Below are 54,535 nucleotides of genomic sequence, written 5' to 3' on the forward strand. Positions count from 1 at the left end.
TCGGCCCGCCCCGACACCTGCTCAAGGGCCCGCCGGGCGGCGAGTCCGAGGGAGAGTGTCATCCCGAGTGCGTCGATCTCCGCCGGCAGCGTCGACCCGACCGCAGTCGCCTGCGCCCAGCCCTGCACTCGCGCGGTGGCGGCCCGCCGGGAGGGAGCATCGAGCTGCTTCGAATCGTGGATGCCCTCGGGCACCGGATGTGCGCACACCTCGGTCAGCGAGAACACGGCGACGCCCACGCTCACGGGACCGGCCAGCGCCCCGCGCCCCACCTCGTCGACGCCGATGACGGTGTCGAAGCCCTCGGCGAGCAGCGCCCTCTCCACCGTGACGTCGTGCAGTCCGCGTGCTGCCATCAGTTGACGGTGATTCCCTGCGGCGCCGGGACGTCGGCGAAGACGTCCGTGGGGTTGGACACCCACGAGAAGTTGCTCAGCGGCCAGTTGATGAGGAAGACGGTGCCGACGACGTTCTCGGCCGGCACGAACGGCTGACCGTCGAGGTGGTAGCGGGAGTCCGCGGAATTGCCGCGATTGTCGCCCATCACCCAGTAGCTGCCCTCGGGCACGGTGACGGAGAACTCCATCTCCGAGGGCTGCGTGCCCGGAGCCAGGTAGGTTTCGTCGATCGGGGTCCCGTTGACGAGGATCCGCCCCTCGGCATCGCAGCATTCGACGGTGTCCCCGCCGACGCCGATGACGCGTTTGATGAGCTGGTTGCCCGCGTCCGAGGGCGCGAGGCCGATGAACTCGAGGAACGGGTTGGGCGCGTACCCGGAGGATTCGGAGCCTGAGAGCCAGTCGTCGGGGTCGTCGAAGACGATGATGTCACCGCGGTTGGCAGGACCGAACTTCGGCGCCAGCTGGTTGACGAGGACCCGGTCGTCGATCTGGAGGGTCTCCATCATCGACCCGGAGGGAATGTAGAAGGACCGAACCACCCACGTCTTGAGCGCCGTGGAGATGAGGAGGGCGATGACGATGATCACCAGGGTCTCGAGGAGTCCGCGGAGGAGCTTTTTGGACGCACGCGGGGAGGGCTGTGGTTCGGAGGACATTCGTTCGCTTTCGCATCGGTGCGCGACCTGCGCGGGCTGGCTGGAACGAGCGTATCAGTCGATCGTCGAGCCGTGCCCGATGACGGGGCCGATGACCCGGTCGAGGGGGATGAAGCCGCCGCCGGGGCGACCGAGCAGCGCCCGCGAGTCCGTGGAGTCGTCGCGGTTGTCGCCCATCACCCACATCGTGTCGGCCGGCACGGCGATGGAGAACGGCACCTGTGAGGCGGGCAGCGGGGCGTAGTCCTCGGTGAGGGGCTCGCCGTTGAGGAGGAGCCGACCCTCGGCATCGCAGCACTCCAGGGTGTCCCCGCCGAGGGCGATGACGCGTTTGACGTAGTAGACGTCGCGACTGCCGACGCCCACCCAGGAGCCGATCTTCTGCAGCGGGGTCGGCAGCGGGTCGTCGATGAAGGAGCCGCGCCCGTCGAAGACGACGATGTCGCCGCGTTCGATCGTGCCGGTCAGCGCGTCCGGGCGCCACACGGTGATCGTGTCGCCGACGGTCAGGGTCGGCTGCATCGATTCGCTGGGAATGGTGAAGCGCTGGACGACGAACCCGCGCACCGAGGCGCCGAGGATGACGATGACGACGGCGATGATGCCGACGATCTTCCACACCCGGGCAGAGACGCGAAAACGCGACCCGGAGGTCGCGTTCTCGTCAGCGTTCTTCACGTTCGCCGGTGCCAGGCAGCTGGGGCGCTCAGGCCTTTTCGCGGATGCGAGCGGCCTTGCCGCGCAGGTTGCGCAGGTAGTACAGCTTCGCGCGGCGGACGTCGCCGCGGGAGAGGACCTCGATCTGCTCGACGATGGGCGAGTGCACCGGGAAGGTGCGCTCGACGCCGACGCCGAAGCTGATCTTGCGGGCGGTGAAGGTCTCGCGGACGCCGTCGCCCTGACGGCGGATGACGACACCCTTGAAGACCTGGATGCGCGAGCGGTTGCCCTCGACCACGCGGACGTGGACGTTGAGGGTGTCACCGGCGCGGAAATCGGGGACGTCGGTCTTCAGCGAGGCTGCATCGACAACATCGAGCTTCTGCATTGTGCTTCTCCTGTGGCCTCTGCTCCAGGTCGAGGACACGCATGTAGGACCGGTGAGAACCGGTATTCGGATCGTCTGTCGGGATCGCTCCCCAGGTGCCGGCCGAGGACTCCGGCCGGCGGCGCGGACATCCGACCCCCTGAAGCAGGCGGATGCCAACAAACGCGACGATCTATTCTGTCACGGCGGGGTCGGAAGACTCAAACCGATCGAGGACCTCGCGGTCGCGTGCACCCAGGTCGTCACGGTCGTCGAGCAGGTCCGGCCTGACCTCGGCGGTGCGTTCGAGACGTCGGTCACGTCGCCACCGGGCGATCGCCGCATGGTTGCCGCTGAGCAGGATCTCCGGCACCGCGCGACCCCGCCAGACCGCCGGCTTCGTATAGATCGGGTACTCGAGGAGACCGTCCTCGTGGCTCTCCTCGGTCAGCGACTCCGGGTTGCCGATGACGCCGGGGATGAGTCGGCTGACGGCTTCGATCATCACCATCGACGCGACCTCGCCGCCGTTGAGGACGTAGTCGCCGATGCTCATCGGCCGCACGTCGAAGTCCTCCTGTGCCCAGTCGAGCACGCGCTGATCGATGCCCTCATAGCGTCCGCACGCGAAGACGAGGTGCTCGGCTGCGCTGAGCTCTTCGGCGATCCGCTGATCGAAGACCTCCCCCGCGGGGCTCGGGACGATGAGGATCGGCTTCGCCGGGCCCGCGCCGAGGCTGCCCGACGTGTCCGCGGACGCGGGCTCTCCGGCCTGCCGGATGTGGTCGAGGGCGAGAGCCCACGGCTCGGCCTTCATCACCATGCCGGCCCCTCCCCCGTACGGGGAGTCGTCGACGGTGTTGTGGCGGTCGAAGGTGAAGTCGCGCAGGTCGTGGACGGTGAGGCCGAGCAGTCCCTGCTCGATGGCCTTGCCGATGAGGGAGAGTCGCAGTCCGGCCAGGTAGTCGGGGAAGATCGAGACGACGTCGATGCGCATGCGCCGGGTCACTCCGCGTCGAGGAGACCGGCGGGCGGGGTGAGCTTGATGCGCCCGGCTTCGATGTCGACGTCGGGGACGATCGCTGCGACGAAGGGCACGAGCACCTCGTGTCCGTCAACATGCCTGAGGTGGAGGAGGTCCTGTGCGGTGCCGTTCGTGACGTCGACGACCTCGCCGACCTGCTCGTCGCCGACGAACGCGGCCAGCCCGATGAGGTCATCGAGGTACCACGCCTCTTCGTCGTCGTCCTCGTCGTCCTGGGGGCTGAGGATGAGCGTGTTGCGGATCTCCTCGGCGCGGGTGCGGTCGGCCACCTCGTCGAAAGTGAGGAGGAGACGGTCACGGTGCCAGCGCGCGGACTTGAGCGTGAGTGCGCCGATGTCGGGCTCGGTGGCGAACGTCGTCCCGGGCACGAGCCGCTCCTCGGGGCGGTCGGTGCGCACCTCGACGGTGAATTCGCCTCTGATCCCGTGCGGCTTGCCCAGCCGGGCGATCACCGTGTCCATGCGTGCTCCTCGTGGTCGTGGGAATGCGTTCTCATCAGCATTCAGTGTAGTTCGCCGCCGTCGTGCCCTCCGCGGACGCGGCGGGTGAATGCCCGAGGGGGACGCCGGCTGCCAGCCGACGTCCCCCTCGTGTGTGGAAGATCTACGCCTCGATGAGGTCCACCCGCACCGACTCACGGCCGGCGAGGGAGTTGATCACGGTGCGCAGGGCCTTCGCGGTGCGACCCGCGCGGCCGATGACCCGACCGAGGTCGTCGGGGTGAACCCGGACCTCGAGCGTCGTCCCGCGCTGGGACGACCGGGATCGAACTGCGACGTCGTCGGGATGATCGACGATGCCGCGAACCAGATGTTCGAGCGAATCTGCCAACATGTCAGGCGTTGTCCTCCGCGGCGACGGCCTCGGCTTCGTACTCCGCCTCGGTCGCCTTGGCGGCGGTGTCCTCAGCCTCGACCTCAGCGGCGTCGGCCTTGCCGGAGCCCTTCTGGGTGATGGCTTCCTTGATCACCGAGTCGGCGTTGGGAGCGACGTAGGCTTCCTTCTCCGGCTGCGGCTTGACGGTGTTGACGGCTTCGCCCTCACCGGTGAACTTCTGCCAGTCGCCGGTCAGCTTGAGGAGGTTGCGGACCTGGTCGGTCGGCTGGGCGCCGACGGAGAGCCAGTACTGCGCGCGCTCCGAGTCGATCTTGATGACCGAGGGGTCGCTGAGCGGCTGGTAGATGCCGATCTCCTCGATCGCGCGACCGTCGCGACGGGTGCGCGAGTCGGCGACGACGACACGGTAGAAGGGTGCATGGACCTTGCCGATGCGGGTCAGACGAATCTTGACTGCCACTGTAGTGGTGTCTCCTTTTGTGTTCTGTTTGCACAGAGGCACCGCACAGTCGTGGGGTTGACGTGGCGGAGTCTGCGACCTGGACTATCGACTCGAGGCAGAAGAGAGGGCCCGCGCCGAGGCGAAAGTACAAGAGATCATTGTGCCAGAAAGGGCTACTTCTTTCCACCTGGGAACATGCCGCCGAATCCCTTCGGCAGCTTCGCGAGATCGAAGTCCTCATCCCCGCCGAGGTCGACGCCGCCGAACGCGGAACCGACCGGGTCCTTCGTCTTCCCCGCCTTCCGCTCCTGGGCGGCCTGGGCCTGCTCGGCGCGCTTGGCCGGGTTGCCCGACTGGCCGGCCTTGCGGCCCTTCTTCTTCCCCGCGGCCTTCTTCTTCCGGTTGGGGCCTCCCCCACCGGGCAGTCCGCCCATTCCGGGCATGCCGACCATCCCGGGCATCCCCGGCATACCGCCGCCGCGGCCCATGCCGCGCATGAGCTTCTGCGCCTGCGTGAAGCGCTCCATGAGCTGGTTGACCGCGGTCACCGTGGTGCCGGCGCCCTTGGCGATGCGGGCGCGACGTGATCCGTTGAGGACCTTCGGGTTGCTGCGCTCGTACGGTGTCATCGATCTCACGATCGCCTCGACCCGGTCGACCTCGCGTTCGTCGAAGTTCTCGATCTGGTCCTTGTACTGGCTCATGCCCGGCATCATGCCGAGCATCTTCTTCATCGAGCCCATCTTCCGCAGACCGGCCATCTGGGTGAGGAAGTCGTTGAGGTCGAAGTCCTCGCCGGACTCGAACTTCTTCTGGAGCTTCGCGGTCTCCTTCTCGTCGAAGTTCTTCTCGGCCTGCTCGATGAGGGTGAGGATGTCGCCCATGTCGAGGATGCGGTCGGCCATCCGGTCGGGGTGGAACGGCTCGAAGTCGGTCATCGACTCACCGGTCGAGGCGAACATGATCGGCTTGCCGGTCACCTCGGCGACCGAGAGCGCGGCACCACCGCGGGAGTCGCCGTCGAGCTTCGAGAGCACGACACCGGTGAAGTCGACGCCCTGAAGGAACGCCTCGGCGGTCGTCACGGCGTCCTGACCGATCATCGCGTCGATGACGAAGAGGACCTCGTCGGGGTTGACCGCCGCGCGGATGTCCGCGGCCTGCTGCATGAGCTCCTCGTCGATGCCGAGGCGGCCCGCGGTGTCGACGATGACGACATCGTGGAGCTTCGACTTCGCGACGTCGATGGCGTCGGTGGCGACCTTGACCGGGTCGCCGACGCCGTTGCCCGGTTCGGGCGCGTAGACGACGGCACCGGCACGCTCACCGACGATCTGGAGCTGGCCCACCGCATTGGGCCGCTGGAGGTCGGCGGCGACGAGCATCGGGCGGTGGCCCTCGGACTTGAGCCAGTGAGCGAGCTTGCCCGCGAGCGTCGTCTTGCCGGCACCCTGGAGGCCGGCGAGCATGATCACCGTCGGCGGGCGCTTGGCGAAGGTCAGCCGCCGCGTCTGTCCGCCGAGGATGCCGACGAGTTCCTCATTGACGATCTTGACGACCTGCTGACCCGGGTTGAGGGCACCCGAGACCTCTTCCGACAGCGCCCGTTCGCGGATCCGCCCCGTGAACGCGCGGACGACGGGCAGCGCCACGTCTGCGTCGAGGAGCGCGCGGCGGATCTCGCGGATGGTGGCATCGACATCGGCTTCCGAGAGCCTGCCCTTGCCGCGGAGATTCTTGAACGTCGCGGTGAGCCTGTCGGAGAGGGAGTTGAACACGTGCAAGCCTTCTTCGTATGCAATGGTCGACTCTCTAGACTAACAACTCCGCCTGGGAGGCTCCGAATCCCGCGGACCCCTTCCCCGACGCCAGAGCACCCCACCCGAGTCGTCTGCTGGGACCTCGGGTGGGGTGGTCTGTGAGCACTCCGGCGTACTCCCCCGTCGAGGCGGCCGGCGAGACCGACCGGCCCCCTGACGGGAGTCTCGGGTCAGCGGAAGGAGTAGGCCCGCTCCGCGTGTTCGATGGTGTCGATGCCGTCGAGTTCGTCGCGCGGATCGATCCGCAGTCCCATGGTCTTCCGCAGCACGAGCGAGATGACGAGGGTGACGGCTCCGGCGTAGACGAGGGCGACGAGGCACGCGACGATCTGGGCGACGAGGAGTCCGAAGCCCCCGCCGTAGAAGAGTCCGGCCGCGGTCTCCTCGGTGGGGATCGCGAAGAACCCGATCATCACCGTGCCGATGATGCCGGCGACGAGGTGGACGGCGACGACGTCGAGCGCGTCGTCGTAGCGCAGGCGGTTCTTCGCGACGACCGCGAAGTAGGCTCCGGCGCCGGCGGCGACGCCGATGAGGATCGCGGCGTAGGGTTCGACGTCGGCGCAGGCGGGGGTGATCGCGACGAGACCGGCGATGAGGCCCGAGACGCTGCCGATGCTGCTCGGACGCGAGGCGCGCAGACGTTCGATGGTGATCCAGGTGATCATGCCGGCGGCAGGAGCGACGAGGGTGTTGACCCAGATGAGGCCTGCCTGCTCGATCGTCGAGGCGGCGCCGCCGTTGAACCCGAACCAGCCGAACCACAGCAGTGCTGCGCCGAGGACGGTGATGGGGATGTTGTGCGGCTTGTGCGGCGTCGAATAGCGGACCCGGCGGCCCATGACGACGACGAGGACGAGGGCGGAGATGCCGGCGTTGATGTGGACGACTGTGCCTCCGGCGAAGTCGATCGCGGCACCGAAGACGCTGCCGATCGCGCCGTCGGCGGTGAGTATCCCATCGCCCCAGACCATGAAGGCGAGCGGGCAGTAGACGAAGGTGACCCAGAGGGCGGCGAAGACGAGCCAGGTGGAGAACTTCGCCCGGTCGGCCACGGCTCCGGCGATGAGGGCGATCGCGATCATTGCGAAGGTCGCACCGAAGCCGATCGAGATGAGCGCCTCAGGTTCACCCGCCACCGCGCCGGAGAGGCCGATCTGGCTGAGCGGGTTGCCGACGATGCCGCCGATCGACTCGCCCGAGCTCAGCCCATAGCCGTAGAGCACCCAGACCAGCGCCCCGACGGCCATCGCCGAGAAGACCATCATCATCATGTTGATGCTCGAGCTGATCCGAGTCATCCCTCCGTAGAAGAAGGCCACACCGGGGGTCATCAGCAGCACGAGCCCCGCGGCGACCATCATCCACACATTCACTGCATCGAGTTCCATGTCGTCGTCTCTCATTCGTCTCAGTCGGCTCCGGTTCGAACCGAACGAGACCAGTCTCGACTGGCGACGTCACGGGAATGATTCGCTTATGTTTCGAGTATGTGACACGGACCTCAGGAGAGGTGGAATCCCAGGTCAGATGTGGTGAATGCAGTCGCGAACTCGTTCTGAAAGCCGTCTCAGCGGCTGGACAGAGGCAGAGTCGCCGCCTCAGTCGAGGGTGCCCGCGGCCGTCAGTCGAGGAGGGCGTCGACGAAGCCCTCGGCCGTGAACGGGGCGAGGTCGTCGGCTCCCTCGCCGAGGCCGATGAGCTTGACCGGGACTCCGAGCTCCCGCTGGACGGCGATGACGATGCCGCCCTTCGCGGTGCCGTCGAGCTTGGTGAGCACGATGCCGGTGATGTCGACCGCCTCGGCGAAGACCTTCGCCTGCTGCATCCCGTTCTGACCGGTCGTCGCATCGAGGACGAGGAGGACCTCGTCGATGTCGTGGCCCTCCCCGAGGGGACGGGTGGCCACGCGCTTGACCTTGCGCAGCTCGTCCATGAGCCCGACCTTGTTCTGCAGGCGCCCGGCGGTGTCGATGAGGACGACGTCGGCGTCCTCGGCCTTGCCCTGCTCGACGGCGGCAAAGGCGACCGAGGCGGGGTCGGCACCCTCCTCGCCGCGGACGGTCTCGACGCCGACACGCGAGCCCCACGTCGTCAGCTGCTCGGCGGCGGCCGCACGGAACGTGTCGGCGGCACCGAGGAGGACGGACTTGTCCTCGGCGACGAGGACGCGGGCGATCTTGCCCACGGTCGTCGTCTTCCCGGCGCCGTTGACGCCGACGACGAGCATGACGGCCGGGTCGCCGGCGGTGTGCGCGGTCGCGAGCTCGCGGTCCATCGTCGGGTCGACGAGCTTGACGAGCTCCTCGCGCAGCAGTCCCCTGACCTCCTCGGGGTCGCGGGTGCCGAGCACCTTGACCCGCTCGCGCAGGGTGTCGACGAGTTCGGCGGTCGGTTCGACGCCGACGTCGGCGAGGATGAGGGTGTCCTCGATCTCCTCCCACGTCGCCTCGTCGAGGGTGTCGCGGGAGAGGAGGTTGAGCAGACCGCGGCCGAGGCCGGAGTTCGACTTCGCGAGCCTCTCGCGCAGCCGGACGAGGCGGCTCGCCGGTTCGGTGGGAACCTCGGAGCCGGCGGCCTTCTCCCTCTCCTTCGTGACGGTCTCGGAGATCTCATCGATCGAGAGCTCGCCGGTGAAGTCGGCGTCGATCGACCGGTCCTCGCCGAGCCCCTTGCGTCGGGCGTTGATGCGCAGGCTGATGCCCAGCGCCACGACGAGGATGAAGACGATGGCTGCGACGATGAGCAGGATGATCGGCTGGTCCATTGCGGGACGTCCTCCTTGGTCTGCTGTCTTGTGCACCGTAACGCGTTACGGTCTGGGCCCCGTGACCGTGCCACGGGCTGGACCGCGCGAGGGCAGGACAGTGCCCACGGCGGTGAGGTGTGGTCTCAGGTGCCGCGGGAGCTGAAGAGCAGACCGGCGGTGGTGCGCCAGCCGGTGCCCGATTCGGGGATCTTCCAGTGGCGGGTGCGCGGCCTGACCGTGAGCAGCGACGGGGCCGCATGGCGGCGCGGCTGGGGCCGGAGCACATAGGAGTGGTCGCGGATCGCGGTGACGGCCGCCTGCTCGCGCGTGGCGAGGTGGGAGGTGCCGTCGTCGTGACCGAAGAACTCGTGGACTTCGTCGTCGTAGCCGGTCCACTGGCCCGGCAGACGGAACCGCTGCACGTCAGAGGAGTACTTCAGGCGGCCTTCCGCCCGCAGCCCGGGGAGAGCGACGAGGAGGACGACGACGAGGGCGAGGGCGAAGGAGATGGCGAGGCCGACGATGACGACGAGAACTGCATTCATGCCGGGCAGTCACCCCGTGGTTCAGCCGACTCGGCCATGGACGTCCCGCTCCTCATGTTCTCCGACAGTGCTCCTTCGTCCGACAAGTCTATAGTCCCTGCACAGGGCATGAGCGATCCGGGGTCGTGTGGCTGCTGGAGAATTCCCTGGGACTCCCCTGAGCATCTCCGGCTCGGAGCCTCCGACGAGACGTCAGTGACCTGCTGGCGCGGACTGCTCGGAATGGGAGGGGATCCGCTGGGAGATCACCTTGGAGACCCCGTCGCCGTGCATCGTCACCCCGTAGAGGGCGTCGGCGATCTCCATCGTCCGCTTCTGGTGGGTGATGACGATGAGCTGACTCGAGTCCTGCAGCTCCCGGAACACCGTGAGCAGGCGGGAGAGGTTGAGGTCGTCGAGGGCGGCCTCGACCTCGTCCATGACGTAGAACGGGCTCGGCCGGGCCTTGAAGATCGCGACGAGCATCGCCACGGCCACGAGCGAGCGCTCCCCTCCGGAGAGCAGCGACAGCCGCTTGACCTTCTTCCCCGCGGGCCTCGCGTGGACGTCGACGCCGGTGGTGAGCATGTCGTCGGGGTCGGTGAGGCTCAATCGTCCCTCACCGCCGGGGAAGAGACGGGAGAAGATGTCCTCGAACTCGCGCGCGGTGTCGGCGTAGGCCTCGGCGAAGACGCGTTCGACGTGACGGTCGACCTCCTCGACGAGCTGCATGAGGTCCTTGCGGGAGGATTCGATGTCGGCGATCTGCTTCTCGAGGAACTGGTGGCGCTCCTTGAGCGCTTCGTACTCCTCGAGCGCGAGCGGGTTGACGGTGCCGATCCGGTTGAGCTGCTTCGTCGCCTCCTTGTGCCGCTTCTCGACCTCGGCGCGGACGTAGGGCCGCTCCTCCTCGCCGTCTTCGAACCCGGGAACGGGGGTGTCGGGGCCGTAGGCCTCGATAAGGCGCTCGATCGAGAGCCCCGTCTCCTGTTCGGCGCGGTGCTCGATCTCCTCGAGCTTGAGCCTGTACCTCTCCTTCGCGAGTTCGGCTTCGGCGGCGGCGTCCTTGAGCCTGCCGAGTTCCTTCCGCGTCGTGCTCAGCTCCTCGCCGAGGCGGCCCTTCTCCTCCCGCAGGCCCGCGCGCTCGGTGACGAGGACCTCGATGGACTCCCCGAGCTCGGCCACCGTGGCGGTCGCCAGCGCCGCCGCCTCCTCGGCGACCTCGGCGATCGCCTGCGCCGAGGCGGCCGCGGTGGTCTTGCGGGCGATCGTCCGCTGGGCCTGCTCGCGGGCCGCCTCCTCGGCGGTGGCCTGGCGCAGCAGGGAGTCGACGCGGTCGCGGAGGAACCTCGCTCGGTCGGTCGCGGACTTATGGGCGATGCGAGTCTCGATGACGTCCTCGGAGGTCTGGGAGACCTGCCGGCTGAGGTCGTCGCGGCGGGTGGTGTCGACGACCTCGTCGACGTCCTCGACTCCGGCCAGTGCCGCCTCGGCGGCGTCGGCCTCCTGCCGGGAGGCGGCGAGTCGGCGGTGGAGTTCTGCGTCGTTGTCGGCGGCCCGGGCCAGCCGGGTCTCGTCGGCGCTGATCTCCCCGGCGATGCGGGAGACCTCCTCGGCGGCGGCCATGATCTGCGCGTCGGAGGAGTGGAGGGCCTCGAGTGCTGCGGCGGTGACGGGCTTCGCCTCGGCGAGCTCGGCCTCGGTGGCGGTGATCTCCGCGTCGAGTCCGGCCACGCTCGCTTCGAGGCCGGCGATCGTCTCCTCGGTCTCGGCGAGCGCCGTCTGGGAGGCGAGCCTCGTGCCCGAGGCGGTGCGGGTCCGGCTCACCCGGGTCGAGGTGATGACCTCGCCGTGGAGGGTGACTGCGGTGAGCTGCGGGTGCGCGTCGACGACGGCGAGCGCGGCGGCCGCATCCGGGTTGCAGACGACGGAGGAGAGGGCGGACTTGACGAGCCCCTCGAGGTCGGGATCGTCGGCACCGACGACGTCGGCGAGGCGCGTCGCCTCCGGTGCGTGGTCTCCGCCCTTGCCGGATCCCCCCGCCGAGGCGGTCGCCTCAGCGAGCCCCGGCGCACCGTCGGGTTCGGGGCGGGGTCCGCTCGGGATCGTCAGGGAGACGTTCGTGTCCTCGCCGAGGTGGTCGAGCACCGTGAGCGCGGCCTGCGGGGAGTCGACGATGACGCCGCTGACCGTCGACGACAGGGCGGCGGCCACGGCCATCTCATAGCCGGTGGTCACGGTCAGCCGCTCGGTCACGGCGGTCCGCACGCCGGGCAGTCCGGAGGAGACGATGTCGTCGAGGTCGGCCTCGAGCGCGGTGCCCAGGGCCAGCGCCTCCGCTCGGGCCCGGGCGGAGGCGAGCTCCGAGCTCGCGTCGGCGCGCCTGGCCTTCTGCTCGGCGAGCGCGTCTTCGAGCGCGGTCTGGGCGGCCTTCGCCGTCTCGTAGGTCTCATCGAGGGTGCTCTCGCCCTCTTCGACGTTCTCGACCGCGTCTTCGGCCACGGTGAGTGCTTCACGGCGGTCGGCAATGCGGGCTTCGATCGTCGTGATCTCGGTGCGCCCGGCCTCGATCCGGGATTCGAGGTCGGTGATGCGGGCCTGTGCCTGCTCCTGGCGGGAGTGGAGGGTCGAGCGGTTCTTCACCGCCTCGGTGATGGCGATCTGCGCGGACTTCACCTCGGCCTCGGCCTCCCGCAGGGCCGCGGTGAGCTCCTCCTTGCGGGTGTTCGCGGCCTCGAGGGCGGTCGTCGATGCGGTGACGGCCTCCTCGGCGGCGCCGAGTTCGTCGCTGATGCCGTCGGCCTGGCTGCGCAGCTCGGCGGGTGAGCGTCCCTCCCGGCGGCCGAGGCTCGTGACCTCGGAGAGGAGGTGGGCGCGCTTGTCTCCGGCGCGGCTGGCCAGGCCGCTGGCGCGCACGGCCTGGGTCTGGGTGCGGGACTCCGCGGTGCGCATCGCTTCGAGGTCGCCCTCGACGGTGGTCAGGCGGGTCTCGATCTCGTTCAGCCGGGATTCCGTCTGCGTGCGGCGGGCTTCGAGGTCGGCGATCCGCTCGGTGTGGTCGCCACCCCCGTCGGAGGCGGCGAAGAGGGAGGCCTGGAGGCGCACGGCATCGTCGGCCAGCAGCCGGGCGGTGGCATCGCGAAGGGTGGCCTGGACGGTGGCGGCCCGGGCGGCGGCCTGGGCTTGGCGTCCGAGCGGTCCGAGCTGCCGGTTGAGTTCGGTGCGCAGATCGCCGAGGCGGTCGAGGTTCGTCTGCAGGCCGGTGAGCTTGCGGACGGCCTTGTCCTTGCGGCGGCGGTGCTTGAGGACGCCGGCGGCCTCCTCGATGAAGCTGCGGCGCTCGATGGGGTCGGCATGGAGGATCGCGTCGAGGCGGCCCTGGCCGACGATGACGTGCATCTCCTTGCCGAGGCCGGAGTCGTTGAGGAGCTCCTGGATGTCGAGGAGGCGGGCGGGTGCCCCGTTGACGGCGTATTCACTGCCACCGGTGCGGAAGAGGGTGCGGGAGATCGTCACCTCGGTGTAGTCGACGGGGATGGCTCCGTCGGAGTTGTCGATGGTCAGGGTCACCTCGGCGCGGCCGAGGGCCTGGCGCTTCGAGGTGCCGGCGAAGATGACGTCGTCCATCTTCCCGCCGCGCAGGTTCTTCGCGCCTTGTTCGCCCATCACCCAGGACAGCGCGTCGACGACGTTGGACTTGCCTGATCCGTTGGGACCGACGACGCAGGTGATGCCCGGCTCGAACTTCAGGGTCGTGGCCGAGGCGAAGGATTTGAATCCGCGCAGGGTCAGGCTTTTGAGATGCATCGTGCCCTTAAGCATAGCGGGATTGCGGGCATCGCGCCGCTCACCCTGTTGCCCACGTCACACATTTTGGTAGTCTGCCTCTCACGTCGCCTATCCGGTGCCGCCTGCATAAGCTCCACCGCCGTCGAGACCAAGGAAGGATCGCCGCACAGAGGCGCAGTCGCGGCAACCGAAACCATGAGCGATTCCCCCGACGAGTCCACGACCACCTCGGCGACGAACGGCTTCGACAGGACCCGCGAACTCATCACCCACCTGCAGAACCCGCCGACGAAGAAGCGCTATCTGCGCCGGATCGGACTCGACAAGACCGTCTTCTTCACCGCCGGCTTCATCGCCGTCGCCTTCGTCGTCTGGGGGTTCATCTCGCCTGAGAGCCTCGGCGTCGTCGCCGGTGCCGCGCTGACCGGGGTGATGGACAACTTCGGGTGGCTCTTCGTCATCGCCGCCACCGTGTTCACGATCTTCGTCATCGTCGTCGCCGTCAGCCGCTTCGGCCGGATACCGCTCGGCAAAGACGGCGAGACCCCGGAGTTCCGGACCTCCTCGTGGATCGCGATGATGTTCGCGACCGGCATGGGCATCGGCCTCGTCTTCTCCGGTGTGGGCGAGCCCCTCTTCTTCTACATGTCTCCCCCACCGGCGACCGTCGACGGATCGACCGCCGAGGCGATGGGCACAGCCATGGGCACGACGCTCTTCCACTGGACCCTCTACCCGTGGGCGATGTACGCGATCGTCGGCCTCGGCGTCGCCTACGGGTCGTTCCGGCTCGGACGCTCGCAGCTCTTCTCCTCGATGTTCACCCCGCTCTTCGGTGAGCACGTCGTCAACGGCATCGGCGGGAAGATCATCAACATCCTCGCGATCCTCGCCACCCTCTTCGGCTCCGCGTGCTCGCTCGGGCTCGGCGCGATCCAGATCGGCGGCGGCATCGAGACGGCCGGCATCCTCCCCGACGTCTCCTCCCCGATCCTCGTCATCATCATCGCGATCCTCACCGCGGCGTTCGTCGCCTCGGCGGTCTCCGGGGTGGAGAAGGGCATCCAGTGGCTGTCGAACATCAATATGGTCCTCGCCGTCATCGTCGCCCTCATCGTCTTCATCGGCGGGCCGACCCTGTTCATCCTCAACGTCGTCCCCTCCGCCGTCGGGTCGTTCATCGAGGATCTGCCGCAGATGGCCTCGCGGACGGCAGCGAACGGAGTCGGCGTCAACGAATGGCTCTCGTCGTGGACGGTCTTCTACTGGGCATGGTGGATCTCGTGGTCGCCCTTCGTCGGCCTCTTCATCGCCCGCATCTCCCGCGGTAGGACCGTGCGCCAGTTCGTCACCGGCGTCCTCATCGTCCCCTCGGTCGTCTCGACGATCTGGTTCGCGATCTTCGGCGGCGGTGCCATCGGCATCCAGGAGCGCGCGGAACGCGGTGAGGGCACGGTCAGGGCGCTCGCGAGCATCGTCGACGGTGAACCGGACATCAAGATGGACACGATCCTCTTCGACCTCCTCGGCGCGCTTCCCCTGCCCAATCTCATCGCGATCATCCTCATGATCGTCACCGTCATCCTCATCGCGATCTTCTTCGTCACCGGTGCCGACTCCGCGTCGATCGTCATGGGCACGCTCTCGGCCAACGGTGCGCTCGAGCCGGGCCGGCGGCTCGTCATCTTCTGGGGTGTCGCGACGGGTGCGGTGGCCGCCGTCATGCTCCTGGCCGGGGGCAGTGACCCCGCCGAGGCGCTCAACGGGCTGAAGAACATTACGATCGTCTCCGCGCTGCCGTTCGTCATCGTCATGCTCCTCCTCTGCGTCGCGCTGTGGAAGGACCTCTGTCAGGATCCGCTGGTCATCCAACGGGAGCTCGCGACCCACCTGCTCGACCAGTCCGTGGCCACCGGCGTCAACGAGTACGACGGTCAGGCCTTCGGTCTGGCGACCTCGGAGCTCAGTCACGTCCCGACCGACGGGGACGGGTCGGACGGCTCAGACGGTTCGGACCGTGTGGGGGCCGGCCGGGGTCGGGAAGGGCGGGGACGCTTCCCCGCCGATCGGGCACGAGCCCGATGATCCCGACGCCGAGGCGGACGGTCGTCGATCGTGAACCTCCCCCTGCCGTGAGGTGAGCGCACGTCAGCTCACCGGTACCGCGGCACCTTCTGGCAGGTGGGGCAGAAGTGGGTGCCGCGTCCGCCGACGGTGAGCTTGACGATCTCGCCGCCGCAGCGCACGCACTCCTGGCCGCCGCGACCGTAGACGAGCAGCGCCCGATCGAAGTATCCCAACTTCCCACGATAGATACATTGAAAAACTGGGAGTCTCTAATGGGGCGTTTTCGCTGGTCAGAGGCTACTTCACTACGAAGTGACGTACGGACGACGTGCGTTGCCTACACACCAGAGTACGGCCTCAAGACTTCAACATGCCAACGGCGCGGTCGAATGTATAACCGGGCATCCGCGACCGTGCGCACAGGACTCCTCCGCCATCGAGGATGGGCACTGCGTCACCTATGACGCACTCCCGGTCACCCTTGCTTCTTCTTTTGGCGTCCTGTTCGAGCTAGTGGTCCGTGAAGACCTTGGCGATGGACGTCGTCCGCTCCCGCGTCAGAGGCGGCGCGGTCCGGACATTGGCCCACTCCCCTCGCTCCACTGAGTTCAAGGGAAAGGTCCGATCTGTGCGTGGGCTGCGCCATGCGGCCACCTGGTGCAGGAACGCGGTGCGTCATCCGGATTTGAGGGCGTAGGCGCATCCAATGCACGCCGCCATGCGGCCGCTCCAACCCTGGCGGGTGCGTGGTGCGGCGACATCCAAGGTGAACATCGAGTGAACCCTCATGTGCCAGCTTGACCCATTGATTCGACATCCTTCAATATAGAAACATGTCGAATCAAGATACTGAGTTGGTCATCGTCGGATCGGGCCCTGCCGGATACACTGCCGCGGTCTACGCGGCGCGAGCAGGCCTCGGCCCAGTGTTGATCGCCGGTTCGGTCACGGCCGGCGGCGCGCTGATGACGACGACCGAGGTGGAGAACTTCCCCGGCTTCGTGGACGGCGTCCAGGGACCGGAGCTGATGGAGGCGATGCGTGCGCAGGCCGAGCGCTTCGGTGCCGAGATCGTCTATGACGTTGCGATCCGCCTCAGCCTCGACGACGGCGTGAAGATGGTCGAGACCGGGAATGGCGTGACGTATCGAGCCCGCGCGGTGATCCTGACGATGGGCTCGGCCTACCGGAAGCTCGGCCTCCCCGAGGAGGATCGTTTGTCCGGGCACGGCGTTTCCTGGTGCGCCACCTGCGACGGCTTCTTCTTCCGAGATCAGCAGATCGCTGTGGTCGGTGGCGGAGACTCCGCGATGGAGGAGGCCTTGTTCCTCACCCGGTTCGCTTCGAAGGTGACCGTGGTCCACCGGCGTGACGAGTTCCGGGCGTCGAAGATCATGGCCCAGCGCCTCATGGAGCACCCGAAGGTCGAGGTGGCATGGAACAGCGAGGTCGCCGAGATCCTCGGCGACGAGCGAGTGACCGGGTTGCGGCTGCGCGACACCACCAGCGGGGCCGAGCGCGCTCTCGACGTCACCGGGGTATTCGTCGCGATCGGGCACGATCCGCGCTCCGAACTCGTGGCCGGTCAGGTCGGCATCGATTCCGACGGCTATGTACAGGTGGCCCACCCGTCGACGCGGACTAGCCTGCCGGGCGTCTTCGCGGCCGGCGATCTGGTGGATCACACGTACCGGCAGGCGATCACCGCCGCCGGCACCGGCTGCGCCGCCGCGCAGGACGCCCAGCACTACCTGTCGAATCTTGCTCCTGCTACCCACGCGGAGCCCGTCCTGGAGGTCTCCGCATGAGCACCATTGCCCACGTCACCGACTCCACTTTCCAAGCCGAGGTGACTGAGTCGGAACTACCTGTCATCGTCGACATCTGGGCCACCTGGTGCGGGCCGTGCAAGGCGATCGCTCCGATTCTGGACCAGCTCGCCGAGGAGTACGACGGTCGTGCCCGAATCGTCAAGGTGGACGCCGACCAGAACCCGGAGACCGTGACAGCAGCCGGGGTGACATCCATCCCGACCCTCGCCTTCTACAAGGGCGGAGAACGGGTCGATGTGCTGATCGGCGCGCATCCGAAGCCTGCCATCGCCGCGAAGCTCGAGGAGCTGCTCGCATGACCGCCGCATCCACTGCTACTGCCCGCATCGCGCCGAAACGGCTCTCCACGCTCGACAAGTGGCTGCCGCTGTGGATCGGCCTCGCCATGGTCGCGGGACTCCTTCTAGGCCGATTCCTCCCTGCACTGTCAGACCTGCTGAGCCATCTGGAGGTCGGCGGGATCTCGGTCCCGATCGGGCTCGGGCTGCTGGTGATGATGTACCCGGTGCTCGCGAAGGTCCGCTACGACAAGGTCGCCGCCGTCACCGGCGACAAGAAGCTGCTGGCCTCCTCGCTTGTGCTGAACTGGCTGGTCGGCCCCGCCGTGATGTTCGCCCTCGCGTGGATCTTCCTGCCAGACCTGCCCGAGTACCGCACCGGCCTCATCGTCGTGGGCCTCGCGCGCTGCATCGCCATGGTCGTGATCTGGAACGACCTCGCCTGCGGCGACCGCGAGGCGACCGCGGTGCTCGTGGCGATCAACTCGGTGTTCCAGGTCGTGATGTTCTCCGTGCTCGGCTGGTTCTACCTGACGGTGCTGCCCGGCTGGCTGGGCCTGGATGCTCAGGGGCTGGAGGTCTCGGTCTGGCAGATCACGCTGAACGTGCTGGTGTTCCTCGGCGTGCCGCTCGTCGCGGGCTTCGCCTCGCGATGGATCGGCGAGAAGCGGCGCGGACGGGATTGGTACGAGGAGAAGTTCATCCCGAAGGTCGGTCCCTGGGCCCTCTACGGCCTGCTTTTCACCATCGTGCTGCTGTTCGCCCTGCAGGGAGACGCGGTGCTGGGCAAGCCGCTGGACGTCGCACGGATCGCGCTGCCGCTGCTGGTGTACTTCGGCCTGATGTGGTTCGCCGGGCTCCTGCTCGGCAAGGGCATCGGCCTCGGCTACGCGCGGTCGACGACCCTGGCCTTCACCGCGGCGGGCAACAACTTCGAGCTCGCGATCGCCGTCGCGATCGGCACCTTCGGGGCGGCGTCCGGCCAGGCGCTGGCAGGCGTCGTCGGGCCCCTCATCGAGGTCCCTGTCCTGGTGGGGCTCGTCTACGTCTCGCTCTGGGCCGCCCGCGCATGGTTCCGCACAGACCCGTACGCCGCTGAAACCATCACTGAATCGAGGACATGATGAGCGAGGACATCCTGCTGCCCGAGCCGTGCGCGCCGACAGCGTCGCACGCGATCAGCACTGAGGTCGCGGCCACGGTCGCGAGCGCGTTGAAGGCGCTGGGCGACCCCTTCCGGCTGCGGATGCTCTCGGCGATCGCGGCAGACCCGCGCGGAGAGTCCTGCGTGTGCGACCTCGCCGAGCTCGCCGAGGTCTCCCAGCCCACGGTCTCCCACCACCTGAAGGTCCTCAAGAACGTGGGCCTGTTGGACGCCGAACGCCGCGGCACCTGGGTCTGGTACCGCATCAACCCGGCACGCCGTTCGGCGGTGACCGCACTGCTGGACGCCTTCGCGCCGGCGGCCATCGCCGAGGCAGCGCCCGAGGCACTGCCTGACGAGGACCCTGCGGACACGGACGCGCAGATCGCCCATCTCGCCGCGGACCTCGCGGCCGCGACCCCGGCCCTGCCGCCCGAGACCGTAACTGGCATCGTGCGGGAGTCCTACGCCGCACTGGCCCGCAGCGCGAAGATCACCCGCTACATCGTGCCGCTGACCGAACGGTTCGCGAGGCAGCGCCTGGCCGACCTCACCCGCGACCGCGAGAGCGCCGCACCCCAGTTGCTGTTCGTCTGCGTCGCGAACGCCGGCCGCTCCCAGCTCGCCGCCGCCCTGGTCAGCCGGCTCTCCGGCGGACGGGTGATCGCCCGCTCGGCCGGATCTACCCCGGCCGCGGACGTGCACCCGCACGTCAGGTCCCTGCTCGCGGAGATAGAGGGAGACGACGCATCTCAGCGCTTCCCGAAGCCGCTCACCGACGACGCCGTGCGCGCCGCCGACGTGGTCGTGACCATGGGATGCGGCGATGTGTGCCCGGTCATCCCCGGAGTCCGCTACGAGGACTGGGCCGTGGGAGACCCGGCCCTCGCCTCGCCCGAGGGCATCGCGGCCATCCGCGACGACATCGAATCCCGTGTCCGCAAGCTGCTCGACACGCTCCTCACCGACTGAAACCGAAGGAACCTCATGACCGACCAGAAGCCCTCCGTCCTGTTCGTCTGCGTCCACAACGCCGGACGCTCCCAGATGGCCGCCGGCTACCTCCGCGACCTCGCCGGCCACCGCATCGAGGTCCGCTCCGCAGGATCGATGCCCGCCGACCAGATCAACCCGATCGCGGTCGAGGCCATGCGCGAAGAGGGCATCGACATCACCGCCGAGCAGCCCAAGGTCCTCACGACCGAGGCCGTGCAGGACTCCGACGTCGTGATCACCATGGGCTGCGGCGACGCCTGCCCGTTCTTCCCCGGCAAGCGCTACGAGGACTGGAAGCTCGAGGACCCGGCAGGGCAGGGCATCGAGGCGGTCCGGCCCATCCGCGACGAGATCCGCTCGCGCATCGAAGCGCTCATCGAGGAACTGCTCCCCCCGGCCGCCCCGCAGCAGCAGGACGAGCGCCAGCCTTCGGTGCTGTTCGTCTGCAAGAAGAACGGCGGGAAGTCCCAGATGGCCGCCGCGCTCATGCGCAAGCTCGCCGGCGACGCCGTCCAAGTCCACTCCGCGGGCACGGCCCCGGGGTCCGAGCTCAACGCCATGTCCGCCGCGTCCGTCTCCGAGGTCGGGGCGAGCATGGACGGCGAGCACCCGAAGCCGATCGACCCGGGCCTCCTGCTTTCCGTGGACCGCGTCGTCGTCGTCGGCGAGGAAGCCGTGGTCGAGCCCGTGCCGGGAATGGCCGGGGTCCTCGAGACCTGGGTGATCGACGAGCCGTCGACGCGGGGCATCGAGGGCGAGGATCGGATGCGCCTGATCCGTGATGAGATCTTCGGGAAGGTCCGCGAGCTCGCCACGGAGCTCGCATCTGAAGACTGAGCGAACCTCTGCAAGAACGAAAGGCGTTCGCTCGCGCTGCTGGGGATCGAACTTTCTCGCACCGGAGCAGAAGCCCCCGCCGTCTCGTGACACTTCAGCTGTTCGTTGAATCATCGAGACAGGCGACTCCGAGTCCTTGACTCACTATCTGTAGTCGATATCGATGCACGTTGCTGACATGGAGTCCAACGACGACGCTTCGACGGAGTTCGAGCACCACGACCTATTGTCCGGGCTCGTGCGCATGCACGTCCTGCACCACGCAGCGCAGGAGGAGATCTACGGGGCGTGGATGATCGAGGAGCTCGCAGGCCATGGCTACCGGCTTTCGCCCGGGACGCTATACCCGATGCTGCGCCGGATGGTCGCCGACGGATATCTGACCATGCGCTCCGAGCGCGACGGACGCACGGTGCGCAAGTACTACTCCGTCACCGACAAGGGACGCGAAGGGCTCGCCCAAGCGCGGGAGCGCGTCCAGATCTTCACCCGAGAGGAACCCGAACATGACTGATGCCGTGTCCGCACCGACGAGAGCCGTGGGAGGCTCCGCCTGGGAGGTGTTCCGCGTCTTCCTCAGGCTCGGCGTCACCTCCTTCGGCGGACCGATCGCGCACCTGGGCTACTTCCGCACCGAGGCCGTCGAGCGCCGGAAGTGGCTGGACGACAGGGAGTACGCCGACCTCGTCGCGCTCTGCCAGTTCCTGCCGGGCCCCGCGTCGAGCCAGGTCGGGTTCGCGATCGGCATGCACCGCGCCGGGGCCCTCGGCGCGCTGGCGGCGTTCCTCGCCTTTACGTTGCCATCGGCGGCGCTGATGGTCGCGTTCGCCTACGGGGCGTCGCTGTTCACCGGCCCCGTCGCCGAGGGACTGCTCATCGGGCTGAAGATAGTCGCGGTCGCCATCGTCGCCCAGGCGGTCCTGGGGATGGCGAAGAGCCTGGCTCCCGACAGGCAGCGCGCGTCGATCGCAGCCGTCGCCGCGGCCGCGGCCCTGCTGCTGGCCGGATCGTCAGGGCAGGTCATCGCGATCGCGCTCGGCGCGGTCGCCGGGTACTTCTTCTGCCGTGCTGCGAGCATGGCGACCGGCGGGGCGCTGCACTTCCCCGTCCGGCGCGGCGTCGGCGCAGCGAGCCTGGTCCTGTTCGGGATCCTGCTGCTCGGCCTGCCAGTGGCAGTGATCGCGACGGGCTCAGGAGGTCTAGCGCTCTTCGACGCCTTTTACCGCGCGGGCTCCCTGGTCTTCGGCGGCGGGCATGTCGTCCTGCCGCTGCTCCAGTCCGGAGTCGTCGAGACCGGGTGGGTGGGCGACCAGCAGTTCCTGGCCGGCTACGGTGCTGCGCAGGCGGTGCCCGGGCCGCTGTTCACCTTCGCCGCGTTCCTGGGCACGGCATCGACCACTGGGCCCGGCGGAGTCCTCGGAGCGGCGATCGCCCTTGTCGCCGTCTTCCTGCCCGGATTCCTGCTCCTGGTCGGCGTGCTGCCGTTCTGGAACTCGCTGCGCCAGCGCCCCTGGGCCCAGGCCGTGATGCGCGGAGCCAACGCCGCGGTCGTCGGTATCCTCGCCGCAGCCCTGTACTCCCCGGTGTTCTCCACCGCGATCACCGGCCCCGGCCCGTTCGCTCTCGCGCTGGTCTGCTTCGTGCTCCTGATCGCGTGGAAGCTGCCGCCGTGGGTCGTCGTGATCGTCGGCGCTGCTGGAGGAGTGCTGCTCTCGCTCGTGCCCTGAACGGACAGCTTGTGTCGTCCGCGGGAGCCCTGAGCACTTTCTCCACATCTGTCTGCTCAACGTCCGTGACCTGGCCTCCTCAGGCAAACTCCTCATCACGCTAGGGTCGTTGTCGATTTTCGCTGGCAGATCGGACACGAGTGGCTCGAGCGGTTCATGAATTGTTCCCGCACGATCGGCGTCCCGCAGCGCGTGCAAGGCTGGCCGGTACGACCGTAGGCATTCAGGCTGCGGGCAAAATAACCGCTGCTGCCGGCCACGTCGACATAGAGGGAATCGAACGAGGTTCCGCCTTGGTTTAGCGCGGCGGCCATGACGTCGCGCGCAGCATCGATCAGCGTTGAGATCCTTGGCTTGCTCAAGGACGATGCCGCCGTCTCCCCGTGCACCTTGGCAGCCCAGAGTGCTTCGTCGGCGTAGATGTTCCCGATGCCGGACACTACCGTCTGGTCCAGCAGCACGCGCTTGATGCCGGTTTTTTTGGCCTTGATCAACGCAACTGCTGCCGGCTGGTCGAACAGCGGATCGAACGGATCCCGCGCGATGTGGGCGATCGGCGAGGGTAGCACCGCTCCGCCTTCGTCGTACATCAGATGCCCGAACGTGCGCTGGTCATCGAACCGCAGATCGTGGCCGCCGTCGGTGAAGGTGATCCGCGCCCGCTCGTGCGCAGCGACGGCAGCATCAGGCGACGTGATGAGCATCTGCCCGCTCATCCCCAGGTGAGCCAGTAGTGCGTCCTCGCCGTCCAGGATCAGCCACAGGTACTTACCGCGGCGGGCAGTCCCCGTGATCGTCGCCCCGACCATCCGTGCGGCCAAATCCTCCGTACCGCGCACATGACGGCGGGCCGCACGCGGATGCAGAATAGTGGCCGAGGCGATCGTCCGGCCACGGACATGATCGTCGAGTCCACGGCGCACGACCTCGACCTCAGGAAGTTCAGGCACGGGTAGCACCTCGCAGTGTCCGGGACCCAGGGCTACGGCGGTGCGCTACTGAACAGGTCGGGCTATCGAGGCGCTTGGTCAGAGCCTGTCGTGCCAAGTCAGACCGGGGTATGATTCGTTGACGCCGGCCCGCTGACCGGCACTGCCAATCGCGACATTGGAGTGAACGGCCTCCTTCGACCCGCTTTAATGCAATGTTTAAGTAGCCCTACTTCCCACGATAGATACATTGAAAAACTGGGAGAGTAAGACGATGGCGTTTTCGCTGGTCAGAGGCTACTTCACCGCTAAGTGACGTGCGTATGATGTGTGCTGCCTCCACACCAGAGTACGGCCTCACGACGTCAACCTACCAACTGCCCGATCGAAGGAAGGATCGGGCATCCGCGACCCGTGCGCACAGGACGCCTTCGCCATCGAAGCAGTCCCGGCCTCCACTTCTCCTTCTCTTGGCCTTCTGTTCGATCAGGTGGTAGTGGGGACCTGAGCGACGCCCGCCGGCCGCCCTGACGAGAGCCGAGGCCCGCCTTCGGCACTTCTCTGATTGAGGGATCCCGGCACCCCCGTTGCACGAGGCTTCTACGACACGGACTTCGCCGGTCCTATCTCAGGATCGTGAGCCACGCGGATGATCCACGGGATCAGTCGCACGAAAACCACCATGACGACCAGCTCGACCAGGGTCTGCGTGACGACCACGAGGGGCGCGAGGTCGAACGCCGCGGGCAGCGCGAGCACCAGCGGCAGCACGACGAGTGAGTTCCGGGTCGCGCCGCTGAACACGATCGCCCGTCTGCCCGGCACGTCGAGGCCCGCGACTCTGCCCGCCAGCATCCCGACCGGCACCATCACGGCGGCGAAGAGGACGTAGACCGGCACCGCGAGGAGCAGAGAGCCGAGCCGCGCGCTCACGCCAGCGATCTGCGAGGCGACGACGACCGCGAGCGTGGCGACCATGAGCGGCACCATCGCGCCCATGACCGCCTGTTCGACCCTGCGCGCGGCGCGCGATCTGGCCGCGGACAGCTGGGTCAGCGCCGCGCCCACGAGGGGCAGGGCGATGATGAGCACGAAGGCCTCGACGAACGGCGCGAACTCCACGGACCCCACGAACTCCGCTCCGACGAACAGCCATAGGTACAGCGGCAGCAGGAGCATTTGGGTGAGCATCAGCAGCGGGGCGGCTGCCAAGAGCTTCTCCTCGTCGCCGCCGGCAAGCCCGGCGAAGACGATCACATAGTCGATGCACGGGGTCAGCAGCACGAACAGCACGCCGACGAGGAGCACCTGGTCGTGGGCCACGATCCCCGACAGCAGCCAGACGACGGCGGGCACCAGCACGAAGTTCACGACGAGGATCGCGGCGAGGAAGCGCCAGTCGCGGAAGGCGTGCCCGATTCTGCCGAACGGGATGCCGAGGAACGTGGCGTAGAGCAGCAGCGCGAGCACTGGGTGGATCGCCAGCTCGGCCGGGTAGGCGACCACGGGCCAGGCCAGCCCGACGACGGCCCCGATCGCCAGCCCCGCGACATAGAGCGCGACCTGGTGCCGCTCCATCCATTCCACGCTCATCTGCATCTGTTCTCCCTCATCACGTGCAAGGGCGGGCAATCCCGCCTACAGAAAAACGTTAGACCTTGAACCCGGGTTGAAGGTCAAGCTAGCGAAGCATAGGCTCGAAGCATGAAGATCTCCGAGGTCGCCGAGCGCAGCGGAGTGCCGGCGAGCACGCTGCGCTACTACGAGCGCCTCGGCTTCCTCGCGGCGCGCCGGAGCCCGAACGGATACCGGGACTTCGACGAGGGCCACCTCGAGCGGCTCGACTTCATCGCTTCAGCCAAGCGGCTCGGACTCGAACTGCCCGAGATCCGCCGCCTCTTGGAGCTCGCCGACACGGGCACCTGCACCGGCGTCAAGGTCGCGCTGCAGCCGCTGCTGGCCGAGCAGATCGCCGCCGTCGAACGGCAGATCAGCATCCTGACCGTACTCCAGGAACAACTGAGCGCGGCGCAGGCCCACGTCGACGACTGCCCGGACAGCGACGAGCAGTGCCGGTCCGAGTGCGCGTTCCGGGCCTTCGCACGGACCGCGCCGGTGCCCCATCAGTAATAGCCAATAGGTCAGCCATTGCTGTATAGTTCAGTGCATGCTGACTATTGCTTCTCGCCTCGACGTCATGAACCGGCTGGGCCGGGCCATGGCGGACCCGACGCGCTCCCGGATCCTGATGACCCTGTTGGACGGGCCGAGCTACCCGGCCGTGCTCTCGCGCGAGCTGGAGCTGACGCGCTCGAACGTGTCGAACCACCTGACCTGTCTTCGTGACTGCGGGATCGTGGTCGCCGAGCCCGAGGGGCGGCAGACGCGCTACGAGATCGCCGACCCGCACCTCGCGGCGGCGCTCACGGCGCTGGTGGACGTGACGCTGGCCGTGGACGAGCACGCGCCGTGCGTGGACGCCGAGTGCACGGTGCCGGGCTGCTGCGGGACTGGAGCGGGCGCGTGAGCGCGGCGTGCGGGTGCGACGAGCCGGAGACCCGGGTCGGCGAGGAGGCCGAGGAGGAGCGGGAGCGCCCGTGGTGGCGTGACCGCGGGATCATGGTCCCGGTGCTCTCCGGCGTCGCCTTCGGCACGGGCCTGGTCCTGGAATGGACGGGGGCGGAGATCCCGTCGCTGGTGGCGTTCTGGATCGGCCTGCTGCTGGGTGCGTCGACGTTCACCCCGGGCGCGGTCCGCAAGCTGTTCAAGGGCAAGCTGGGCATCGGGCTGCTGATGACGATCAGCGCGGTGGGCGCGGTCATCCTCGGCTACGTCGAGGAGGCCGCGGCGCTGGCGTTCTTGTACTCGATCGCCGAGGCGCTGGAGGACAAGGCGATGGACCGCGCCCGCGGCGGGCTGCGGGCGCTGCTCAAGCTGGTCCCGGAGACCGCGACCATCCGGCGGGATGGCGCGTCCGTGGAGGTCGCCGCGAAGGATCTGGCCGTTGGTCAGCTGATGCTCGTGCGTCCGGGTGAGCGGATCGCGACCGACGGGATCGTCCGCACGGGCCGGTCGAGCCTGGACACCTCGGCGATCACCGGGGAGTCGATCCCGGTGGAGGTCGAGCCCGGCGACGCGGTGTCGGCCGGGGCGATCAACACTGCCGGTGCCCTGGAGGTCGAGACGACCGCGGCGGGTACCGACAACTCGCTGACCACGATCGTGGAGCTGGTGGAGCAGGCGCAGGCCGAGAAGGGGGACCGTGCCCGCCTGGCCGACCGCATCGCCCGGCCGCTCGTGCCTGGCGTGCTGATCCTCGCCGCTCTCGTCGCGGTCATCGGCTCGCTGCTGGGCGACCCGGAGCTGTGGATCACCCGCGCCCTCGTGGTGCTCGTCGCCGCGTCGCCGTGCGCGCTGGCGATCTCCGTCCCGCTGACCGTCGTCGCCGCGATCGGCTCGGCGAGCAGATTCGGCGTGATCATCAAATCCGGTGCCGTGTTCGAGCGGTTCGGCGTGATCCGCCACGTCGCCGTCGACAAGACCGGCACCCTCACCCGCAACGAGCCCGCCGTTACCGCCGTCCTCACCGCCGACGGAGTGGACGAGGCGCGGGCATTGGCGTGGGCGGCGTCCCTGGAGCAGCACAGCACCCACCCGCTGGCCGCCGCGATCACCGCCGCCTCGCCCGGAGCCCCCGCCGCCCTGGACGTGACCGAGCAGGCCGGGCACGGCATCGAGGGCACCCTCGACGGGGCCCGGGTCACCGTCGGCAGCCCCCGCTGGCTGGACGCCGGGACGCTCAAGGACCAGGTCGCGGGCTTGGAGGAGCAGGGCATGACCGTCGTGATCGTGCACCGCGACGACGTCCCAGTCGCCGCGATCGGGGTCCGCGACGAGCTGCGCCCCGAGGTCCCCGAGGTGGTCCGCACCCTCGCCGCCCAGGGCGTCGGGGTGACGATGCTCACCGGCGACAACGCCCGCACCGCCCGGGCGCTGGCCGCGCAGGCCGGGATCGAGGACGTCCGCGCCGAGCTGCGTCCCGAGGACAAGGCCGCCGCGATCAGCGAGCTGGGCAGGCACGGCTCGGTCGCGATGATCGGCGACGGCATCAACGACGCCCCCGCCCTGGCCGCCGCGGACATCGGCATCGCGATGGGCGCGACCGGCTCCGACGCCGCGATCGAGTCCGCCGACGTCGCCTTCACCGGCCACGACCTGCGACTCCTCCCGCGCGCGTTCGACCACGCCCGCCGCGGCAGGCACATCATCAACCAGAACATCATCCTGTCCCTGCTGATCATCACCGCGCTGCTGCCGCTGGCGCTGTTCGGCGTGCTCGGCCTCGCAGCGGTGGTGCTGGTGCACGAGATCGCCGAGGTGATAGTGATCCTCAACGGGCTCCGCGCCGCCAGGACGAGGAAGACCGCCTCGTGAACGTGCCGGATGCCGTCGAGACGGCTGACGCCGGCGTCGCGGACGAGAAGGCCCCGCCTCCTCCCACCCGGCGGGCGGTCGGCGCAGCTCTCGCCGTCGGCGCGCTCGGCCTCGCTCTGGACCAGGGGACGAAGGCCCTCGCGGCCGCGCGGCTGACGCCGGGCGAACGGGTCCCGCTGCTCGGCGACTTGTTCGGCCTGTCCCTGGTCTACAACCCCGGGGCCGCGTTCTCGCTCGGCGCGGGATCGACGTGGATCTTCACGGCCGTCGGCGTCCTCGCTTCGGTGGCGGTGGTCGTGTTCGCCGCGCGGCTTCGGGGCTTGCGGTGGGGCCTTGCCCTGGGCATGGTCCTCGGCGGTGCGGTCGGCAACCTCGTCGACCGGCTCGGTAACCCGCCCGCGATCGGTCAAGGGCACGTCACGGACTTCCTCGCCTACGGGAGCCTCTTCGTCGGGAACATCGCGGACGTCTTCGTGGTCGCCGGTGTCGGCCTGGTCTGCCTGAACCTCGCCTCGCCGAGGCCGGGCGAAAATCATCGCGTACGAAATGCCCAGCCGTGATGAAACTGGAACAGCTGAACATCGCCACCCACAGGAGATGTTTCGTCACGAAAGTGCGACCTCGGTCTTCGGAGTCCGGTTCAGTTCTACTTCACCGAGTTCTTGCATCCGGCGGGGCGTATTCGATCGATGCTGGGGCCTACGTGCATTGATCAAGGCGCGTCGAAGCAACACTCATCGCGTGAAGCAGGGCCTCTATCGTTCCAGCTGGCAAACCGGGCAGAGGTGGCTCGATCGGTTCATGATCTTCTTCCGTACTATCTGCGTTCCGCAGCGCTCGCACGGGTGTCGAGCGATCCCATAGCCAGCCAGAAGGTGCACCCCGTAGCCTGCGTCACACAATAGGAGCAATGAATTACGGGAGGTGTGACGAAGGGGTCTGAACTGTTCACCGGCGGATTCACGCCGGCGGGCGTGGTGACGTACAGTGCCTATGTTACGAGAACGGAGCCTCAGGACTTCAGCCTGAGAGGAACGGGCGCAGTCGAGGAAAGAGCCGGCCACAAGCGATCTACGGTCCAGGAAACCTCTGCCATCGACGGATGGACATTACATCCCTGCTGCGAAGACCCAGCTTCGACACCTCATTTTCGTTTGCCATCACATTCGAGCAGGTGGTCAGCGAAGATCCGGGTGATGTCCTCGCCTGTTCGCGCGTCAGCCGCAGCGCAGCTTTGCCGATCTTCTGGACGTGCACGTCGTGCACGACCGAGCCGAGCGCCTAGTCCAAGACCGAGACTCGGATCATTGTCCTGATGAGCGGGCGTCCGTCGCGTCCACTCACCTTCTCGGTACGGGCCGGAAGTCTTCCCCGCCATATTCGCCGCCAGATGATCTTGGCGCTGTAGTTTTGGCGCTCGGCGGTAGTTACGACGTCGAGTCAATCGTCCTCAGATTCCGGCAGAGTCGTGCTCACTCCGTCGTCGCGCTCGGCCGGTCGTCGGCAGAGTGCGCTTGCTCGGCGTCGCAGCAGTCTCCATTGGCCTTCCAGATGGACATAGGACGGCGTCCGGCGAGGGTTCCGAGCAGCAGCGCGACGAACACGGCCGCGACGGACACTCCGGTCACGACGCCGACGTGCCCCTGGACCCAGTCAGACACCGAAGTTGCGACCGCGGCGACGGCATTGGTGCGGCCGAACGCTGAAGCGTCACCGGTGACGGCCGGGTACCAGTACCAGGCCAGGTAGGCCCCGGTGAGGATGAGCACGGCGGCGGTGACCCTGGGGCCATAGCGTGCCAGTGAGGCAATGCGTCGCGAGAGCGCCGTACCGGCAGCGGCAGCGGTGACGGCGACGAGCAGCAGGACGCTCGCGGATCCCGCGGCGTAGACGGCGAAGACGAGGAGCAGGCCGGCGAAGCTGGCTGTGGCCTGCGCCTGCGCGACGACGGCGAGGAACACTCCGAAGGTGCACGACAGCGACGCCGCGGCGTAGCCGACCCCGAAGACGACCATGCGTGCGGTGCTCGGCGGACGCGCCGTGACCCGGCTGGGGATGCCGGGCAGCCGGAGCGAGAACGAGCGACCGGCCAGCATCGCCGCGCCGAACAGGACGAGCACGACGCCGACGGCGAGCCCCAGTGCTGGAGCGGCCTGGATCAGGCTCCGCGCTCCGGCACTCACAGCGATACCCGCCAGCGCCAGCGTGCCTGCGAACCCGATTGTCACGGCGAGGCCTGCCCGCAGCGATCGCAGGAGGCGCACCGGGGCCGGGGAGGATGCGGCGTCGCCCAGCGCGTGGGTGATCCATGCCGGAAGCAGTGCAAGACCGCAGGGGTTGACCGGGGCGATCATTCCGGCAGCGAAGGCGAGGGCAAGGAGTCCACCCATGGCTCAGGCCCCGGCCTTTTCGAGCTCGCCGATGATCGTCTCAGCGTCGGGGTCGGTGGCGCGGAAAGTCACCCGGCCGTCGGAATCGACGATGATGAGCGTGGATAGCGCGGCGACGTCGAATCGCTGGGACAGGGTTGCGCCCTGGTCGATGGCGGCGGGGACGCGTTCAGCCTCGACGTATTTCATGAAGCCTTCGATAGTCTCCTTGGTTTCGCGCGGATCCATGTCGACGGCGAGGAATCCGGCACCGGTGCCGTTCGCTTCCGCGCTGGCGGCGGCCTCGCCGAGGGATCGGACCCCGCCGACGCATTCGCCGCAGCCGACAGAGAAGAAGAACACCGCGGTGGGCTTCCCCGCGGCGGGCAGGCTGACCTGCCTGCCGTCGATGCTGGTCACGGCCGCGGGCGAGCCGACATCGGCTGTGGGCGCGGCGTCGTCAGATTTGCCGCAGGCGGTCAGGACCAGCGGTCCTGCGACCATGAGGCCTGCGAACGAGAGCGCCGCGCGGCGGGTGAGGGGGGGTGGTCATAGGTTCTGGTCTTCCTTCGTGTCGGTGGCATGATCGGAATCAATGGTCGGGCAGCAGTCGTGGCCGGTGCGGTCGCTGCGGGTCCGGCGGTGGGCGGCGGCGAGTACGACGAGCACCACGAGCGCCATGCCGGTGCCTACCACACAGGGGTTGGCGAGGATCCCGCCGAGGCCGGCGAGCACGCCGCCGGCGATGAGCAGCGGCAGACCGCAGCACAGTGCCATGAGGAGCACGACCCCTGCCCCGAGCACCAGGCCGCCGCCGGGTCGGTCGTCGCGTCTGGTCGTCATCGGTGTTCTCGTTTCATTCGGGGCCCGGCTAGCAGCAGCGGTGGCAGCGGTCGGCAGTCTGGGCGTCGGCCCGGAGCCGGTCGAGCAGGTGGGAAGCGAGTTCGATGCCGATCCGATGGGCTTCGATCACCGGCACCGCTTGAGCCCCTGGGTGCTCAGCGAGCCATCCGGCGGCGTCGTCTGCAGATGTAAAGTAGTGCACCTGGTCGCAGAACGAGGAGCGGATCGAGGTGATCTGCTCCGGGTTCACCAGGGACACGACGGCGCTCGCGGGTTCGACGCGGGTGACGCCGGTGGCAGGGTCGACGTTGACGGCGACGACGATCCTCTCGCCGCTGGCCGGGGAGACAGACTCCACGCGGGCCGCCCGGTCGAGGAGGCCAGGGAAGACCAGGGTGTCCAAGGCGCACCAGGTGTAGAGCTCCTGATCGGCCACGGCGAATCGGTGCGGGGTCGGGCGCAGGGTGAGGCCCTGGCCGACGATGCGGCCCTGGTCGTCGTACTCAGTGTCGGGCACGGCGGCCAGTCCGTTGCAGGCCTGCTCAGGGGTGCGGCCGGCGGCGGTGGCGAGCTGCTCGATCGTGACGGGGTCGCCGTCGACGAGCAGCCGCAGCAGCGGGACCAGCAGGCCGGGGTCGAGGCCGGTCTCCTCGGGCCTGTTGAGCCGATCGGGCAGTTGCGTGCTGAGGTCGGACATTTCGGTTTCCTCCATTTCTGAGTTCGGGCAGGTGCTGCTTCCGGGTCGGGTCAGGCGCAGCAGGACAGCTTCGAGACGTCGGCGGTGAAGGCCTTGGCGGCGATCCGGATGCCCTCGGCCATGGTCAGGTACGGGGCCCAGGCGTCGGCGACCTCCGCGACGCTCTTGCCGAGCACGTGGACTCCGGCAGCGGCGAGCTCTCCGGCGTCCTTGGCAACGGCGGTGAGGCCGAGGATCTCTCCGGTGTCCGCGTCGGCGACCATCTTGATGAACCCGCGGGTGTCCCGGTTCACCAGCGCGCGGGGCACGTACTCCAGCGGCAGCACCCGGCAGTCGCAGCGGATGCCTGCGTCGAGGACCTGCTTCTCGGTCATGCCGACCGCGCCGATGGCAGGCCCGGTGAACGTCACACGCGGCAACCGGGCATAGTCCACCGACCTCTCGGCGTCGGCGAAGGCGTTCTCGGCGACCAGAGTGCCGTGGTGGGCGGCGACGTAGACGAATTCGGGGTGCCCGGTCACGTCGCCGGCGGCCCAGATCCGGGGGTTCGAGGACTGCAGCTGGTCGGAGACCACGATCTGCCCGGATTCGCCGGTCTTGACCTCCACCGCCTCAGGGTTCAAGGCATCGGTCACGGGCCGGCGGCCGAGCGCGACCAGGAGCTGGTCGGCGCGGAACTCCTGCGAACCGCCGGACACGTCGGCGGCCACGATGACCTTCCCGTCGGCGCTGCGAGCGACGCTGGTCGGGACCGCTCGGCGGACCACCCGGATGCCCTCGTCGGCGAAGACCTCGGCCAGCGCCTTGGACACCTCCGGCTCCTCCTTCGAGGCCAGCCGGGAGCGCACCAGGAGGGTGACATTCGATCCGAGGCGGGCGAACAGCTGGGCCTGCTCCAGCGCCACGTATCCGCCGCCGAGCACCAGCAGCGACTCGGGGACCTCGGTCAGCTCCATCGCCGTCGTGGAGGTCAGGTACCCGGCCTCCTCCAGCCCGTCGATCGGCGGGGCCCAGGGATGTGAGCCTGTGGCGACCAGGTACTGGGCGGCCTCGATCGTCTCGACAGCGCCCTCGGCAGACCTGACCTCGAGGACCGGAGCTTCAGGGGTGCCGGCGAACGCGGCTTCGCCCTGCCGTACGTGCCAGCCGTACGACTTGGCGACGTCCACGTACTTCTCACCCCGCAAGCCCTCGACGAGGTCCTGCTTCCCGCCAATCAGCGTCGGCATGTCCACCGGTCCCGCGGCCGTGGCGATGCCGGGGAACCGCTGCGAGGCGTCTACGGCAACATGCCGGGCATCAGCGGCGGCGATGAGCGCCTTCGACGGCACGCAGCCGGTGTTCACGCACGTGCCGCCGAAGGTCCCGCGCTCGATCATCGCCACCGACTTGCCGAGCGTGGTCGCGCGGATGGCGGCGGCGAACGCGCCGCCTCCGGATCCGATGATGGCGAGGTCGTACTTGGTAGGCATCGCTGCTCCTGTCAGTCCTTGGATTTCTGCTCCGTCTCAGCCATACTGGACCTTCCAGTACAGGGGAAGGTCAAGCGCGGCCGCGACACGGATGGAGGAGGCCATGAGGATCGGGGAATTCGCCGAGGCGGCCGGCACCACGGCGAAGACGCTGAGGTTCTACGAAGAGCAGGGGCTGCTCCCCCCGCCCGACAGGACGTCGTCGGGGTACCGCGACTACCCGCCGGACGCAATCGCGCGCGTCGACTTCGTCCACCGCGGCCAGGCTGCCGGCTTCACGCTCGCCCAGATCCGCCAGATTGTGGACATCCGCGACGCCGGCCACGCCCCGTGCGCCCACGTCCGAGACCTGCTCGACGCGCGCCTGCGCGACATCGAGCAGCAGATCGCCCAGCTCACCGCCTTGCGCGACACCATCGCCAACCTCCGGGACGACGCGGCGCACCCCGAGCCCGAGACCTGCAGCGCGGACCAGGTCTGCCGGTACGTATAGACAAGAGAGCCGCGACCGGCGAATCCGACAGACCGCTGTTCCAGGGCGCACGACGATGCGCAGTGGCGCAACGATGCTGCCCCCTTCAGGGATGGCGGCAGGGACGATGGCCAGAGGAGCCGTTCTGGCATCGACATCTCGGTTTGGTCGATTGGCGAGCACCACGTCAGGACACGAGGACAGACCGGTTCAGAAGGGCCGGATCTGTTCACTCGGGACTCGCCGAGCTAGCAGAGCTGACCGCGGTCCACCATCCACGGCGATGAGACTCGCTATATATCTATGTACAGCGGATCGAGCCGAACCCCACTGCGACCGCGGTCCGCCTGCAACTCGAGAGACGACCTCTCGACTAGCGTTTCCGCTGGCAGAGCGGGCAAGAATAGCTCGACCCGTTCATCAACTTCTCCCGCACGATCGGCGTCCCGCAGCGCCTGCAGGGCCGGCCGGCACGACCGTAGGCGTTCAGGCTGCGGGCAAAATACCCGCTGCTGCCGGCCACGTCGACATAGTGAGAATCGAACGAGGTGCCGCCCTGGGCGAGTGCAGCCGTCATGACGTCTCGCGCAGCCTCGATTACCGCCGAGATCCTGGACCTGCTCAACGACGCTGCCGGTGTCTCCCCGTGCACCTTGGCAGCCCACAGCGCCTCGTCGGCATAGATGTTCCCGATGCCTGACACCACCGTCTGATCCAGCAGTACGCGCTTTATGCCCGTGCGCTTACTCTTGATCACCGCAACTACCCCCGGCTGGTCGAACAGCGGATCGAAGGGATCCCTCGCGATATGGGCGATCGGCGACGGGAGCACTGCTCCGCCCTCGTCGTACATCAGATGCCCGAACGTGCGCTGGTCATCGAACCGCAGATCGTGGCCGCCGTCGGTGAAGGTGAACCGCGCGCGCTCGTGCGCACCGACTGCAGCATCGGGGGACGTGATGAGCATCTGCCCGCTCATCCCCAGGTGCGCGAGCAGCGCGTCGTCGCCGTCCAAGATCAGCCACAGGTACTTGCCGCGGCGGGCGGTCCCCGTGATCGTCGCACCGACCAACCGCGCAGCCAGATCATTCGGGCCACCCACATGACGGCGCGCCGAACGAGGATGCCGGACAACAGCCGAGGCGATCGCCCGTCCGCGGACATGTTCGTCGAGTCCCCGGCGCACGACCTCGACCTCAGGAAGTTCAGGCACGGGTAGCACCTCGCATGATCCGGGACCCGGAGTTACGGCGGTGCGCTACTGAACAGGTAGGACCGTCGAATTGCTTGCCCCGTGCCTGGTCAGACTGCGGTATAGGTGGTCTACGCCCGACCGGTGCCCGGCACAGCCAATCGCGACCTTTGTGTCTGCGACTTGCTTCGACCCGCTCTACGTCAATGTCGAAGCGGCCGGACTCCCCGTTGACGTTGACATAGAGCGAGTCGAAGCTCGTCCCGCCCACGGCCAGGGCATCGCCCATGACGGTCGTCGCCGATTCGAGGACGGCGGCCAGGCGGGAGCGCCGGGTCCGCGCCGGCAGTGCGAGCGGGTGGACTCCGGCCCGGAAGAGCGCTTCGTCGGCGTAGATGTTGCCGATCCCGCTGACGAGCGTCTGGTCGAGCAGGGCCGCCTTGATCGGGGTGCGCTTGCGCGCGAGCGCATCGACCGTGGCCTCGACGTCGAAGGCGTCCTCGAGCGGGTCGGGCGCGATGTGGATCGCCGAGGCGGGCACGAGCCGACCGTGGGAGGCGACGAGGCCCTGCACGCTGAGATGGCCGAAGATCCGCTGGTCGACGAACCTCAGGTCATAGGGTTCCTCACCGCGTTCGAGGCGGAGCACGGCACGCGTGTGCCGGTGCGTCTCATCGGCGGCGAGGTGGACGCGCAGCTGACCGCTCATGCCGAGGTGGATGAGCAGCCCGGCATCCCCGTCGAGGGTGAGCCACATGAACTTCCCGCGTCGCTCTGCCCCGGTGATGGACGCCCCGGTCACGCGTTCGGCGAACGCGGCGGCGGTGGCCTCGTCGATGCGACGCGCCGAGGTGGTCCCGAGGATGCGGGGGTCGACCACCTCGGCGGCGGTGACCCGGGCACCCGCGGTCCATTCGTCGACGCCGCGGCGGACGCTTTCGACCTCGGGGAGTTCGGGCACGGTGCCGGGTCCGACCTGCGCGTCAGCGCTGGTAGTCGGGGTAGAGCGTCCGGATGGCCTTGACGGCGACCTCGGCGGCGGCCGCCTCGGCGGACTTCTTCGACGATCCGTCTCCCGAACCCCAGCCGTTGTCGCCGAGGCGGGCGGTGGCGGTGAAGATCATTGCGTGGTCGGGGCCGGTCGAGGTGATCTCGTAGCTCACGGGGCCGAGTCCGAGGTCGGCGGCGGCCTCCTGGAGCGTCGTCTTGTAGTCCATGCCCGCGCCGAGGTTGACGGCGTCGGCGAGCATCCCGTCGATGAGGCGGTGGACGAACGCGAACGCGACCTCGCGGCCGGAGGAGACGAAGGTGGCGCCGATGAGGGCTTCGACGGTGTCGGCGAGGATCGAGTCCTTGTTCCGACCTCCCGTGAGCTCCTCGCCTTTGCCGAGCAGGATGTGCTGGCCGATGTCGTGGCGGCGGGCGATCTGAGCCAGCGCCCTCGTGTTGACGACGGCGGAGCGCATCTTCGCCAGCTGGCCCTCAGGCAGGTCCGGGTTGTCGTAGTAGAGCGACTCGGTGGCGACGAGCCCGAGCACGGAGTCGCCGAGGAACTCGAGGCGCTCGTTCGTCGGGATGCCGCCGGCCTCGAAGGCGAAAGAGCGGTGGGTGAGCGCTAGACGAAGAGTCTCGGGATCGATGTCGATCCCGAGACTCTTCTGCAGTTCTGCTGTGGTGTCAGTTTCCACAGGTCAGGCGTCAGCGACCTTGCGTCCCTTGTACTCAAGGAACAGCGGAGTGCCGGCTGCGTCTTCGACGACCTTGGCCTGGTGGGGGCGCGAGTACACAACGCGACCGTTCTCCACAGTCTTGACCAGGTTCGGAGCCTGAGCCTTCCACTGCGAACGACGGTGGCGGGTGTTGCTGCGCGACATCTTACGCTTGGGAACAGCCACGTCTAGCTCTCTTTCTTCTCATCCAACAAGTTCTTCAGCTGCGAGAACGGCGAATCGGATTCGCTGTCGTCCTCCTCGATGTCCTCACCGAGGGTGTAGGAGAACTCCTCGCTTCCGTCCTGGGAAGGACTGAAGGGCAGAGCCATCACGACTGCGTCTCTGATCGCGGGTTCGAGGTCGAGCTGATCGCGATTGATGACGTAGGAGTCCTCGTCGCCATCGGCCTGCTCATAGACGTACATCTCGTTGATGTCGACATCTATGGGCAGCTCGATCTCGTCGAGAGTCCTTGCATCCTCGCCGCGGGCCACGGTCGAGACCGTACCCGTCACGTAGATCCCCTCGGAAACGCTCTCGAACATGAGCTCGAGATTCATGGGCGTTCCTTCGGCGACCCCGATCACTTCGATCTTGAGATCCGCCGGAGCCGGCACCGTGGCATTGACACGTTCCCACTCACCCGGATGACCGAGCAATCCCATGGATCGGAGATCGTAGACGAACTCTGACCGCTTCTTCATGCTCTCTCCTCCGTATGCGAATGAGATGCCGCTCCTGCGTTCACACGCGACTCACCATTCTAATCAACGCGGGCCACCATTGCCAATCGTCGCCTCATCCCCGCCGAGGTGTTCCTCGTCACCCCTGACCCTCACCACTTCTCGTGGCTGTTGCGCCAGGTCACCCCTCCGGCGAGGAGGAGCAGCGCCCCGGAGATCGTGAAGACGATGCCGGAGCCCGCGACGATCGTGAGCACCGAGGCGAGCGAGGGGATCGCGACCTGGCTCAGCCGGTTGCCGGCCAGCCGGATCGAGAGCACCGCCGCCCGGTTCGCCGGATCCGACAGCGTCGAGACCCACGTCATCGTCAGCGGCTGGGTGAGCCCGAAGCAGAAGCCCGCGATCGCCAGGAGGATCGCCAGCGTCCACGTCTGAGTGAGGATCGGGATGAGGATAACGCAGATGGCCGCCGTCGCCGAGGCGGTCCACAGCAGCGAGAGACTCCCCCACCGGTTCGCGAGCATCCCGATGATCATCCGCGAGATCACCGAGGCGAAGGTCCGCAGGGCGAGCAGCCACGTCACCGTGGTCACGCTCAGCCCGTTCTCCTGCCCGATGAGCGGCAGGTATGCGGTCATGAGGTCGACGGCGGCCAGGGTCGCCATCGACGCGAGGATCGCCGGCTTCATCCCCCGGATCCGCAGCAGCGCCCACGGGGTGCGGACGGTTTCGGCCGCCTCGGCGCGGGAGACGTGAGGGGTCCGCCCGCGGAGCATGACGATAACGGCGGCGATGAGGGTGAGCGCCGAGAAAGCCGTCATGAACCACAGGGCGCCGACGATGTGCGGGGAGCCCCCGGTGGCGTCGGCGATCATTCCGGCCAGGGGCAGGCCGATCGTCTGCCCGATCGAGACGCCCAGGGTGAGGTGGCCGAACTTCGCCGTCAGCCGGGAAGCCGGGAAGCTCTGCGGGATGAGCGCCTGGGAGGCGACGGTCGTGAGCAGCTGCCCGAAACCGAGACTCATCGTCGCGACGAGGAGCACGCCGAGGTTGGGAGCGACGGCGGCGAGCGCGACGGGCGCGATCGAAAGGACGGTGCCGACCCAGAGCACCGCGGTCGCGTATCCGCGGTCGACGAGGCGGCCGACGAAGAGCGCGGTGAGCAGCGGGACGAGCGAATAGCACGCGGTCATGAGACCGAGGACGACTCCGGTCCCGCCGAGTTCGAGGGTGCGGTAGGAGATGAGGACGCGCACACCGTTGTACGTCGCGTGCGCGAGGACGGTGTGGATGACGAGGCCCGTGAACCAGGCCCGAGATGAGGAAGGAGTCGCGGCCATGCCTTACGTGTCGGCGCTCAGCGCCGCGAGCACGGGTTCGGGGACGAGGCCCGTGATGTCGCCGCCGTGCCTGTGCACCTCTTTGATGAGGGAGGAGGAGACGTGTTCGAACTCGGGGTTGCCGGGGACGAAGATCGTCTCGAGGTCGGTGAGGTGCTTGTTCATCAGCGCCATCGGCAGTTCGTAGGCGAAGTCCGTGCCCGAGCGCAGCCCCTTGACGACGGCAGGGGCACCGATCCTGGCGCAGTAGTCGACGAGGAGGCCACCGGGGACCACGTCGATCGAGATGTTCTCGGCATCCCGGGTGCGTTCGTCGGCGGCGAGCGAGGCGCGGATGAGATCGGCCCGGGTCTCGGGGTCGAAGCGGCCGGACTTCGAGGGATTGTGGACGACGGCGACGACGACCTCGTCGAAGAGCTTCGCCGCGCGCGCGATGATGTCGAGATGACCCATGGTGATCGGGTCATAGGATCCGGGACTGACGACCTTCATGGCCTCATCGTATCCCGCGGGGTGCGCTCGGCCCGGTCGGTCCGCTTGCCGAGCACTCGGCTGAAGCTATGGTGCAGCCATGAGTTGTTTCGACACTGGCTCCCGAGTGATGGTCGGCGGACTCTCCCGGCAGCGACTGCTTGCCGCACTCGATTCTGCGGAGGTGCGCCTGAACGACCACGCACGCGTGCTCATCGCCGGACCGGCATTCGACCGCCGTGACCCGGAACCCATCAGAGTGATCACGCGCAGCCTCTCGACCCTCGGGCTTACTTCCGGAGGCACCCTGCGCCAGATCTTCTCAACCGCAGAAAGCCGAGGGCTTCACCCCTGCCCACCCGACAGCGGTCCGTACCTGAGAATTGCTTGGCTCTCCCAACCGCAGTCGCATGACTCGGTCCAGTCGACCGGGCGCGCGCCGGCCGGGGCCGTGACGATCGCCTCGGAGCCGATCGACGAGACGTTTGCAACGCCCAAGGGGTTCTATCTTCGCCTCGTCGATGGCCAAGCATGGCTGCGCGCTTATCGATGTGACGAGGCGTTCGAGTTCTCAGCCGATGACGTCTTCGCATTCCGAGCCGATTGATATCGGTGTCCAGCGGCGTTCGAATCGGTCAGGACCCGGTCGGTCCGCTTGCCGTTCAGTCCGGGTGGCCCCGCTGCTCCTTGAGCGCCGACCAGCCGTGCCAGGCAGCGGCGGCGACGACCATGGCCCCGAAGAGGATGAGCGAGCTGAAGCTCTGAACCATCATTGCGAGCCGCGCCGACTCCCGTCCCCCCGCGGCGGCGAAGACCATCATGCCGCCGATCGAGAGGACGGCGGCGACGAGGCCGACGAGGGCCACCCACGCCACCCGCCGCTCATGCGAATGCTCCCACCGCAAGCGGGCGGCGAGGAGGCCGAGACCGAGGGCAGAGGCTGCCGCGGCTACCGCGAAGATCACCCCGAACCACGTGAGCACTCCCCCGTAGACGTGGACGAAGAACTCGGTGAGGACGACGACGAGGACCATGGCCACGAACACGGTGACGACCGCTTCGCGCACGAGCGCCCAATAGCGCGCGGCGAACGAGCGCCCGAGAGGATCCATGCCCAGATCGTATCGCCGGGCCCGTCACGCGATCCCGGTCGGGTCAGGACCCGGTGAACTGAGCCTTGTGCGCGCGCCGGTCCCGCACTGTCAACCACGCATTCCAGGAGAGGCCGGCGACGAGGACGGAGCCGAAGAAGTACAGAGACTGCACCGCATACGAGGTGACGACCATGTCAGCGGGGGTGCCGCCGAGCGGGGAGAGCGCCCAGACAGAGATGACCACGAGCACCACGGCCCCGGCACCGGCGATGAGGATGCGGACGGCCGACCACAGCCTCGGTCGCGGGGATTCCCTCCTCAGCAACAGAGCGACAGCGGCCGCCGCGACGGCGAAGGCGATGAGGTAGATGAGACCGAACCACGCAAGGATCGACAGCGGGGAAACGAAGATCTCGGCGGCCATGAAGACGAGGAGAACCCCGACCGCGCCCACGCCCATCAGCTCTCTGACATCGGCCCAGAAACTGGAACGGCGTGGCATCTCACCCATACGCTCACTCTCGCAAGCTCGCCCACTGGTCGTCAACACCGGTCCCCCGCCCCTCACCGCGGACGACGACGGCGTCGGGCTCGGAGGCGGGATTGTGGAGGCGGGCGACCGCCTCGGCGGAGATCCGGCCGATGATCGCCACCGCCTCGGGCTCGTCTCCGGCGGCGATCACCTCGGCGAGGCGACGGTGGATGTCGATGAGGTCGCACCTGACTTCGTAGCCGGCCGGATCGGACAGCGACAGGAGTCGCGTGTGGACCATCGAGGCCTTCATCATGGCCCGCAGCCGCGGCGACCCGGAGCACGCGACGATCGCATGGTGGAAGTCGAGGTCGGCGTCGCCGATGGTGCGGGCGGTGTTGTCCTCGATCGCCTTCTCGAGCGCGCTGAGCGCCTCGTCGATGAGCACGGTCGACCGTCTGCCCCGGATGATCATGCGCGCCGCCTGAACCTCGATGGCCTCGCGCACGGCGTAGACGTCGTCGATGTCGTCAGGTCCCATGCGCTTGACCCATGCGCCCCGGCCTGGAGCATGGCTGATGCTGCCCTCGCTGACGAGCCGCTGCAGCGCCTCACGCAGCGAGGGCCGGGAGACCCCGAGGAGTTCGGCCGTGCGGACCTCGCTGATCGACTGCCCGGGAAGCAGACTGCCCCGGTAGATTGCGTTGCGGATCTCCTCGGCGACGAGGTCGATCGTCGACGAGCGCACGACTCTGCGGAGCACGGGAAGTTCCGAGGTGTGCGGATCGCTCATGTCACGAGCATATAACGTTGTCTGACAGTGTGACATCACGACTGTAAGAGGATTGAATGGGGCGATGAGACGCACGTCACCCAGTGCGCCGATGCTCACCGAAAGGACCCGCAATGAAATCCCTGAAAGGACTCGCAGCCGCGACCTCGATCCTCGCGCTCACCTTCACCCTCGGTGCCTGCAGCGGAGGGGGCTCAGACAAGAGCACCCTCCAGCAGGCCATCGACGACGGGAAGATCACGGTCGGCTTCGCCGGTGAGGCCCCGTACAGCTTCGAGGAGGGCGGGGAGCTCCAGGGCGCGAGCGTCGCGCTCGCCAAGGAGGTCTTCAAGAACCTCGGGGTCGACAACGTCGAAGGCGTCAACACGGAGTTCGGCTCCCTCATCCCCGGGCTCAACGCCGAGCGCTTCGATGCGATCTCCGCGGGCATGTCGATCCTCCCCGACCGCTGTGAGCAGGCGGCCTTCGGCAACCCCGAGTTCATGTACACCACTGCCCTGATGACGAAGAAGGGCGAGAACGAGGGGATGAAGAACCTCGACGAAGTCAAGGAGAAGGGCCTCAAACTCGCGACCATGACCGGTGCCGTCGAATCCGACTACGCGGAATCGCTCGGCATCGATTCGCAGAAGGTCGGCACTCCGCAGGACGGCATGGACGCCGTAACCACTGGACGCGCCGACGCCTTCGCACTCACCGGCATCTCACTCAACTGGATGGCGAAGAACACGCCTGACGCCGATGTCGCGGTGAGCGAGTCGTTCGTCCAGGAGATCGACGGGGTCCCCCAGGTCGGCGCCGGTGCCACGGTCTTCCGCACCGACGACACCGAACTCCGCGACGCCTGGAACAAGGAGCTCGACAAGATCGTCGGCGATGAGAAGGCCTACCTCGACATCGTCGGCGACTACGGCTTCACGAAGGAGGAGCGGCCCGACGGGTCGATCACGACCGATCAGCTGTGCAAGGGCGAGCTGCCGACCGCTGACTCCTGAGTCGCAGCGCTTCCCGCACTCATGACCGACAAGCTCAGTGCGCTCCAGGGTTTCCTCCCACAGGTGTGGGAGGGAATCCAGGTCACGCTCATTCTCACCCTCGCCGGTGCCGCGGGTGCGCTGGTCATCGCGATCGTCCTCGGACTCGCAATGACCTCCTCGCACGCGTGGCTGCGGATCCCTGCCCGGATCATCGTCGAGTTCTTCCGTGGCACGTCCCTGCTCGTCCAGCTCTTCTGGCTCTTCTACGTCCTCCCCCTCTTCGGGCTGCAACTCGACCCGATGGTGTGCGGAATCGGTGCACTGGCCCTCAACTACGGTGCCTATTCCGCCGAGGTGGTCCGGTCCTCGATCGCGACCGTGCCCAAGGGCCAGTGGGAGGCGGCGATCGCGCTCAGTCTCTCCCCGGCCCGCCGGATGCTGCGCGTGATCTTCCCGCAGGCGTGGGCGCTGATGATCCCGTCGCTCGCGACCCTGTTCATCCAGCTGCTCAAGGGCACTGCCGTCGTCTCCTTCATCACGCTCTCCGACCTCACGGACAAGATCGGGCAGCTGCGCATGGCGACGAACGACACGTTCTTCGCCTACTCCGTCGGACTGCTCATCTACTTCGTCATCGCCTGGCTCATCCAGGAGTTCATGAACCTCCTCGAGCGCCGCGCGGTCAAGAGGCTGGGCAGACGCCGTCCCGGTTCGCGCAACGACCGTCGAAGGGCCCGGCGCGATGCCCGTGTCGGCTCGACCGAGGTGACCGGCCCGCGCACGGCCGCCGGTCAGTCCACGGGCAACGTCGGATACGGACAGCCGCTGTGATGTGGAACTGGGAGTTCGCCGCCGAGGCGCTGCCGATCCTGCTCCGCGGCTTCGTCAACACGCTCATCGCCACAGTCGTCGGCACGATCATCGCCGCGATTCTCGGCCTCATCCTCGCCGTCGCGATCCGCGGGCTGCCGCGATGGATCAACTGGGTCGTCCGGCTCTTCGTCGCGTTCGTCCGCAACACCCCGCTCGTCGTCCAGCTCGTCTTCGTCTACACCGCGTTCTCGGAGATCCCAGGGCTCGTCGACATCCCGGCGCTCGTCGTCGGCTCCGGGGTCATCGGCGTCCACTATGCGACGTACATGTCCGAGAGCTACCGTGCCGGCATCGACGCGGTGCCGCCGGGACAGCGGGAGGCGGCCATCGCCCTCTCCCTGCCTCCGGTGCGCACCTTCACCGCGGTCATCCTCCCGCAGGCGCTGCGGGCGACGATCCCCTCGCTCGGCAACTACGCGGTCGCGATGTTCAAGGACACCCCGTTCCTCTTCGCGCTCTCCGTCGTCGAACTCGTCACCTCGGCGCAGCAGTTCGGGGCGTCGAAGTTCGCGTACACGGAGGCGTTCACCCTGGCCGGACTCATCTTCCTCGCCGCCAGCTACCCCACCTCCCTCCTCATCCAACGATTGGAGCGGCGCCTTGCCACCTACTGAGAACACCCCGTCCCCGCACAACGACACCGCGCCGGCGATCGAGTTCAGGGACGTCGAGAAGCGGTTCGGGAAGACGACGGTGCTCGAGAACCTCAACTTCACCGTCGCTCCCGGTGAGCGGGTCACCCTCATCGGACCGAGCGGTTCGGGCAAGACGACGATCCTTCGGCTCGTCATGACGCTCGAGGAGCTCACGGGCGGATACATCTACATCGACGGCATGCCGCTGACCTTCGAGGAGAGGGACGGCAAGCGCGTCGAGCTGCCGAAGAAGACGACCCGGGAGATGACGACGCGCATCGGCATGGTCTTCCAGCAGTTCAACCTCTTCCCCAACATGACCGTGCTCGAGAACATCATCGAAGCCCCGATCCACGTGCTGGGGAAGTCGAAGGACGAGGCGATCACAGATGCCCGGTCGCTGCTCGACCGCGTCGGGCTGAGCGAGAAGGCCGACGAGCACCCGACCCGGCTCTCCGGCGGTCAGCAGCAGCGGGTGGCGATCGCCCGGGCGCTGGCGATGAGCCCGGAGATCCTCCTCCTCGACGAGGTCACCTCGGCCCTCGACCCCGAGCTCGTCGGCGACGTCCTCGCAGTGCTGCGCGACATCGCCGAGACCACGGACATCACGATGCTCCTCGTCACCCACGAGATGCAGTTCGCGCGGGAGGTATCCGACCGAGTGATGATGTTCGACAGCGGCCGCGTTCTCGAGGAGGGCCCGCCCGACCTCATCTTCAACGACCCGAGTCACGAACGCACGAGGTCGTTCCTCTCGAGCGTGCTCTGAGCTGCTTCGACGGTGCTCTGAGCGCTTCGACGGTGCTCTGAGCCGCTTCGACGCGGTGATCAGACAAAAACGCGGTCTGCTCACCGCGTATTTGTCGGATCACCGCGTCGATGGCGCGAAGTCGGGATTCACGCGTCCACGGGGGCACGCCGGCGCTCGGCTGCGCGGACCGAGCGCCGGCGCCGGTTCTGCACCATGAGTACGACGGCGATGATCACACACGCGAGCGCGCCCGCGGTGAAGACGTCGGCGAGCCACGCCCAGTGGACGACGTAGTGGTCGGAGAACTCCCACGGCCCGTCGTCGCCGGCGATCTCCCACGAGGTCTGCAGCGACTGGCTGCACGTGACACCCGCGGGGAACTGCTGCATCCAGGTCGTGAAGCCGGTGACCTCGAAACCTGCCGGCGGCTCGGCGCATCCCTGTGCGCCGCTGCGATGGTCGACGATCTGGTACTGCAGCCACAGGAGGACGCGCGACCCGACGAAGAGCACCGGCACGAGCAGCAGGTAGAGCCACGGCGAGCGCAGCCAGCTGCCGCGTCGCGTCATGAAGCCGCCCCGCCGTCGGCCGCGTCCTCAACGCCCGGATCCTCGTCGCCCGGGTCCTCGTCGCCCGGACCCTCGACGGCGAGCTGGACGAAGTGGAGGGCGGTCTCCCCGAAGGTTTTCGAGCGGAAGACCTCGAGGCCGTCCGGCATCGTAGGCTCAGGGGCCCGGGAGGAGCGTTCGACAACGACGATCGACTCCTCGTCGAGGTGGCTGCGCAGGCGGCTGAGCACCTGGGTCACCGCGTCCTCGCCGAGCGGGTAGGGCGGGTCCATGAAGACGAGGTCGAAGACCCGGGACTCCGGATGGTCCGGGTCGGGGAGGTTCCCGAGGAACTGGAGGACGTCGCCGCTGCTCACCGACGCCGAATGCCCGATCCCGAGCTTGTCGGCGTTCGCTTCGATCGCCCTGGCCGAGGCGAGCGACGAGTCGACGAAGACGACCTGCGCGGCCCCGCGCGACATCGCTTCGAACCCGAGTCCCCCGGATCCGGCGAAGAGGTCGAGGACATTGGCGGCCTGGAGCACCCCGTAGCCTTCGAGCATCGAGAACAGCGACTCCTTGACGCGGTCCGAGGTGGGTCTCGTCCCGGTGCCGCCCGGTGTGACGAGCTTCGACCCCTTGTGCGCTCCTGCGATGATCCTCATCAGCTCCTCCTCTCAGCTCGCCTCGATGAAGTGGGCGTTGTCCGCGGGCAGCACCCGCTGCCGCAGCACCTGCAGGGCCGGCAGCAGTTCGAAGGTCGGATCGCGGTCGACGATGTGCTCGGCCTCGACCCGTGCCGCCTCGAGGATCTCCGTATCGCGGAGCACCGAGAGGTGCTTGAGCGAGGATCCGCCCCACTGCGAGGCGCCGAGCACATCGCCCTCTCCCCGGTTGTCGAGATCGTACTCGGCGAGGGCGAACCCGTCGAGGGTGCTCGCCACCGCCTGCAGGCGCTCGAAGCTCTCATCGGCCTCGGGACGCTCGGTGAGGAGGAAGCACATCGCCTCCGAGCCGTCACGGCCGACCCGGCCGCGCAGCTGGTGGAGCTGGGCGACGCCGAAGCGCTCCGCCTCGGCGACGAGCATGATCGTCGCCCGGGGCACGTCGACGCCGACCTCGATGACCGTCGTCGAGACGAGGATGTCGATGTCGCCGATGGTGAACGCGTGCATCACCCGGTCCTTCTCCTCCGTCGACATCCGCCCGTGGAGGAGGCCGAAGCTCAGCCCCTGGAGATGCGGGGACCGCTGGAGCTTCTCGATGAAGTCCTCGATGCTCTCCCGCTGACCGATGACGTCGCCGCTCTCGGGATCGACGATGTCGCTGCGTTCGATCCGGGGGAAGACTGCGAACGTCCCCCGTCCCGCCTCGGCAGCCTTCTGGACACGGGCGAGGGCCCGCGGCAGCCAGTCCTTGTGGTCCTCGATCGAGACGGCGAAGGTCGAGATGTGCTTGATCCCTGCGGGCATCTCCCCCAGCGTCGAGACGTCGAGGTCGGCGAAGACCGTCATCGCCACCGTCCGCGGGATCGGGGTCGCAGACATGACGAGTGTGTGGGGCACCGTGATCCCGCCCTTCGCGCGCAGGGCCTCGCGCTGCTCGACGCCGAACCGGTGCTGCTCGTCGACGACGATGAGGCCGAGGTTGTCGAACATCGTCGAGTCCGAGAGGAGTGCGTGCGTGCCGACGACGATGTCGATCTGCCCGGTCGCGAGGTCGAGGGCGAGCTGCTTGCGCTCCCTGGCCGGCATCGACCCGGTGAGGAGCGCCACCCGGACCTGGTCGTCACCGGAGAGCAGCGGGGAGAGGGCCATCTGGTCGCCGAGGAGCTTCTGGATCGACGCGAAGTGCTGGGAGGCGAGCACCTCGGTGGGGGCGAGCATCGCCGCCTGCGCCCCGGAGTCGACGGCCATGAGCATCGCCCGCAGCGCGACGACGGTCTTGCCGGAGCCGACGTCGCCGTGGAGGAGCCGGTGCATCGCCGTGGTCTTCGCGAGGTCCCCGGCTATCTCCTTGCCGACCCGGACCTGGGAGGAGGTGAGCGCGAACGGCAGGTCGGCGTCGAAGCGGCGGCTGCGCTCCCCGACCTCGAGCAGCGGGGTCGCGACGAACTTCTCGTACTCGGTGCGCCGGGAGACGATCTCGGTCTGCAGGGCCAGCGCTTCCTCCCACTTCCACCGCAGTCTCGCCCGCTCGGTCTCCTCAGTCGTCGACGGCCTGTGCATCGCGTTGAGTGCCTGCCGCAGGTCCGGCAGATCGTACTTCTCCCGCACATCGCGCGGCAGCGGATCGGCGAACTCGGCGGGGTCGGCGACGTCGAGGAGGACCTTGATCGCCTTCCACAGCCTCGTCTGCGCGATCCCCTGCACCCGCGGGTAGACGGGGAACGGCGAGTTGAGGTCCTCAGGCGTCCACTTCGTGTCGTGCTCGTCGCGGTTGAGCCACACCGGGGAGTTGAGCGTCAGCTGTCCCCGGAACTGCTCGACCTTGCCGGCGAAGACGACGACGAGTCCGGGGGTCAGCTGCGCGTCGAGCCATTTCTGGTTGAAGAACGCGATCTTCATCGACTGCCGCCCGTCGTGGACGATGACGTCGGTGATCGTGCCCTTGCGCTGCCGCATCCCGCGGGTCTCCACGGAGACCACCTCGGCCTGGATGATCGCCGTCTCCCCGAGCGGCAGGTCGCCGAGCGGCGTCTTCTCGCCGGGGACGAGGAAGCGCCGGGGGAAGAACCGGAAGAGCTCGCCCACCGAGGTGATCCCGCGCTTGCGCAGGGCACCGAGGTCGCGTTTGGAGAAGTAGTCCTCAAGTCGTGCGCTCATTCGACTCCCATGATGAGCAGGGTCGCCCGGTCCCGCGAGTCGATCTCCTGAAGGCGCACGTGCTCGTGGGACTTCGTGAGCCACCCGCGCAGGTGCGCGAGCACCTCGGTGTCGCAGCCGGGTCCGTGGACGACGGTGAGCAGCTCCCCACCGGCGCCGAGGAGGCGGTCGGCGAGCTTCTCGACGAGGTCCGACAGCTCCGTGCTCTGCGACTTCGCCTTCCCGTCGATGACGACCCGGTAGAACTGCGACGCCGAGGCGGCCGTCCGGTCGGACTCCACCGTGTCCTCCTCGACGACGGACAGCGCTCCCGTGGGCGGGTTGAGCGCAAGCTGTTCAGCGGAGACGATCGTGCCCACGCGCGTCCCGGCCGCCGCATCGGTCATGTCGGCGACGATCTCCGTCGTCGGGGCGAACGGGTCGTAGACGGCGAGCGCCGAGAGCAGGGTGGCGACATTGCGCGAGCGGATGATGTGGGCGCCGTCCGTGCCGGTCAGGGCAGTGAGCGTCGTCGAGGAGGCGGGGACGACGATGACGTCGCGCTCCTCTGAGGCGATGACCTCGGCGACCGCCTCGGCGATGGGATTCGACTCACCCCGACCAGTACTCGGCACGCCCCGACCCGGCGCGGCGGCAGGGGCGGCTGCGGCGAGGACTGCCGGGTCGAGGACGGTGGCCCCGTTGAGGGCGCAGTGGAGGAGGAGCCCGGTGCCGCCGACGAGGGCGATGAGCTTCGTCTCCCCCGCCTCCTCGTGGAGGCGCAGGTCCTCCATGTCGAGGCGGGCGATGCCGTAGTCGGTGAGAAGGTCGAGGGCCCGCGCGGCGCCGGTCTCGTCGGCGACGTGGACATGGACCTTGGGCCCGTTGAGGACGATCGAGGTTCCGCCGAGGCGATCGAGCGCCCCGGCGAGCCCGACACCTGGGACGGTGCCGAGGGTGGCGACGATCTCGAGCTCCTCGGCTCGGGCCTCGTGGACGATGCGCGGGGTCTTCGCGACCTCCCCGAGCATCGATGCCTGGCCGGTGCGACCGGTGACGGTCGCGTACAGGAGGTCGAAGAGTTCGACGATGCCGGTTGAGCCGGCATCGACGACGTCGGCCTCGCGGAGGACAGTGAGCTGCGCCGTCGTCTCCCTCAGCGCCTCACGGGAGCGCTGGCGCACCGCGGAGATGAGGTCGACGAGGGCGGCGCCGGCGTCGGCCTGTTCGCGGGCTTCGGTCGCCATCGCGTCGAGGACGGTGAGCATCGTCCCGTCGACGGGGCGGGCGACGGCCTGCCGGGCCCGGTGGGAGGCGAGTTCGAGGGCGGAGGCGAGCGCCTCCGGGGTCGCGACCGTCACTCCCTCGAGGGCGTCAGCGACCCCTTGGAGGGCGACGGAGAGGATGAGTCCCGAGTTGCCGCGGGCCCCGCGCGCGGCCCCGGCGGCCATCGCGGCGACGACCTGGGGCAGCGTCACGGGACCGGAGAGCTCCTCGACGGCGAGGTAGGCCGCGCGCAGCGTGTGGTACATGTTCGTGCCGGTGTCGCCGTCGGGGACGGGAAAGACGTTGAGCTCGTCGATCTCCGCGCGCTCACGGCGGAGACGATCGACCGCTCGCCGCGCCCATCTGGCGGCCAGGCGACCGTTGAGCCCGATGGCCGGATTGGGTCCCACGTCCGTCACTTCCCGAAATGGCTGAAGCCGCTCGTCGGCACGGGGGCGCCGTCGAGGCTGACTCCGCTGCCGTCCTGCATCTCTCCGATTCTCCGCCAGCCTACCGGGTCACCCTGACTCACCGGTGCCGACGCGACGAAGCCGTGGTCCTCTCCCCCGTCGAGCACCCAGTGCAGGGCGAGCTCGTCGATACCCGCATCTGTCGTCTCCCCGCCGCGGGCGTCGAGGACGTAGCGGGCGGCGGGGCGCAGCGCAGCGATGAGGTCCTCGAGCGCGGCCCGGTCGATGTCCGCGCGGACCCCGGAGGCCTCCGCGATGCGTCCGAGGTCCGTGCTCAGTCCGTCGGAGACGTCGATCATCGCCGAGGCGGCCGGACGGTGGGCGATCGCCGCGTAGTCCGGTTGCGGGGCGAGCTGGGTCCCGATGAGCCCGGCGATGTCGTCCGGCAGCTCGGGGTCGCTGCCGGCCCCGGCGAAGAGGAGGTCGAGTCCGGCCGCCGAGCGCCCGAGGGTGCCGGCGAGCCAGATCTCGTCACCCGGGCGGGCGCCCGCCCGGGTGACGGCCTCCCCGGGGGCGACCGTGCCGAGGGCGGTGATCGCGGTGACGATGAGACCCGACGAGGAGAGATCGCCGCCGATGATCGGCACTTGGGCGCCGAGTGCCCGACCTGCGCGCTCGGCCTCGGCGACGATCCCTGCGAAGAGCGCTTCGAGATCGGTCACGTCCGTGTCATCGGGCACAGCGAGGGAGGCGAGGAGGCCGTGGGGCCGGGCGCCCATCGCGCAGACGTCGGCGAGGTTCTGGGCGGCGGCCTTCGTGCCGAGGCGGGACCAGTCGAGCCAGTCGCGGGTGAAGTCCTCGTTCTCGACGAGCATGTCGGCCGTCGAGACGAGCCGGCCGGTGATCTTCGTCACGGCCGCGTCGTCGCCGGGGCCGACCTCCTCATGGGCCCCTGACCTGCGGTGGGCCAGGAGACGGCGGAGCACTTCGGATTCGCCGAGATCGGACAGTCGGGTCATGTCACCACCCTATCGGGCGATACGCTGGAACCATGCCTGCGAACTCCCGCCGACGCCTAAGCGCCACCTCGCCGCTCGTGCGTGCTGTCGCCGCTGTGACCATCGGCGTGCCCGTGCTCACGACGGTCCTGTCCGGCTGTGCGAAGACGGTCATCGTCGAACCCGCCGAGGATGCGGCGAACCCGAAGTGCGCGGACATTTTGCTCCGCCTGCCCGTCGAAGTGGGCGGCGAGCAGGAGCGCGACACCTCCTCGCAGGGGACGAAGGCGTGGGGCGACCCGAACGTCGCAGTGCTCCGCTGCGGCGTCACCCCTCCGGGTCCGACCACGGACAAGTGCGTGAGCGTGAGCGGGGTCGACTGGGTCTCCAAGGGAGGCGAAGAGGACGACACGTGGGTGTTCACGAGCTACGGCCGCACCCCGGCCGTCGAGGTCCTCGTCAACCGCAAGCTCGGCTCGGGCGCCGACGTCCTTGCCGGCATCTCGCCCGCGCTGCAGGCGTTCCCGCCCGAACGCGAATGCGTCGGTGCCGAGGACGTCGACGCTCCCCCGGAGGGCTAGTCAGCTCCGGCGGGCGTGGTCGGTGAGCGCGATGCCGATGAGTTCGCTGATGAGGCTCGGATAGTCGATCCCGGAGTTCGCCCACATGAACGGGTACGCCGAGGTGGGGGTGAAGCCGGGCAGCGTGTTGATCTCGTTGATGAGCACCTCACCCGAGTCCGTGACGAACGTGTCGACGCGGGCCAGCCCCGTGCAGTCGAAGAGCCGGAACACCGCCGCCGAGAGCTCGCGGATCCGTGCCGTCGTCGCATCGTCGACGTCCGCGGGGCACGTGAGCTTCGCATCGGCGAGGTCGAGGTACTTCGCTTCGAAGTCGTAGAAGTCGTGATCGCCGGAGACCTCGATCTCCCCGGGGTACGAGGTCCGCAGTTCGGCGTCGTCGAGGGATCCGAGCACGGCGCATTCGATCTCCCGGCCGATGACCTGGGGTTCGACGATGACCTTCGTGTCGTGCTCGTAGGCAGCGAGCAGCGCGGCCTCGAGCCCGGCGGGGTCGGCCACCCGGCTCACGCCCATCGACGATCCGGCTCGGGCCGGCTTGACGAAGACGGGGAAGCCGAGGGCTGCCACCCGGGCCTCCGCCTCGGCGCGGTCGGCCTCCCACATCGTCTCGGTGACCAGCTCCCACGGGCACGTGGGGATCTCCGCATGGGCGAGCAGGGACTTCGTGAAGTGCTTGTCCATGCTCGCAGCCGAGGCGAAGACGCCGGAGCCGACGAACGGGGTGTCGCTGAGCTCGAAGAGTCCCTGGAGGGTGCCGTCCTCTCCGTACTGGCCGTGGAGGACGGGGAAGAAGACGTCGACGGTCTCGAGCTCGGAGTAGACGCCGTCGGCGTCACGGTGGATGAGCGGGGCGCCTTCGGCGGAGACGCGCGGGATGATCTCGGTGCCGTCGTCGGTGACCTCGGGCATGTTCTCGGGGTCGAAGCGCATGCTCGCCCAGTCCTCGACGATGCGCCAGACACCGGACTTCGTGATCCCGATCGGCAGGACCCGGTACGCGTCGTCGTCGATGGCGCTGATCACCCCGGCGGCCGTGACGCAGCTGACGGAGTGTTCGCTCGACCGTCCTCCGAAGAGGACTGCGACGAAGGGCCGGTGATCGGTGTCTGACATATGTTTCCTTGCTCGGGGACTCTCATGTGTCCCCGCACGCTCTCACGTGCGGGGACGGGGGCGTGCAGGCTCAGCCGGCCTCATAGGTGCATTCGAGCCAGGCCCGGCCGATGCCCTTGAAGTACATGTTGAAGCCGGCGTAGGCCGGGCTCGCGCTCTCGTCGATGCCCAGCGGCTCGGAGAGTGCGGTGACGATGAAGTAGTACCGGTGCGGGCCGTGGCCCTCGGGAGGGGCGGCGCCGACGAAGCGCGGCTCGCCCGCGTCGTTCTTCAGCGTCACGGCACCGGCGGGCAGGAGGTCGGCCTCGGGGTTGCCGGCGTCGGTGGGCAGTTCGGTCACCGAGGCGTCGAGGTCGGTGACCGTCCAGTGCCAGAACCCCGACCCGGTCGGGGCGTCGGGGTCGTAGCAGGTGACGGCGAACGCCTTCGTCTCCTCGGGGAAGCCCGACCACGACAGCTGCGGGGACTTGTCCTCACCGCCGGGCACACCCATCGCTCCGGAGGCCTGCGCCGCCGGAAGCGGTGCCCCGTTCTCGATGTCGGTGCTGGTCAGGGTGAAGGTCGGCAGCTCGGGAAGGTTGTAGAACGGTGAGTTGACGCTCATGTCTGCTCCTTGGCTCGTGGGACTCGTGGGACGATTCCGGCTCACGCCGGCGGGCCTTCGTGCTTACGCTTCCGAGACAACAGCAATCCCGCGAGTTCGTCAACCTGCAGGTGACCGGCGAGCACCGCGCTCACCGCCTCGGTGATCGGCAGGTCGACGCCGTATCGCTCCCCGAGGGCGAGGACCGCGGGTGAGGACTTCACCCCTTCGGCCGTCTGCTCGGTGTGCGCGATCGTCTCCTCGAGGCTCATCCCCTCGCCGAGGTGGCGCCCGAACGTGCGATTGCGCGAGAGCGGGGAGGCGCATGTGGCGACGAGGTCGCCGAGCCCGGCGAGACCGGAGAGCGTGTGCGGCTGGGCTCCCATCGCCGCGGCGAGACGGGAGGTCTCGGCGAGGCCGCGGGTGATGATCGAGGCCTTCGAGTTGTCGCCGAGGCGCTGCCCGTCGGCGATGCCGACGGCGAGAGCGATGACGTTCTTCACCGCCCCGCCCATCTCGACGCCGACGACGTCGGTGTTCGTGTACGGCCGGAAGTACGCGTTCGCGCTGATCTCGGCGACCACCTCGGCGGTGGCGGCATCGGAGGAGGCGACGACGGTCGCAGTCGGCTGGCGTTCGGCGATCTCCCGGGCGAGGTTGGGCCCGGAGACGACGGCGATCCGTCCGGGATCGACCTCGGCGACCTCGGCGATGACCTCCGACATCCGCTTGCCCGTCTCGACCTCGATGCCCTTCATCAGGCTGACCAGGCGGACGTCGGGACGCAGGTGCGCCTTCCACCGGCTGAGGTTCTCCCGCAGGGTCTGCGCGGGCACGGCGAGGATGACGACGTCGGCGTCGGTGACGGCGGCGATGTCATCGGTGGTGGCGGTGATCGTCTCCGGCAGCTCACGGTCGCCGAGGTAGCGGGAGTTCGTGTGCGCCGTGTTGATCTCCTCGACGGTCTCCTCCCGGCGTGCCCAGAGCGCGACCGGGAAGCCTGCGTCGGCGATGACGGCGGCATACGTCGTCCCCCACGATCCTGCGCCGAGCACGGCGATCTTGTCTGCGCTCATGAGCCGGCCTCCTCGGTGCGGAACCTCTCGGGCAACTCACGGCCGGAGAGATCGGCGACCATGCCTGCGATGGTGTTCGTCAGCCTCGTCGTCAGCGTCGCCATCGAGCTCCTCTCCCCCCGGTGCTCCCAGAGGTCGGTGTAGTCCAGCGGTTCGCCGAAGCGGACGACGCTGGTGTGCGTGAGCGGGCGCGGGCGGGGAATGAGCCGACCGCGGGGTTTGACGGTCTCGAGCCCCCAGTGCGCGGCGGGGACGATCGGCGCCCCCGTCTCGAGGGCGAGCCGGGCCGTGCCGGACTTGAAGCGCTCGGGCCAGAAGTGCTCGTCCTTCGTCAGCGTCCCCTCGGGGTAGATGACGACGGTCTCGCCCTTCTGCAGGGCCTCCTTCGCGTATTCGAGGGAGTCCCCCGCCTGCGCCGAGGCGCGCAGCACCGGGATCTGGCCGAGTCCCTTGAGGATGACGCCGAGGGGCCCGGAGAAGAGCGTCGACTTCGCGAGGAAGTGCGGGAGCCGGCCGCTGCGCCACACGGCGAGTCCGACGAGGATCGGGTCGAGGTGGTTGGCGTGGTAAGCGGCGACGATCGTGCCCTGACCCACCGGCAGCGCCTGGGCGTTCTCGATGCGCATCTTCGAGGTCAGGCGGAAGAGCCCGTAGGCCGCCGAGGCGACACCGAAGGCGACCCGGCGCTGCGAGGCGACGTCCTTGGGTTCGAACGAGACGATGTGCTCACCGGGCTGCCTGCTCGCGCCCCTGCCGCCGTTCGCGCCCCTGCC

General features: G+C 68.3%; 59 protein-coding genes and 2 pseudogenes (1 of these 61 cut by a window edge). 20 read left to right on the top strand and 41 right to left on the bottom strand.

Annotated elements, in window-relative coordinates; genetic code table 11:
* From FFS20_RS06995 to smc, 13 genes and pseudogenes are all read right to left on the bottom strand, one after another.
* A pseudogene (locus FFS20_RS06995) lies at nt 1-356 on the bottom strand (ribonuclease HII); the annotation flags it as partial.
* Nucleotides 356-1,057, bottom strand: coding sequence for a signal peptidase I (gene lepB / locus FFS20_RS07000; protein ID WP_137825200.1), 702 nt, complete (start codon nt 1,055-1,057; stop codon nt 356-358). The pseudogene FFS20_RS06995 and the gene lepB (FFS20_RS07000), both read right to left, overlap by 1 nt.
* Before the next feature lie 54 nt (nt 1,058-1,111).
* Entirely contained in the window at nt 1,112-1,678 is a 567-nt protein-coding gene (lepB, locus tag FFS20_RS07005) for a signal peptidase I (RefSeq protein WP_249356714.1), read from the bottom strand.
* Nucleotides 1,679-1,763: 85 nt separating this feature from the next.
* Nucleotides 1,764-2,105 (bottom strand): 50S ribosomal protein L19, encoded by a 342-nt coding sequence (gene rplS / locus FFS20_RS07010; protein WP_137825202.1) that lies wholly within the window; start codon nt 2,103-2,105, stop codon nt 1,764-1,766.
* A 172-nt stretch (nt 2,106-2,277) separates the two neighbouring features.
* Entirely contained in the window at nt 2,278-3,081 is an 804-nt protein-coding gene (gene trmD / locus FFS20_RS07015) for a tRNA (guanosine(37)-N1)-methyltransferase TrmD (RefSeq protein ID WP_137825203.1), read from the bottom strand.
* Between the two features lie 8 nt (nt 3,082-3,089).
* The gene (gene rimM, locus FFS20_RS07020) at nt 3,090-3,590 is read right to left on the bottom strand and encodes a ribosome maturation factor RimM (protein ID WP_137825204.1); all 501 of its coding nucleotides are present in this window, start codon (nt 3,588-3,590) and stop codon (nt 3,090-3,092) included.
* A 142-nt stretch (nt 3,591-3,732) separates the two neighbouring features.
* Nucleotides 3,733-3,963, bottom strand: a complete 231-nt coding sequence (locus FFS20_RS07025) for an RNA-binding protein (protein WP_009378338.1) — start codon at nt 3,961-3,963, stop codon at nt 3,733-3,735.
* Nucleotide 3,964: 1 nt separating this feature from the next.
* A complete protein-coding gene (gene rpsP / locus FFS20_RS07030) occupies nt 3,965-4,426 on the bottom strand; it encodes a 30S ribosomal protein S16 (RefSeq protein WP_137825205.1) in 462 nt (153 codons plus the stop codon).
* Nucleotides 4,427-4,581: 155 nt separating this feature from the next.
* Nucleotides 4,582-6,186 carry a signal recognition particle protein gene (ffh, locus tag FFS20_RS07035; RefSeq protein ID WP_119296448.1) on the bottom strand — a complete coding sequence of 535 codons (1,605 nt, stop codon included), beginning with the start codon at nt 6,184-6,186 and terminating at the stop codon, nt 4,582-4,584.
* Nucleotides 6,187-6,398: 212 nt separating this feature from the next.
* Nucleotides 6,399-7,619 carry an ammonium transporter gene (locus tag FFS20_RS07040; protein WP_119296447.1) on the bottom strand — a complete coding sequence of 407 codons (1,221 nt, stop codon included), beginning with the start codon at nt 7,617-7,619 and terminating at the stop codon, nt 6,399-6,401.
* Nucleotides 7,620-7,852: 233 nt separating this feature from the next.
* On the bottom strand, nt 7,853-8,995 hold the full coding sequence (gene ftsY / locus FFS20_RS07045) for a signal recognition particle-docking protein FtsY (RefSeq protein WP_119296446.1): 1,143 nt from the start codon (nt 8,993-8,995) through the stop codon (nt 7,853-7,855).
* Nucleotides 8,996-9,120: 125 nt separating this feature from the next.
* Nucleotides 9,121-9,522 carry a hypothetical protein gene (locus FFS20_RS07050; RefSeq protein WP_009378330.1) on the bottom strand — a complete coding sequence of 134 codons (402 nt, stop codon included), beginning with the start codon at nt 9,520-9,522 and terminating at the stop codon, nt 9,121-9,123.
* Between the two features lie 192 nt (nt 9,523-9,714).
* Nucleotides 9,715-13,308, bottom strand: a complete 3,594-nt coding sequence (gene smc, locus FFS20_RS07055; protein WP_119296466.1) for a chromosome segregation protein SMC — start codon at nt 13,306-13,308, stop codon at nt 9,715-9,717.
* 177 nt (nt 13,309-13,485) lie between these two features.
* Between smc and FFS20_RS07060 the strand changes: the two genes are divergently transcribed.
* A complete protein-coding gene (locus FFS20_RS07060) occupies nt 13,486-15,375 on the top strand; it encodes a BCCT family transporter (protein ID WP_137825206.1) in 1,890 nt (629 codons plus the stop codon).
* A 68-nt stretch (nt 15,376-15,443) separates the two neighbouring features.
* Here FFS20_RS07060 and FFS20_RS07065 read toward each other — a convergent pair whose 3' ends face one another.
* On the bottom strand, nt 15,444-15,590 hold the full coding sequence (locus tag FFS20_RS07065; protein ID WP_119296444.1) for a zinc finger domain-containing protein: 147 nt from the start codon (nt 15,588-15,590) through the stop codon (nt 15,444-15,446).
* A 600-nt stretch (nt 15,591-16,190) separates the two neighbouring features.
* On the opposite strand from FFS20_RS07065, the gene trxB reads away from it, so the two are divergent.
* The 8 genes and pseudogenes from trxB (at nt 16,191) to chrA (ending at nt 22,171) form a co-directional block, all read left to right on the top strand.
* Nucleotides 16,191-17,165: a thioredoxin-disulfide reductase gene (trxB, locus tag FFS20_RS07070; RefSeq protein ID WP_137825207.1), complete on the top strand. Its 975-nt coding sequence runs from the start codon at nt 16,191-16,193 to the stop codon at nt 17,163-17,165.
* Nucleotides 17,162-17,488: a thioredoxin gene (gene trxA / locus FFS20_RS07075; protein WP_063249033.1), complete on the top strand. Its 327-nt coding sequence runs from the start codon at nt 17,162-17,164 to the stop codon at nt 17,486-17,488. The genes trxB and trxA overlap by 4 nt, the downstream gene beginning before the upstream one ends.
* Nucleotides 17,485-18,591, top strand: a complete 1,107-nt coding sequence (gene arsB, locus FFS20_RS07080; RefSeq protein WP_137825208.1) for an ACR3 family arsenite efflux transporter — start codon at nt 17,485-17,487, stop codon at nt 18,589-18,591. The genes trxA and arsB overlap by 4 nt, the downstream gene beginning before the upstream one ends.
* Nucleotides 18,591-19,583 (top strand): metalloregulator ArsR/SmtB family transcription factor, encoded by a 993-nt coding sequence (locus FFS20_RS07085; RefSeq protein ID WP_137825209.1) that lies wholly within the window; start codon nt 18,591-18,593, stop codon nt 19,581-19,583. The genes arsB and FFS20_RS07085 overlap by 1 nt, the downstream gene beginning before the upstream one ends.
* A gap of 15 nt (nt 19,584-19,598) precedes the next feature.
* Nucleotides 19,599-19,997, top strand: a pseudogene (locus FFS20_RS18275) (arsenate reductase ArsC); the annotation flags it as partial.
* Nucleotides 19,998-20,039: 42 nt separating this feature from the next.
* Nucleotides 20,040-20,444, top strand: coding sequence for a low molecular weight phosphatase family protein (locus tag FFS20_RS18280; RefSeq protein ID WP_223289987.1), 405 nt, complete (start codon nt 20,040-20,042; stop codon nt 20,442-20,444).
* Between the two features lie 163 nt (nt 20,445-20,607).
* Nucleotides 20,608-20,958, top strand: a complete 351-nt coding sequence (locus tag FFS20_RS07095; protein ID WP_009378310.1) for a PadR family transcriptional regulator — start codon at nt 20,608-20,610, stop codon at nt 20,956-20,958.
* On the top strand, nt 20,951-22,171 hold the full coding sequence (gene chrA, locus FFS20_RS07100; RefSeq protein ID WP_009378308.1) for a chromate efflux transporter: 1,221 nt from the start codon (nt 20,951-20,953) through the stop codon (nt 22,169-22,171). The genes FFS20_RS07095 and chrA overlap by 8 nt, the downstream gene beginning before the upstream one ends.
* A gap of 95 nt (nt 22,172-22,266) precedes the next feature.
* On the opposite strand, the gene mutM (FFS20_RS07105) is transcribed toward chrA, so the two are convergent.
* Both mutM (FFS20_RS07105) and FFS20_RS07110 read right to left on the bottom strand, forming a co-directional pair.
* A complete protein-coding gene (gene mutM / locus FFS20_RS07105; protein ID WP_040341758.1) occupies nt 22,267-23,121 on the bottom strand; it encodes a bifunctional DNA-formamidopyrimidine glycosylase/DNA-(apurinic or apyrimidinic site) lyase in 855 nt (284 codons plus the stop codon).
* 579 nt (nt 23,122-23,700) lie between these two features.
* Nucleotides 23,701-24,699 (bottom strand): bile acid:sodium symporter, encoded by a 999-nt coding sequence (locus FFS20_RS07110; protein WP_009378305.1) that lies wholly within the window; start codon nt 24,697-24,699, stop codon nt 23,701-23,703.
* Between the two features lie 105 nt (nt 24,700-24,804).
* Between FFS20_RS07110 and FFS20_RS07115 the strand changes: the two genes are divergently transcribed.
* The 4 genes from FFS20_RS07115 to lspA are packed head-to-tail and all read left to right on the top strand — an operon-like array spanning nt 24,805 to nt 28,094.
* Nucleotides 24,805-25,230, top strand: coding sequence for a MerR family transcriptional regulator (locus FFS20_RS07115; RefSeq protein ID WP_009378303.1), 426 nt, complete (start codon nt 24,805-24,807; stop codon nt 25,228-25,230).
* 37 nt (nt 25,231-25,267) lie between these two features.
* Complete coding sequence (locus FFS20_RS07120) at nt 25,268-25,627, top strand: metalloregulator ArsR/SmtB family transcription factor (RefSeq protein ID WP_007633539.1); 360 nt, start codon at nt 25,268-25,270, stop codon at nt 25,625-25,627.
* A complete protein-coding gene (locus FFS20_RS07125; protein WP_171007022.1) occupies nt 25,624-27,534 on the top strand; it encodes a cation-translocating P-type ATPase in 1,911 nt (636 codons plus the stop codon). The genes FFS20_RS07120 and FFS20_RS07125 overlap by 4 nt, the downstream gene beginning before the upstream one ends.
* Nucleotides 27,531-28,094, top strand: a complete 564-nt coding sequence (lspA, locus tag FFS20_RS07130) for a signal peptidase II (protein ID WP_009378298.1) — start codon at nt 27,531-27,533, stop codon at nt 28,092-28,094. Before FFS20_RS07125 ends, lspA begins: the two co-directional genes overlap by 4 nt.
* Before the next feature lie 195 nt (nt 28,095-28,289).
* Here the strand turns inward: lspA and FFS20_RS18515 are convergent, their stop codons facing one another.
* The 6 genes from FFS20_RS18515 to merA all read right to left on the bottom strand — a co-directional run bounded on the left by FFS20_RS18515 (nt 28,290) and on the right by merA (nt 32,915).
* Nucleotides 28,290-28,598, bottom strand: a complete 309-nt coding sequence (locus FFS20_RS18515; RefSeq protein ID WP_311199573.1) for a zinc finger domain-containing protein — start codon at nt 28,596-28,598, stop codon at nt 28,290-28,292.
* Between the two features lie 408 nt (nt 28,599-29,006).
* Complete coding sequence (locus FFS20_RS07140; protein ID WP_009378292.1) at nt 29,007-29,924, bottom strand: cytochrome c biogenesis protein CcdA; 918 nt, start codon at nt 29,922-29,924, stop codon at nt 29,007-29,009.
* Nucleotides 29,925-29,927: 3 nt separating this feature from the next.
* Nucleotides 29,928-30,407: a redoxin family protein gene (locus FFS20_RS07145; protein ID WP_009378285.1), complete on the bottom strand. Its 480-nt coding sequence runs from the start codon at nt 30,405-30,407 to the stop codon at nt 29,928-29,930.
* Between the two features lie 45 nt (nt 30,408-30,452).
* The gene (locus tag FFS20_RS07150; protein WP_009378284.1) at nt 30,453-30,746 is read right to left on the bottom strand and encodes a hypothetical protein; all 294 of its coding nucleotides are present in this window, start codon (nt 30,744-30,746) and stop codon (nt 30,453-30,455) included.
* A 28-nt stretch (nt 30,747-30,774) separates the two neighbouring features.
* Complete coding sequence (gene merB / locus FFS20_RS07155) at nt 30,775-31,443, bottom strand: organomercurial lyase MerB (protein ID WP_009378283.1); 669 nt, start codon at nt 31,441-31,443, stop codon at nt 30,775-30,777.
* A gap of 50 nt (nt 31,444-31,493) precedes the next feature.
* Nucleotides 31,494-32,915: a mercury(II) reductase gene (merA, locus tag FFS20_RS07160; RefSeq protein ID WP_009378282.1), complete on the bottom strand. Its 1,422-nt coding sequence runs from the start codon at nt 32,913-32,915 to the stop codon at nt 31,494-31,496.
* A 103-nt stretch (nt 32,916-33,018) separates the two neighbouring features.
* Between merA and FFS20_RS07165 the strand changes: the two genes are divergently transcribed.
* The gene (locus FFS20_RS07165; protein ID WP_137825210.1) at nt 33,019-33,408 is read left to right on the top strand and encodes a heavy metal-responsive transcriptional regulator; all 390 of its coding nucleotides are present in this window, start codon (nt 33,019-33,021) and stop codon (nt 33,406-33,408) included.
* A 352-nt stretch (nt 33,409-33,760) separates the two neighbouring features.
* Here FFS20_RS07165 and mutM (FFS20_RS07170) read toward each other — a convergent pair whose 3' ends face one another.
* From mutM (FFS20_RS07170) to coaD, 7 genes are all read right to left on the bottom strand, one after another.
* The gene (gene mutM, locus FFS20_RS07170; protein ID WP_040341752.1) at nt 33,761-34,600 is read right to left on the bottom strand and encodes a bifunctional DNA-formamidopyrimidine glycosylase/DNA-(apurinic or apyrimidinic site) lyase; all 840 of its coding nucleotides are present in this window, start codon (nt 34,598-34,600) and stop codon (nt 33,761-33,763) included.
* Nucleotides 34,593-35,540, bottom strand: a complete 948-nt coding sequence (gene mutM / locus FFS20_RS07175; protein ID WP_101624822.1) for a bifunctional DNA-formamidopyrimidine glycosylase/DNA-(apurinic or apyrimidinic site) lyase — start codon at nt 35,538-35,540, stop codon at nt 34,593-34,595. Before mutM (FFS20_RS07175) ends, mutM (FFS20_RS07170) begins: the two co-directional genes overlap by 8 nt.
* A gap of 22 nt (nt 35,541-35,562) precedes the next feature.
* Complete coding sequence (rnc, locus tag FFS20_RS07180) at nt 35,563-36,267, bottom strand: ribonuclease III (RefSeq protein ID WP_101624821.1); 705 nt, start codon at nt 36,265-36,267, stop codon at nt 35,563-35,565.
* 3 nt (nt 36,268-36,270) lie between these two features.
* Nucleotides 36,271-36,474: a 50S ribosomal protein L32 gene (gene rpmF / locus FFS20_RS07185; protein WP_063249041.1), complete on the bottom strand. Its 204-nt coding sequence runs from the start codon at nt 36,472-36,474 to the stop codon at nt 36,271-36,273.
* A gap of 2 nt (nt 36,475-36,476) precedes the next feature.
* Nucleotides 36,477-36,995, bottom strand: a complete 519-nt coding sequence (locus tag FFS20_RS07190; RefSeq protein WP_009378265.1) for a YceD family protein — start codon at nt 36,993-36,995, stop codon at nt 36,477-36,479.
* Between the two features lie 131 nt (nt 36,996-37,126).
* Nucleotides 37,127-38,314, bottom strand: a complete 1,188-nt coding sequence (locus tag FFS20_RS07195; RefSeq protein ID WP_137825211.1) for an MFS transporter — start codon at nt 38,312-38,314, stop codon at nt 37,127-37,129.
* A 3-nt stretch (nt 38,315-38,317) separates the two neighbouring features.
* The gene (gene coaD / locus FFS20_RS07200; protein WP_095375931.1) at nt 38,318-38,806 is read right to left on the bottom strand and encodes a pantetheine-phosphate adenylyltransferase; all 489 of its coding nucleotides are present in this window, start codon (nt 38,804-38,806) and stop codon (nt 38,318-38,320) included.
* A 109-nt stretch (nt 38,807-38,915) separates the two neighbouring features.
* On the opposite strand from coaD, the gene FFS20_RS07205 reads away from it, so the two are divergent.
* Nucleotides 38,916-39,392: a hypothetical protein gene (locus tag FFS20_RS07205; RefSeq protein WP_249356715.1), complete on the top strand. Its 477-nt coding sequence runs from the start codon at nt 38,916-38,918 to the stop codon at nt 39,390-39,392.
* A 55-nt stretch (nt 39,393-39,447) separates the two neighbouring features.
* Here FFS20_RS07205 and FFS20_RS07210 read toward each other — a convergent pair whose 3' ends face one another.
* The 3 genes from FFS20_RS07210 to FFS20_RS07220 are packed head-to-tail and all read right to left on the bottom strand — an operon-like array spanning nt 39,448 to nt 41,144.
* Nucleotides 39,448-39,897, bottom strand: a complete 450-nt coding sequence (locus FFS20_RS07210; RefSeq protein WP_101624820.1) for a hypothetical protein — start codon at nt 39,895-39,897, stop codon at nt 39,448-39,450.
* 43 nt (nt 39,898-39,940) lie between these two features.
* A complete protein-coding gene (locus tag FFS20_RS07215; protein WP_137825212.1) occupies nt 39,941-40,390 on the bottom strand; it encodes a hypothetical protein in 450 nt (149 codons plus the stop codon).
* A 4-nt stretch (nt 40,391-40,394) separates the two neighbouring features.
* Complete coding sequence (locus FFS20_RS07220; protein ID WP_095375933.1) at nt 40,395-41,144, bottom strand: GntR family transcriptional regulator; 750 nt, start codon at nt 41,142-41,144, stop codon at nt 40,395-40,397.
* Between the two features lie 113 nt (nt 41,145-41,257).
* Between FFS20_RS07220 and FFS20_RS07225 the strand changes: the two genes are divergently transcribed.
* From FFS20_RS07225 to ehuA, 4 genes are read left to right on the top strand one after another with little or no spacing between them, the layout of a single operon-like run.
* Nucleotides 41,258-42,139 (top strand): transporter substrate-binding domain-containing protein, encoded by an 882-nt coding sequence (locus FFS20_RS07225; protein WP_009378249.1) that lies wholly within the window; start codon nt 41,258-41,260, stop codon nt 42,137-42,139.
* 21 nt (nt 42,140-42,160) lie between these two features.
* Nucleotides 42,161-42,952, top strand: coding sequence for an ectoine/hydroxyectoine ABC transporter permease subunit EhuC (ehuC, locus tag FFS20_RS07230; RefSeq protein ID WP_009378247.1), 792 nt, complete (start codon nt 42,161-42,163; stop codon nt 42,950-42,952).
* Nucleotides 42,952-43,608: an ectoine/hydroxyectoine ABC transporter permease subunit EhuD gene (gene ehuD / locus FFS20_RS07235; protein WP_009378245.1), complete on the top strand. Its 657-nt coding sequence runs from the start codon at nt 42,952-42,954 to the stop codon at nt 43,606-43,608. Before ehuC ends, ehuD begins: the two co-directional genes overlap by 1 nt.
* The gene (gene ehuA / locus FFS20_RS07240; RefSeq protein WP_040341749.1) at nt 43,595-44,398 is read left to right on the top strand and encodes an ectoine/hydroxyectoine ABC transporter ATP-binding protein EhuA; all 804 of its coding nucleotides are present in this window, start codon (nt 43,595-43,597) and stop codon (nt 44,396-44,398) included. Before ehuD ends, ehuA begins: the two co-directional genes overlap by 14 nt.
* A gap of 128 nt (nt 44,399-44,526) precedes the next feature.
* On the opposite strand, the gene FFS20_RS07245 is transcribed toward ehuA, so the two are convergent.
* From FFS20_RS07245 to thiL, 5 genes are read right to left on the bottom strand one after another with little or no spacing between them, the layout of a single operon-like run.
* Nucleotides 44,527-44,949 (bottom strand): hypothetical protein, encoded by a 423-nt coding sequence (locus tag FFS20_RS07245; protein WP_137825213.1) that lies wholly within the window; start codon nt 44,947-44,949, stop codon nt 44,527-44,529.
* Nucleotides 44,946-45,593, bottom strand: a complete 648-nt coding sequence (rsmD, locus tag FFS20_RS07250) for a 16S rRNA (guanine(966)-N(2))-methyltransferase RsmD (RefSeq protein WP_223289963.1) — start codon at nt 45,591-45,593, stop codon at nt 44,946-44,948. The genes FFS20_RS07245 and rsmD overlap by 4 nt, the downstream gene beginning before the upstream one ends.
* A gap of 12 nt (nt 45,594-45,605) precedes the next feature.
* Nucleotides 45,606-47,753 carry an ATP-dependent DNA helicase RecG gene (locus FFS20_RS07255; protein ID WP_101624817.1) on the bottom strand — a complete coding sequence of 716 codons (2,148 nt, stop codon included), beginning with the start codon at nt 47,751-47,753 and terminating at the stop codon, nt 45,606-45,608.
* Entirely contained in the window at nt 47,750-49,408 is a 1,659-nt protein-coding gene (locus FFS20_RS07260) for a DAK2 domain-containing protein (protein ID WP_232254097.1), read from the bottom strand. The genes FFS20_RS07255 and FFS20_RS07260 overlap by 4 nt, the downstream gene beginning before the upstream one ends.
* Before the next feature lie 5 nt (nt 49,409-49,413).
* On the bottom strand, nt 49,414-50,427 hold the full coding sequence (gene thiL, locus FFS20_RS07265) for a thiamine-phosphate kinase (protein WP_137825215.1): 1,014 nt from the start codon (nt 50,425-50,427) through the stop codon (nt 49,414-49,416).
* Between the two features lie 32 nt (nt 50,428-50,459).
* Here thiL and FFS20_RS07270 point away from each other — a divergent pair, with 32 nt between their 5' ends.
* The gene (locus FFS20_RS07270; RefSeq protein ID WP_081590999.1) at nt 50,460-50,987 is read left to right on the top strand and encodes a DUF3515 domain-containing protein; all 528 of its coding nucleotides are present in this window, start codon (nt 50,460-50,462) and stop codon (nt 50,985-50,987) included.
* Here the strand turns inward: FFS20_RS07270 and FFS20_RS07275 are convergent, their stop codons facing one another.
* The 4 genes from FFS20_RS07275 to FFS20_RS07290 all read right to left on the bottom strand — a co-directional run.
* Entirely contained in the window at nt 50,988-52,103 is a 1,116-nt protein-coding gene (locus FFS20_RS07275) for a D-alanine--D-alanine ligase family protein (RefSeq protein WP_063249052.1), read from the bottom strand.
* A 70-nt stretch (nt 52,104-52,173) separates the two neighbouring features.
* On the bottom strand, nt 52,174-52,707 hold the full coding sequence (locus FFS20_RS07280) for a YbhB/YbcL family Raf kinase inhibitor-like protein (RefSeq protein WP_009378233.1): 534 nt from the start codon (nt 52,705-52,707) through the stop codon (nt 52,174-52,176).
* A gap of 41 nt (nt 52,708-52,748) precedes the next feature.
* Nucleotides 52,749-53,762, bottom strand: a complete 1,014-nt coding sequence (locus FFS20_RS07285) for an NAD(P)H-dependent glycerol-3-phosphate dehydrogenase (protein ID WP_009378231.1) — start codon at nt 53,760-53,762, stop codon at nt 52,749-52,751.
* Nucleotides 53,759-54,535, bottom strand: the 3' portion of a protein-coding gene (locus FFS20_RS07290) for a lysophospholipid acyltransferase family protein (RefSeq protein ID WP_009378228.1). Its footprint extends 30 nt past the window's final position; 777 of the gene's 807 nt are visible here — the last part of the coding sequence; its start codon lies beyond the right edge, outside the window — the gene reads right to left on this strand; its stop codon occupies nt 53,759-53,761. Before FFS20_RS07290 ends, FFS20_RS07285 begins: the two co-directional genes overlap by 4 nt.

The organism is Brevibacterium sp. 2SA (assembly GCF_005502845.1).
Taxonomy (GTDB): domain Bacteria; phylum Actinomycetota; class Actinomycetes; order Actinomycetales; family Brevibacteriaceae; genus Brevibacterium.

What these genes read in the sequence shown, in the direction of transcription:
- lepB (WP_137825200.1), bottom strand. Translation starts at nt 1,057, where the DNA reads ATGTCCTCCGAACCACAGCCCTCCCCGCGTGCGTCCAAAAAGCTCCTC.
- rplS (WP_137825202.1), bottom strand. Translation starts at nt 2,105, where the DNA reads ATGCAGAAGCTCGATGTTGTCGATGCAGCCTCGCTGAAGACCGACGTC.
- trmD (WP_137825203.1), bottom strand. Translation starts at nt 3,081, where the DNA reads ATGCGCATCGACGTCGTCTCGATCTTCCCCGACTACCTGGCCGGACTG.
- rimM (WP_137825204.1), bottom strand. Translation starts at nt 3,590, where the DNA reads ATGGACACGGTGATCGCCCGGCTGGGCAAGCCGCACGGGATCAGAGGC.
- FFS20_RS07025 (WP_009378338.1), bottom strand. Translation starts at nt 3,963, where the DNA reads ATGTTGGCAGATTCGCTCGAACATCTGGTTCGCGGCATCGTCGATCAT.
- FFS20_RS07040 (WP_119296447.1), bottom strand. Translation starts at nt 7,619, where the DNA reads ATGGAACTCGATGCAGTGAATGTGTGGATGATGGTCGCCGCGGGGCTC.
- ftsY (WP_119296446.1), bottom strand. Translation starts at nt 8,995, where the DNA reads ATGGACCAGCCGATCATCCTGCTCATCGTCGCAGCCATCGTCTTCATC.
- FFS20_RS07050 (WP_009378330.1), bottom strand. Translation starts at nt 9,522, where the DNA reads ATGAATGCAGTTCTCGTCGTCATCGTCGGCCTCGCCATCTCCTTCGCC.
- smc (WP_119296466.1), bottom strand. Translation starts at nt 13,308, where the DNA reads ATGCATCTCAAAAGCCTGACCCTGCGCGGATTCAAATCCTTCGCCTCG.
- FFS20_RS07060 (WP_137825206.1), top strand. Translation starts at nt 13,486, where the DNA reads ATGAGCGATTCCCCCGACGAGTCCACGACCACCTCGGCGACGAACGGC.
- trxB (WP_137825207.1), top strand. Translation starts at nt 16,191, where the DNA reads ATGTCGAATCAAGATACTGAGTTGGTCATCGTCGGATCGGGCCCTGCC.
- trxA (WP_063249033.1), top strand. Translation starts at nt 17,162, where the DNA reads ATGAGCACCATTGCCCACGTCACCGACTCCACTTTCCAAGCCGAGGTG.
- arsB (WP_137825208.1), top strand. Translation starts at nt 17,485, where the DNA reads ATGACCGCCGCATCCACTGCTACTGCCCGCATCGCGCCGAAACGGCTC.
- FFS20_RS07085 (WP_137825209.1), top strand. Translation starts at nt 18,591, where the DNA reads ATGAGCGAGGACATCCTGCTGCCCGAGCCGTGCGCGCCGACAGCGTCG.
- FFS20_RS07095 (WP_009378310.1), top strand. Translation starts at nt 20,608, where the DNA reads ATGCACGTTGCTGACATGGAGTCCAACGACGACGCTTCGACGGAGTTC.
- chrA (WP_009378308.1), top strand. Translation starts at nt 20,951, where the DNA reads ATGACTGATGCCGTGTCCGCACCGACGAGAGCCGTGGGAGGCTCCGCC.
- FFS20_RS07110 (WP_009378305.1), bottom strand. Translation starts at nt 24,699, where the DNA reads ATGCAGATGAGCGTGGAATGGATGGAGCGGCACCAGGTCGCGCTCTAT.
- FFS20_RS07115 (WP_009378303.1), top strand. Translation starts at nt 24,805, where the DNA reads ATGAAGATCTCCGAGGTCGCCGAGCGCAGCGGAGTGCCGGCGAGCACG.
- FFS20_RS07120 (WP_007633539.1), top strand. Translation starts at nt 25,268, where the DNA reads ATGCTGACTATTGCTTCTCGCCTCGACGTCATGAACCGGCTGGGCCGG.
- FFS20_RS07140 (WP_009378292.1), bottom strand. Translation starts at nt 29,924, where the DNA reads ATGGGTGGACTCCTTGCCCTCGCCTTCGCTGCCGGAATGATCGCCCCG.
- FFS20_RS07145 (WP_009378285.1), bottom strand. Translation starts at nt 30,407, where the DNA reads ATGGTCGCAGGACCGCTGGTCCTGACCGCCTGCGGCAAATCTGACGAC.
- FFS20_RS07150 (WP_009378284.1), bottom strand. Translation starts at nt 30,746, where the DNA reads ATGACGACCAGACGCGACGACCGACCCGGCGGCGGCCTGGTGCTCGGG.
- merB (WP_009378283.1), bottom strand. Translation starts at nt 31,443, where the DNA reads ATGTCCGACCTCAGCACGCAACTGCCCGATCGGCTCAACAGGCCCGAG.
- merA (WP_009378282.1), bottom strand. Translation starts at nt 32,915, where the DNA reads ATGCCTACCAAGTACGACCTCGCCATCATCGGATCCGGAGGCGGCGCG.
- FFS20_RS07165 (WP_137825210.1), top strand. Translation starts at nt 33,019, where the DNA reads ATGAGGATCGGGGAATTCGCCGAGGCGGCCGGCACCACGGCGAAGACG.
- FFS20_RS07190 (WP_009378265.1), bottom strand. Translation starts at nt 36,995, where the DNA reads ATGAAGAAGCGGTCAGAGTTCGTCTACGATCTCCGATCCATGGGATTG.
- FFS20_RS07195 (WP_137825211.1), bottom strand. Translation starts at nt 38,314, where the DNA reads ATGGCCGCGACTCCTTCCTCATCTCGGGCCTGGTTCACGGGCCTCGTC.
- coaD (WP_095375931.1), bottom strand. Translation starts at nt 38,806, where the DNA reads ATGAAGGTCGTCAGTCCCGGATCCTATGACCCGATCACCATGGGTCAT.
- FFS20_RS07205 (WP_249356715.1), top strand. Translation starts at nt 38,916, where the DNA reads ATGGTCGGCGGACTCTCCCGGCAGCGACTGCTTGCCGCACTCGATTCT.
- FFS20_RS07210 (WP_101624820.1), bottom strand. Translation starts at nt 39,897, where the DNA reads ATGGATCCTCTCGGGCGCTCGTTCGCCGCGCGCTATTGGGCGCTCGTG.
- FFS20_RS07215 (WP_137825212.1), bottom strand. Translation starts at nt 40,390, where the DNA reads ATGGGTGAGATGCCACGCCGTTCCAGTTTCTGGGCCGATGTCAGAGAG.
- FFS20_RS07220 (WP_095375933.1), bottom strand. Translation starts at nt 41,144, where the DNA reads ATGAGCGATCCGCACACCTCGGAACTTCCCGTGCTCCGCAGAGTCGTG.
- FFS20_RS07225 (WP_009378249.1), top strand. Translation starts at nt 41,258, where the DNA reads ATGAAATCCCTGAAAGGACTCGCAGCCGCGACCTCGATCCTCGCGCTC.
- ehuC (WP_009378247.1), top strand. Translation starts at nt 42,161, where the DNA reads ATGACCGACAAGCTCAGTGCGCTCCAGGGTTTCCTCCCACAGGTGTGG.
- ehuD (WP_009378245.1), top strand. Translation starts at nt 42,952, where the DNA reads ATGTGGAACTGGGAGTTCGCCGCCGAGGCGCTGCCGATCCTGCTCCGC.
- FFS20_RS07245 (WP_137825213.1), bottom strand. Translation starts at nt 44,949, where the DNA reads ATGACGCGACGCGGCAGCTGGCTGCGCTCGCCGTGGCTCTACCTGCTG.
- rsmD (WP_223289963.1), bottom strand. Translation starts at nt 45,593, where the DNA reads ATGAGGATCATCGCAGGAGCGCACAAGGGGTCGAAGCTCGTCACACCG.
- FFS20_RS07255 (WP_101624817.1), bottom strand. Translation starts at nt 47,753, where the DNA reads ATGAGCGCACGACTTGAGGACTACTTCTCCAAACGCGACCTCGGTGCC.
- thiL (WP_137825215.1), bottom strand. Translation starts at nt 50,427, where the DNA reads ATGACCCGACTGTCCGATCTCGGCGAATCCGAAGTGCTCCGCCGTCTC.
- FFS20_RS07270 (WP_081590999.1), top strand. Translation starts at nt 50,460, where the DNA reads ATGCCTGCGAACTCCCGCCGACGCCTAAGCGCCACCTCGCCGCTCGTG.
- FFS20_RS07275 (WP_063249052.1), bottom strand. Translation starts at nt 52,103, where the DNA reads ATGTCAGACACCGATCACCGGCCCTTCGTCGCAGTCCTCTTCGGAGGA.
- FFS20_RS07280 (WP_009378233.1), bottom strand. Translation starts at nt 52,707, where the DNA reads ATGAGCGTCAACTCACCGTTCTACAACCTTCCCGAGCTGCCGACCTTC.
- FFS20_RS07285 (WP_009378231.1), bottom strand. Translation starts at nt 53,762, where the DNA reads ATGAGCGCAGACAAGATCGCCGTGCTCGGCGCAGGATCGTGGGGGACG.